50 protein-coding genes, 2 pseudogenes and 1 riboswitch (1 of these 53 running past the window's edge) are annotated in these 57,671 nt (G+C 51.6%); of the genes and pseudogenes, 9 read left to right on the top strand and 43 right to left on the bottom strand.

The features are described from left to right. Positions 1 to 96 carry the 3' portion of an amidophosphoribosyltransferase gene (locus FGS84_RS22745; protein WP_138310607.1) on the top strand. The gene continues 1,311 nt to the left of window position 1, outside the view, so only the last 96 of its 1,407 coding nucleotides appear in the window; its start codon lies beyond the left edge, outside the window; its stop codon occupies positions 94 to 96. A 41-nt stretch (positions 97 to 137) separates the two neighbouring features. On the opposite strand, the gene FGS84_RS22740 is transcribed toward FGS84_RS22745, so the two are convergent. The 16 genes and pseudogenes from FGS84_RS22740 to FGS84_RS22670 all read right to left on the bottom strand — a co-directional run bounded on the left by FGS84_RS22740 (position 138) and on the right by FGS84_RS22670 (position 15,875). Beyond that, positions 138 to 794 (bottom strand): precorrin-8X methylmutase, encoded by a 657-nt coding sequence (locus FGS84_RS22740; protein ID WP_138310606.1) that lies wholly within the window; start codon positions 792 to 794, stop codon positions 138 to 140. A 4-nt stretch (positions 795 to 798) separates the two neighbouring features. Then, a complete protein-coding gene (locus FGS84_RS22735; protein WP_138310605.1) occupies positions 799 to 2,409 on the bottom strand; it encodes a cobyric acid synthase in 1,611 nt (536 codons plus the stop codon). Beyond that, the gene (locus FGS84_RS22730) at positions 2,382 to 3,506 is read right to left on the bottom strand and encodes a histidinol-phosphate transaminase (protein WP_138310604.1); all 1,125 of its coding nucleotides are present in this window, start codon (positions 3,504 to 3,506) and stop codon (positions 2,382 to 2,384) included. The genes FGS84_RS22735 and FGS84_RS22730 overlap by 28 nt, the downstream gene beginning before the upstream one ends. A 60-nt stretch (positions 3,507 to 3,566) precedes the next feature. After that, complete coding sequence (gene cbiB, locus FGS84_RS22725) at positions 3,567 to 4,640, bottom strand: adenosylcobinamide-phosphate synthase CbiB (RefSeq protein ID WP_138310603.1); 1,074 nt, start codon at positions 4,638 to 4,640, stop codon at positions 3,567 to 3,569. A gap of 14 nt (positions 4,641 to 4,654) precedes the next feature. Continuing rightward, on the bottom strand, positions 4,655 to 5,086 hold the full coding sequence (locus tag FGS84_RS22720; protein ID WP_138310602.1) for a bifunctional adenosylcobinamide kinase/adenosylcobinamide-phosphate guanylyltransferase: 432 nt from the start codon (positions 5,084 to 5,086) through the stop codon (positions 4,655 to 4,657). A gap of 2 nt (positions 5,087 to 5,088) precedes the next feature. Then, a complete protein-coding gene (locus FGS84_RS22715; protein ID WP_138310601.1) occupies positions 5,089 to 5,922 on the bottom strand; it encodes an adenosylcobinamide-GDP ribazoletransferase in 834 nt (277 codons plus the stop codon). Then, positions 5,919 to 6,647 (bottom strand): bifunctional adenosylcobinamide kinase/adenosylcobinamide-phosphate guanylyltransferase, encoded by a 729-nt coding sequence (locus FGS84_RS22710; protein ID WP_138310600.1) that lies wholly within the window; start codon positions 6,645 to 6,647, stop codon positions 5,919 to 5,921. Before FGS84_RS22710 ends, FGS84_RS22715 begins: the two co-directional genes overlap by 4 nt. A 120-nt stretch (positions 6,648 to 6,767) precedes the next feature. After that, a complete protein-coding gene (gene cobT, locus FGS84_RS22705; RefSeq protein WP_138310599.1) occupies positions 6,768 to 7,826 on the bottom strand; it encodes a nicotinate-nucleotide--dimethylbenzimidazole phosphoribosyltransferase in 1,059 nt (352 codons plus the stop codon). Then, entirely contained in the window at positions 7,823 to 9,490 is a 1,668-nt protein-coding gene (locus FGS84_RS22700; RefSeq protein WP_138310598.1) for a cobyrinic acid a,c-diamide synthase, read from the bottom strand. The genes cobT and FGS84_RS22700 overlap by 4 nt, the downstream gene beginning before the upstream one ends. Next, positions 9,475 to 10,794: a precorrin-6y C5,15-methyltransferase (decarboxylating) subunit CbiE gene (cbiE, locus tag FGS84_RS22695; protein ID WP_138310597.1), complete on the bottom strand. Its 1,320-nt coding sequence runs from the start codon at positions 10,792 to 10,794 to the stop codon at positions 9,475 to 9,477. Before cbiE ends, FGS84_RS22700 begins: the two co-directional genes overlap by 16 nt. Beyond that, positions 10,781 to 11,584: a precorrin-6A reductase gene (cobK, locus tag FGS84_RS22690; RefSeq protein ID WP_138310596.1), complete on the bottom strand. Its 804-nt coding sequence runs from the start codon at positions 11,582 to 11,584 to the stop codon at positions 10,781 to 10,783. The genes cbiE and cobK overlap by 14 nt, the downstream gene beginning before the upstream one ends. After that, a pseudogene (cobJ, locus tag FGS84_RS32020) lies at positions 11,571 to 12,290 on the bottom strand (precorrin-3B C(17)-methyltransferase); the annotation flags it as partial. The gene cobK and the pseudogene cobJ, both read right to left, overlap by 14 nt. Before the next feature lie 45 nt (positions 12,291 to 12,335). Next, positions 12,336 to 13,085: pseudogene (cobM, locus tag FGS84_RS32015) on the bottom strand (precorrin-4 C(11)-methyltransferase); the annotation flags it as partial. A gap of 13 nt (positions 13,086 to 13,098) precedes the next feature. Then, positions 13,099 to 14,292 (bottom strand): cobalt-precorrin-5B (C(1))-methyltransferase CbiD, encoded by a 1,194-nt coding sequence (gene cbiD / locus FGS84_RS22680; protein WP_138310594.1) that lies wholly within the window; start codon positions 14,290 to 14,292, stop codon positions 13,099 to 13,101. A gap of 103 nt (positions 14,293 to 14,395) precedes the next feature. Then, positions 14,396 to 15,607 (bottom strand): cobalamin biosynthesis protein, encoded by a 1,212-nt coding sequence (locus FGS84_RS22675; protein ID WP_138310593.1) that lies wholly within the window; start codon positions 15,605 to 15,607, stop codon positions 14,396 to 14,398. Between the two features lie 55 nt (positions 15,608 to 15,662). Continuing rightward, the gene (locus FGS84_RS22670) at positions 15,663 to 15,875 is read right to left on the bottom strand and encodes a small, acid-soluble spore protein, alpha/beta type (protein ID WP_138310592.1); all 213 of its coding nucleotides are present in this window, start codon (positions 15,873 to 15,875) and stop codon (positions 15,663 to 15,665) included. 223 nt (positions 15,876 to 16,098) lie between these two features. Between FGS84_RS22670 and FGS84_RS22665 the strand changes: the two genes are divergently transcribed. Next, positions 16,099 to 16,827, top strand: a complete 729-nt coding sequence (locus FGS84_RS22665) for a LytTR family DNA-binding domain-containing protein (RefSeq protein ID WP_138310591.1) — start codon at positions 16,099 to 16,101, stop codon at positions 16,825 to 16,827. Beyond that, complete coding sequence (locus FGS84_RS22660) at positions 16,827 to 18,170, top strand: GHKL domain-containing protein (protein WP_138310590.1); 1,344 nt, start codon at positions 16,827 to 16,829, stop codon at positions 18,168 to 18,170. Before FGS84_RS22665 ends, FGS84_RS22660 begins: the two co-directional genes overlap by 1 nt. Here the strand turns inward: FGS84_RS22660 and FGS84_RS22655 are convergent. The 10 genes from FGS84_RS22655 to FGS84_RS22620 form a co-directional block, all read right to left on the bottom strand. Continuing rightward, positions 18,160 to 18,453, bottom strand: a complete 294-nt coding sequence (locus FGS84_RS22655; RefSeq protein WP_171042700.1) for a hypothetical protein — start codon at positions 18,451 to 18,453, stop codon at positions 18,160 to 18,162. The genes FGS84_RS22660 and FGS84_RS22655 overlap by 11 nt on opposite strands. Beyond that, positions 18,423 to 18,593, bottom strand: a complete 171-nt coding sequence (locus FGS84_RS31025) for a hypothetical protein (protein WP_171042699.1) — start codon at positions 18,591 to 18,593, stop codon at positions 18,423 to 18,425. The genes FGS84_RS22655 and FGS84_RS31025 overlap by 31 nt, the downstream gene beginning before the upstream one ends. Before the next feature lie 3 nt (positions 18,594 to 18,596). After that, positions 18,597 to 18,752, bottom strand: a complete 156-nt coding sequence (locus tag FGS84_RS31255; protein WP_207671137.1) for a hypothetical protein — start codon at positions 18,750 to 18,752, stop codon at positions 18,597 to 18,599. Between the two features lie 110 nt (positions 18,753 to 18,862). Then, positions 18,863 to 20,854 (bottom strand): bifunctional 4-hydroxy-3-methylbut-2-enyl diphosphate reductase/30S ribosomal protein S1, encoded by a 1,992-nt coding sequence (locus FGS84_RS22650; protein WP_138310588.1) that lies wholly within the window; start codon positions 20,852 to 20,854, stop codon positions 18,863 to 18,865. 2 nt (positions 20,855 to 20,856) lie between these two features. Continuing rightward, on the bottom strand, positions 20,857 to 21,534 hold the full coding sequence (cmk, locus tag FGS84_RS22645) for a (d)CMP kinase (RefSeq protein ID WP_138310587.1): 678 nt from the start codon (positions 21,532 to 21,534) through the stop codon (positions 20,857 to 20,859). Between the two features lie 106 nt (positions 21,535 to 21,640). Continuing rightward, the gene (locus FGS84_RS22640; RefSeq protein WP_138310586.1) at positions 21,641 to 22,882 is read right to left on the bottom strand and encodes an NAD(P)/FAD-dependent oxidoreductase; all 1,242 of its coding nucleotides are present in this window, start codon (positions 22,880 to 22,882) and stop codon (positions 21,641 to 21,643) included. Then, positions 22,879 to 24,381, bottom strand: coding sequence for a polyphosphate:AMP phosphotransferase (gene pap, locus FGS84_RS22635; RefSeq protein ID WP_138310585.1), 1,503 nt, complete (start codon positions 24,379 to 24,381; stop codon positions 22,879 to 22,881). Before pap ends, FGS84_RS22640 begins: the two co-directional genes overlap by 4 nt. Before the next feature lie 170 nt (positions 24,382 to 24,551). Further along, positions 24,552 to 25,871 carry an aspartate kinase gene (locus tag FGS84_RS22630; RefSeq protein WP_138310584.1) on the bottom strand — a complete coding sequence of 440 codons (1,320 nt, stop codon included), beginning with the start codon at positions 25,869 to 25,871 and terminating at the stop codon, positions 24,552 to 24,554. Between the two features lie 232 nt (positions 25,872 to 26,103). After that, positions 26,104 to 28,188 (bottom strand): sodium-translocating pyrophosphatase, encoded by a 2,085-nt coding sequence (locus FGS84_RS22625; RefSeq protein ID WP_138310583.1) that lies wholly within the window; start codon positions 28,186 to 28,188, stop codon positions 26,104 to 26,106. Between the two features lie 142 nt (positions 28,189 to 28,330). Continuing rightward, the gene (locus FGS84_RS22620) at positions 28,331 to 28,915 is read right to left on the bottom strand and encodes a hydrolase (protein ID WP_138310582.1); all 585 of its coding nucleotides are present in this window, start codon (positions 28,913 to 28,915) and stop codon (positions 28,331 to 28,333) included. A 234-nt stretch (positions 28,916 to 29,149) separates the two neighbouring features. On the opposite strand from FGS84_RS22620, the gene FGS84_RS22615 reads away from it, so the two are divergent. After that, complete coding sequence (locus FGS84_RS22615) at positions 29,150 to 29,662, top strand: GNAT family N-acetyltransferase (protein WP_138310581.1); 513 nt, start codon at positions 29,150 to 29,152, stop codon at positions 29,660 to 29,662. 141 nt (positions 29,663 to 29,803) lie between these two features. Here the strand turns inward: FGS84_RS22615 and FGS84_RS22610 are convergent, their stop codons facing one another. Further along, positions 29,804 to 33,580 carry a phosphoribosylformylglycinamidine synthase gene (locus FGS84_RS22610; protein WP_138310580.1) on the bottom strand — a complete coding sequence of 1,259 codons (3,777 nt, stop codon included), beginning with the start codon at positions 33,578 to 33,580 and terminating at the stop codon, positions 29,804 to 29,806. 309 nt (positions 33,581 to 33,889) lie between these two features. Here FGS84_RS22610 and FGS84_RS22605 point away from each other — a divergent pair, with 309 nt between their 5' ends. Beyond that, a complete protein-coding gene (locus FGS84_RS22605) occupies positions 33,890 to 35,368 on the top strand; it encodes a DUF1846 domain-containing protein (protein ID WP_138310579.1) in 1,479 nt (492 codons plus the stop codon). A 273-nt stretch (positions 35,369 to 35,641) separates the two neighbouring features. Here FGS84_RS22605 and FGS84_RS22600 read toward each other — a convergent pair whose 3' ends face one another. The 3 genes from FGS84_RS22600 to FGS84_RS22590 all read right to left on the bottom strand — a co-directional run bounded on the left by FGS84_RS22600 (position 35,642) and on the right by FGS84_RS22590 (position 38,217). Further along, on the bottom strand, positions 35,642 to 36,889 hold the full coding sequence (locus tag FGS84_RS22600; protein ID WP_138310578.1) for a 6-phosphofructokinase: 1,248 nt from the start codon (positions 36,887 to 36,889) through the stop codon (positions 35,642 to 35,644). A gap of 122 nt (positions 36,890 to 37,011) precedes the next feature. Beyond that, the gene (locus tag FGS84_RS22595; RefSeq protein WP_138310577.1) at positions 37,012 to 37,620 is read right to left on the bottom strand and encodes a histidine phosphatase family protein; all 609 of its coding nucleotides are present in this window, start codon (positions 37,618 to 37,620) and stop codon (positions 37,012 to 37,014) included. Next, positions 37,621 to 38,217 carry a sigma-70 domain-containing protein gene (locus FGS84_RS22590; RefSeq protein WP_227146320.1) on the bottom strand — a complete coding sequence of 199 codons (597 nt, stop codon included), beginning with the start codon at positions 38,215 to 38,217 and terminating at the stop codon, positions 37,621 to 37,623. Between the two features lie 149 nt (positions 38,218 to 38,366). Between FGS84_RS22590 and FGS84_RS22585 the strand changes: the two genes are divergently transcribed. Beyond that, positions 38,367 to 39,242, top strand: coding sequence for a LysR family transcriptional regulator (locus FGS84_RS22585; protein ID WP_138310576.1), 876 nt, complete (start codon positions 38,367 to 38,369; stop codon positions 39,240 to 39,242). Here the strand turns inward: FGS84_RS22585 and FGS84_RS22580 are convergent. From FGS84_RS22580 to FGS84_RS22560, 5 genes are all read right to left on the bottom strand, one after another. Further along, on the bottom strand, positions 39,226 to 41,655 hold the full coding sequence (locus FGS84_RS22580; protein ID WP_138310575.1) for an ATP-dependent DNA helicase: 2,430 nt from the start codon (positions 41,653 to 41,655) through the stop codon (positions 39,226 to 39,228). The two genes, FGS84_RS22585 and FGS84_RS22580, sit on opposite strands and share 17 nt — an antisense overlap. Before the next feature lie 107 nt (positions 41,656 to 41,762). After that, the gene (locus FGS84_RS22575; protein WP_138310574.1) at positions 41,763 to 42,008 is read right to left on the bottom strand and encodes an HPr family phosphocarrier protein; all 246 of its coding nucleotides are present in this window, start codon (positions 42,006 to 42,008) and stop codon (positions 41,763 to 41,765) included. A gap of 324 nt (positions 42,009 to 42,332) precedes the next feature. Then, positions 42,333 to 43,571: a 6-phosphofructokinase gene (locus FGS84_RS22570; RefSeq protein ID WP_138310573.1), complete on the bottom strand. Its 1,239-nt coding sequence runs from the start codon at positions 43,569 to 43,571 to the stop codon at positions 42,333 to 42,335. A 47-nt stretch (positions 43,572 to 43,618) separates the two neighbouring features. Continuing rightward, the gene (locus FGS84_RS22565; protein ID WP_138310572.1) at positions 43,619 to 44,023 is read right to left on the bottom strand and encodes a PH domain-containing protein; all 405 of its coding nucleotides are present in this window, start codon (positions 44,021 to 44,023) and stop codon (positions 43,619 to 43,621) included. 240 nt (positions 44,024 to 44,263) lie between these two features. After that, the gene (locus FGS84_RS22560; protein ID WP_138310571.1) at positions 44,264 to 44,698 is read right to left on the bottom strand and encodes an NUMOD1 domain-containing DNA-binding protein; all 435 of its coding nucleotides are present in this window, start codon (positions 44,696 to 44,698) and stop codon (positions 44,264 to 44,266) included. Between the two features lie 264 nt (positions 44,699 to 44,962). Here FGS84_RS22560 and FGS84_RS22555 point away from each other — a divergent pair, with 264 nt between their 5' ends. Further along, entirely contained in the window at positions 44,963 to 45,385 is a 423-nt protein-coding gene (locus tag FGS84_RS22555) for a hemerythrin family protein (RefSeq protein WP_138310570.1), read from the top strand. A gap of 103 nt (positions 45,386 to 45,488) precedes the next feature. Here the strand turns inward: FGS84_RS22555 and FGS84_RS22550 are convergent, their stop codons facing one another. Next, the gene (locus FGS84_RS22550) at positions 45,489 to 46,664 is read right to left on the bottom strand and encodes a DUF4317 domain-containing protein (protein ID WP_138310569.1); all 1,176 of its coding nucleotides are present in this window, start codon (positions 46,662 to 46,664) and stop codon (positions 45,489 to 45,491) included. Between the two features lie 399 nt (positions 46,665 to 47,063). Continuing rightward, entirely contained in the window at positions 47,064 to 47,549 is a 486-nt protein-coding gene (locus FGS84_RS31630; protein ID WP_227146324.1) for a hypothetical protein, read from the bottom strand. On the opposite strand from FGS84_RS31630, the gene FGS84_RS31850 reads away from it, so the two are divergent. Beyond that, positions 47,440 to 47,823 carry a DUF4397 domain-containing protein gene (locus FGS84_RS31850; RefSeq protein WP_279232848.1) on the top strand — a complete coding sequence of 128 codons (384 nt, stop codon included), beginning with the start codon at positions 47,440 to 47,442 and terminating at the stop codon, positions 47,821 to 47,823. The two genes, FGS84_RS31630 and FGS84_RS31850, sit on opposite strands and share 110 nt — an antisense overlap. Positions 47,824 to 47,916: 93 nt before the next feature. Here FGS84_RS31850 and FGS84_RS22540 read toward each other — a convergent pair whose 3' ends face one another. The 5 genes from FGS84_RS22540 to FGS84_RS22520 form a co-directional block, all read right to left on the bottom strand. Next, positions 47,917 to 49,491, bottom strand: a complete 1,575-nt coding sequence (locus FGS84_RS22540; protein ID WP_138310567.1) for a diguanylate cyclase — start codon at positions 49,489 to 49,491, stop codon at positions 47,917 to 47,919. A 449-nt stretch (positions 49,492 to 49,940) separates the two neighbouring features. Then, positions 49,941 to 51,374, bottom strand: coding sequence for an NCS2 family permease (locus tag FGS84_RS22535; RefSeq protein ID WP_347563873.1), 1,434 nt, complete (start codon positions 51,372 to 51,374; stop codon positions 49,941 to 49,943). 122 nt (positions 51,375 to 51,496) lie between these two features. Beyond that, positions 51,497 to 51,593: riboswitch (purine riboswitch) on the bottom strand. Between the two features lie 375 nt (positions 51,594 to 51,968). Further along, the gene (locus FGS84_RS22530; protein WP_138310565.1) at positions 51,969 to 52,262 is read right to left on the bottom strand and encodes a hypothetical protein; all 294 of its coding nucleotides are present in this window, start codon (positions 52,260 to 52,262) and stop codon (positions 51,969 to 51,971) included. Positions 52,263 to 52,407: 145 nt separating this feature from the next. Then, entirely contained in the window at positions 52,408 to 53,964 is a 1,557-nt protein-coding gene (locus tag FGS84_RS22525; protein ID WP_138310564.1) for an AbgT family transporter, read from the bottom strand. A 23-nt stretch (positions 53,965 to 53,987) separates the two neighbouring features. Further along, positions 53,988 to 55,292, bottom strand: a complete 1,305-nt coding sequence (locus tag FGS84_RS22520; RefSeq protein ID WP_138310563.1) for an amidohydrolase — start codon at positions 55,290 to 55,292, stop codon at positions 53,988 to 53,990. 225 nt (positions 55,293 to 55,517) lie between these two features. On the opposite strand from FGS84_RS22520, the gene FGS84_RS22515 reads away from it, so the two are divergent. After that, positions 55,518 to 56,810 (top strand): LysR substrate-binding domain-containing protein, encoded by a 1,293-nt coding sequence (locus FGS84_RS22515; protein ID WP_138310562.1) that lies wholly within the window; start codon positions 55,518 to 55,520, stop codon positions 56,808 to 56,810. 111 nt (positions 56,811 to 56,921) lie between these two features. Here FGS84_RS22515 and FGS84_RS22510 read toward each other — a convergent pair whose 3' ends face one another. Continuing rightward, a complete protein-coding gene (locus FGS84_RS22510) occupies positions 56,922 to 57,515 on the bottom strand; it encodes a CpXC domain-containing protein (RefSeq protein ID WP_138310561.1) in 594 nt (197 codons plus the stop codon). Positions 57,516 to 57,671: the final 156 nt, after the last annotated feature.

Raw genomic sequence — 57,671 nt, 5'->3', positions numbered from 1 at the left:
ACCACCCTGCGCTACCACAGGCTGGATGACCTGGTGAAGTCCATCGGCATCTCACCGTGCAAGCTCTGCACCTACTGCTGGAGCGGCCGGAAATAGGGAATCCCCGGACTCTGATACGGCAGCGCATCAACCAGTTCCTACACCGGAATCTGATACAGCAGCGCATTACAGATGGCGGCGGCAACATTGCTGCCGCCTTTTCTTCCCCTTGCCACAATGTAGGGCGTGTCCTCAAGGGTAAGTATCAGTTCCTTTGACTGGACCACGTTCACGAATCCCACCGGTACGCCGATGACAAGGGCCGGAACAGCCAGTCCCTCCTTTATAAGCTCATAAATGCGGACCAAAGCCGTGGGAGCGTTGCCCACGGCAAAAATAAGGGGACGCCCCTGTAAGCCATAGAGCCTGGCCGCCTTTTCCATGCTGGCCACAGCCCTAGTGGTTCCCTGTGTCCCCGCCTGGTCAGCCACATCCTGGTCCGCCATGAAACAGAAGGCTTCCCCGCCCAGAGCGGACAGCCTTTTTTTGTTGATTCCGGACAGCCCCATATTGGTGTCCGTGACAATAACTGCCCCGGCTTTTAACGCCTCTATCCCTTTCCTGACCGCATGGCTGGAAAACACCAGGTTTTGTACATAGTCAAAATCAGCCGTGGTGTGGATGGCCCGCTTGACGACCCGTTCATTTTCAGGCTCCAGCTGTATGCCCTGCAAGGACAGTTCCTCCTGTATGATTTCAAAGCTGCGCCTCTCTATATCCCCCGGCAGCACCTGTTCCAACTGTATGTCCGTCATACGCTTACGCCTCTCCTTTCCGCCTGATGCCCATGATTTTGTACACGGCATCCATATCCAGATTCTCCCTGAGTTCTCCTGCCAGCTTATCATACTGCTGTTCCCTGTAAGTGGGATAATCCATGTCCGCAGCCTGCTCCAGGGTCAGCCCCTTTGCCGCTGCCAGCGCCTCTGCCACTGCCCCGGCAATTCCGGGTCCGTCAAAGATTCCATGGACATAGGTACCATATAGATTCCCCCTGTTCCACCCATCCATCCTGGCCTGTCTGGACAATATCCCGTCCTGGCCTGTCTCCATCACATAATCCATGGGGCGGCATATCTCCGGCTCCCTGCGCCAGGAAACGATTCTGGCCGTGTCCGCAGCCCCTTCCTCCCGGTCAATGAACGTACGGCCCATATGAATCTCATATCCTGCAATGGATTTTCCGGACAGATTGCCCAGGCAGCCGTCCAGCTCGCCGAAGGCGCCTTCCACCTGGGTCCTTACCTTTTCCTCCTCAAACTCCGTTTTAAGGGGAAGAAGCCCCATTCCCTCCACCCGGGAGGGACGGTCCGTTTCCACGCCCTTTGCATCTTCCAGCACCTCTCCCATCATCTGGTAGCCGCCGCAGATTCCCCACACCGGCACCCTGCGGTCAGCCAGCTTAAGGATTGCCGCCTCCAGCCCGTTCTGACGCATCCACAATAAGTCGCGGATGGTACTCTTGGTGCCGGGGAGGATGACCATATCCGGGCTGCCAAGGTCGCAGGCCCTTGAAACATAGCGCAGGGACACTCCCGGAATTCCGGAAAATACATTAAAATCCGTAAAATTGGATATACGCGGAAAACGAATCACTGCCAAATCAACGGCAGCCGGGGTCCTTCTCTTTCCTGTCTCCAGCCGGCTGCTTAAGCTGTCCTCATCCTCAATGTCCACATCCATGTAGGGTATCACCCCTACCACGGGTATATGGCACAGGTCCTCCAGCATGGCAATCCCAGGCTCCAGTATGGTCCTGTCCCCCCGGAATTTGTTGATGATTAATCCCTTTATGCGCTTTCTCTCTTCCTCTGTCAGAAGGGCCACCGTACCGTAGAGCTGGGCAAAAACGCCGCCCCGGTCTATGTCCCCCACCAGGAGCACCGGCGCGTCGGCCATGTCCGCCATGCCCATGTTCACGATATCATCGGATTTCAGGTTGATTTCTGCCGGGCTGCCGGCCCCTTCTATGACTATGACATCATACTGTTCCTCCAGACGCCGGTATGAGGCCATGATATCGGGAACCAGCGTTTTTTTACAGGCAAAATAGTCCCTGGCCTTCATATTTCCCCTGGAAATCCCGTGGACAATGACCTGGCTTCCCACATCCGTGGTGGGTTTTAAAAGAATGGGATTCATGTCTGCATGAGGGACAATACCCGCCGCCTCCGCCTGTACGGCCTGGGCCCGTCCCATTTCCAGGCCTTCCGGTGTTATGTAGGAATTAAGGGCCATGTTCTGGGATTTAAAGGGAGCTGTCCTGTAGCCGTCCTGATGAAAGATACGGCACAGTCCGGCGGCCAGAATGCTCTTTCCCGCATTGGACATGGTTCCCTGAATCATGATTGGTTTAGCAGGTTCAGACATTGTTTCCTCCTCTCAAGCACCCGGGCCATTTCCCGGATAAGCTGTTCATTGTCCTGTTTCAGCTTCACACAGATACGGTAGCAGGAAGAATCCAGCCCCGGATAATTGGCACAGCTGCGAATCAAAATACGGCGCTGCAGCAGTTCCTGGTAAAGCCGGCCTTTTTCCGTGGTTCCATCCTCTCCCGGGTCCCTGAAAAACAGATAATTGGCCCCGGAGGAATATACCTTAAAACCCAGGTCCCGGAGTGCTGCAGCCAGCCGCTCACGCTCCTCCTTAATTACAGCTCTGGTATGCTCCACAAAATCCGTCTGACTAAGAGCCGCCACGCCGGCCCGCTGGGCCAGGCCCGACACGGACCAGGGCTGCCGGACTGCCTGCAGCCGTTCCAGCAGGCAGCGGTCACTGCAAAGGCCATAGCCCAGCCGCAGCCCGGCCATGGCATACAGCTTGGTAAATGCCTTCAGCACAAACAGATTCCCAAACCCGGACAGGTCAGGTATGACGGAATATACGTCTGAATCCTCCAAAAAATCACAGAAGCATTCATCCACAACCAGGAACGCCCCCAGACTTCCGCAGGTTTGCGCCAGCTGCTCCACGTCTTCCTTTTCAGCAGGTATTCCCGTGGGATTGTTGGGATTGCACAGGAACACAATATCATAGGGCTCTCCCCTCTCCGCCGCTTCCTTGATACAGCTGCACATGCCGGATATGTCCGGGGCGAATCCGGCGTCCTCCCTGAGATAATAATAGCTGGTCCTGCACCCCGCTGCTTTCAATGCCTGCTCATACTCGGAAAAGGTGGGAGCCGGGACAAGCCCGCGGCCAGGACGCAGCGCTGCGGCCAGGCCGAATATCAAATCAGCCGCCCCGTTTCCGCAGATAACCCACTCATCCTCCACCCCATGATGCCTGCCCAGGGCCTGCCTCAGTTCCCGGCACCGGCTGTCCGGGTACAGGCTGCATATTTCCTTATCCAGGCAGTCCCTCAGCGTGCTCTTTACCGCTTCCGGCATTCCAAGGGGATTGATATTGGCAGAATAATCCATCTGTATGTCCTGGCTGTAAATGTCTCCGCCGTGCTGATATTCCATAATAACCTCCCATAGTGACCTTTCCTTTTGAAGATATAGTACGATAATTACCAAATGATTTCACAGAAGCAGAAGCAGGACACCCAGACCAAGGACCATGACGCCCTCTGTGAAAAACATAAGGAGGTTTGCCCGTCTTATGTCCGCTGGTTCTATCCTCCTGCCGTCATCCCCTATATAGGGCTTTTTGTGAAGCGCTCCAAAGTACCACGCATCCCCTGCCAGACGCAGATGGAGGGCCCCTGCACAGGCAGCCTCGCCGTGAGCGGAATTAGGGCTGGCATGGCGCTTTCTGTCCCGGAGGAACACCTTCCAGGCATGGGCTCCGTCCATCCCGGGCAGGACCCAGGCTCCAAGGACCATCAGGACTCCGGTCAGCCTGGCCGGTATCAGATTGAACAAATCGTCCAGCCTGGCTGCACAGCGTCCGAAATACAGGTACCTGTCATTCTTATATCCCACCATGGAATCCATGGTGTTGACAGCCTTGTACAGCGCGCCTCCAGCCGGCCCCAAAAGCGCCATGAACAAAAAGGGGGCAATGACGCCGTCAGAGGCATTTTCAGCCACTGTCTCCACTGCCGCCCTGGCAATTCCGCCCTCATCCAGTACCGAAGTGTCCCTTCCCACAATCATGGACACATTGTATCTGGCCTCCTCTGTCCGTCCTGCCTCCAGGCTGCGGCACACCTTCATGCTTTCCGTGTACAATCCCCTGGCTGCCAGCATGAGACTGCACAGGAAACCTTCTGCCAGCAAAAGCACTGCCCAGGCCCTGGCCAGCAGCAGATGTTCCGCTGCGGAAAAAACCGCCCGGGGAATGCACCACCACAGAGCGCACATAGAGGCAGTGAGGAGCACACCTGCCCATGCTTCCCTTGTCTTTTCAGGACCAGGACACTGTGTGTGCTCTTCTTTCCCATGGGGAACGCCCTGGCTGTCCTGATTCTCTTTCTGCTTTCCCGGTCCCGCTGCCCATTTTCTGAGCCGTGATTCCAGCCAGGAAATCATGGTTCCCATAAGGCGCACCGGATGGGGAAGCCATAAGGGGTCCCCCACCATCCAGTCAATCACACATCCCGCCAGCAGGGCTGCTCCGTGAAATTTCCATATATCCAGCCACGTAATATCCATGTCTACCTACCTTGTCATTTAATCCGCATCCCTATCCCGCAGCACACCCGCCATACGGCCTTTGCCTCCCCGGCAATCCGGCAGCAGAGCCGCCCTGTCTCCTCCCTGTACAGCCGTTCAAAGGCATCTGCCGGCACAATGCCGCAGCCAATCTCATCTGTCACCAGGACACGGTCCGGCGGTCCGGCAGACAGTTCTTCCAGAAGCCGGTTCATGATTGCCTCTGCCCATCCCCATTCGGATTCATGGCCAATCGGGCCTGTGCTTCCCTCCATCACACGTCTGACAAAGAGATGGAAGTCATGGCAGAACCTTCCTTTCATGAATTCCTCCCAGGAAGCCTCTGAGCCCTCTGTCCAGACAGATACATCCTCCCCCTGTCTCCCAAGGTGCTGCCTGACAAACTCCTTCTTACCCTGGGAGCTTCCTCCTGTTACCAAGACCATTTCTACATTCCTCCCATCAATCCTGCTCTCAAAAGAACGGCTGCCGCCGCCAGCCCGGCCAGTTCGCAGATTTGCAGAAAGCATCCGGCCAAATCCCCTGTCACTCCCCCAAACTGGTTAACCGACATCCTGTAATACCATAAAAACACGGCCAGGTGGGTAAACAGTATTACCCATGCCGCTAATCCCGCCCCATGACAGCCCGTCCCAACGGCAGCCATGGCGGCTCCCAGGCAGCCAGCCAGCCACAGGACCAGCACCGCTGAATCTGTTTTCTTTTTGGCTGCCCCTCCAAATCCGGCCGCCAGTCCCTTTTTTTTCGCCTGGGGAAATGTGACCACGGAAAGACCGCTGAGGGCGCGTTCCATCACAAACACAAGGCAGGGAACCATGTAAAGAAAATATCTGTCCCCAGTGTCCTTCATCCGGGCAAGAGACAGGTACTCATAAAAGACGCCTGTGTAGAGCATCATGTATACCCCAAAGGAAATCACTGCAAATGCCCCCAGGTGCGGGTCTTTGAGAATCTCCAGCTTTTTGCTTCTGTCGCCGTAGGAGTGGACAGCATCCATGGTATCCATAAAACCGTCCATATGGATTCCTCCTGTCACCAGGATTGGAATAGCTGCCCCTATGAGGGCAGCGGCCGCCGTGGACAGATTCAGGACATCCAGGGCAAGATAGAGCCAGAGGCCCAGAACCGTTCCCTCTGCAATCCCCACCAGCGGGAAAAAGCACATAACATAGCGCATCCGCTCCTGGGTCCACTCCACAGCGGGCATGGGTATTTTGGAATACATGGAAACCGCAATGATACAGGAATAAAGTCCGTTCATTTTCCCTGACACTCCCTTCCTCTCAAATCACTCCCCTCCGGCAATATAATCCCTTCTGCCGCGGCTTGGGAAACCCTTGGTTTCCGGAGCACGGGAATGCCGTAAACCACCTCAGCCACCCGGTCGGAGGCAGCTGCCAGCTTCTGATTCAGACGTCCCATGAGACGGATATACTCCATTGTCTCCTGTCCGTAGCAGATTCCGTCCCGGTCCACTTCGTTTGTAACAATCACCATATCCTGCACCTGGCCTGCCAGGGAAATGATGTCCGCTGCAAGCTTGTCAGCCAGGTATGGGACCTGGTTTTTATCCTGGTTCCCATTCTGATTTTCATCCTGGCCTTTATCCTGGTTTTCTGACCGGTTTGATGGCTGCCGCTCCGCGCCTGCCGCGGCCTCTGCCGTACCATCTTCCCTGAACATCTCGTTGGCCGCCAGATTGGATACACACTCCAGCAAAAGGACTCTGTCTGTCCTGGAAGAAGCAGATGGACCTGCCTCATATTTTTCCAGCACCACATTTCCCACGTCCCAGGGTTTTTCTATGGTGATGAATTTCTTCCCGCTTCGAAGCATACGGTGCCGCATCACCTTATCCCTTCCCTCTTTTCCATATGCAATCATGGTAGCTACATAGAAACGGCGGGAACAGGGGGAATCCAGAATCAGTCCCTCTGCATATTCTGATTTTCCGCTGCCGCTTCCGCCTGTCACCAGAGTAATCATCCCTTAATCTCCTGCTCGTATTATATCAATCTTCTCATACACCAAACTTCTCGTTGCATCAATCTACTCATTGCGCCAATCTACTCATTGCATCCATCTTCTTATTGCGCCAATCTTCCATCATACAAGATGTTCATATGCCTCCACATGGATATCGTCAAAACTGCTCATCTGTGTATACACGGCAGCGGCCATGTCTAAAAGTGGGAACAGGGCCGCTGCGCCGGTGCCTTCCCCCAGACACATTCCCGCTGAAATGGCGGGTTTGAGTTCAAGCGCCTCAAGGACCAATGCCCCGGCAGGTTCAGCTGAAACGTGGGAAGCTAGAAGATATCCCTTTACATCCGGGCAGATTCTGACAGCTGCCAAAGCTGCTGCTCCTGTTATGAGCCCGTCCAGCACCACAGGAATACCGCAGGCAGCACAGCCAATGTAAAAACCGGTCAGGGCCGCCAAATCCAGACCGCCCACCTTGGACAGCGCGTCCACCGGGTCCTCTCCGGACGGCTTGTGGATACGGATGCCTTCCCTTATGACCTGCACCTTACGGCTGTAACCGGCTGTGGTGAGACCGGCTCCCCGGCCCGTCACCAGCTCAGGGTCCATATCCAGAAGAACGGAAAGAATGGCGCTGCTGGTAGTTGTATTTCCGATTCCCATCTCCCCGGAGCCGGCCAGCACATATCCTCTTTTCCTAAGTTCTGAGGCCATATTCACCCCGGCCTCCATGGCCTTCACTGTTTCCTCCCTGGTCATGGCAGGTTCCTCCAGAAAGTCCTTTGTCCCATACGCCACCTTCCGGTCCACTACTCCCGGAACCGCCTCATGGCAGGCCATCCCCACATCCACAGGAATCACATCCGCCCCTGCCTGCCTGGCCATAAGGCAGACGCATGAATTCCCCTGTGCCATGTTGCCTGCCACAATGGCAGTTACCTCCTGGCCGGTCTGGGTCACGCCTTCCTTTACAACGCCATTGTCTCCGCACATGACCACAATGGCCCTGGGATGCAGGCTGACTGCCAGGCTGCCGGAAGCTGCCGCGATGCGTATGATATCCTCCTCCAGGACCCCCAGGCTTTCCAATGGTTTAGCCACCTGGTCCCAGTGCTGTTTCGCCTGACGCCTGATTGCCTGGTCAATGGGCTTAATCGTTCCGATTGCTTCCCTCAATGTCATAGCTCATATCCCTTTCCATAATCCTTACCTTGTTTCTTTCCATATTCCACACACTGGTCCGCAAACCTTTGAACCAATTCCGGGCAGGACGGATAATAAAGATGGGGAAATCCGGCCATTACATGCCCCTCTGTCCTCATGCAGGGCCAGCAGCGGCTGCCATTTGGCTTGAGGGCCATCATACGGAATTCGTCCGCCCTGCACCTGCAGTCCCAGTAATGAAATTCGTGCCCCTTTATCTCCTCCCCTTCCGGCAGAAAGGGAAGGTCTTCATTGGGTCTAAGGGTTATGTATCCAAATCTGCCGGTCTTTCCGGCCCTGTATCCATGGCCTCTTAAAACACCTGCCATGGGATAATCCCTGCCGTCAGCACCTTCCAGGCTGTCCAGAAGATAAAGGTAGCCTCCGCACTCCGCCAGAACAGGCATTCCCGATGCAGCCGCAGCAGCCACCGAATCCCGCATAGACCTGTTTGCAGCCAGCGCCCCGCCATGATTTTCCGGGTAACCTCCGCCCAGTATCATTCCGTCCAGCCCCCCGGGCAGCTCCTTCTGATGAAGCGGGCTGAAATACACCAGCTGGGCCCCGGCCTCTTCCATGGCTTCCAGATTATCCCCGTAATAAAAGCAAAATGCCTCATCCCTGGCAATTCCCAGGCGGAAACGCGGTCCGGCTCCCGGTTCCGGCTGCATCCGGCTCCCGGTTTCAGCCCCATTATCCCTATTATCCAATCCGGAATTTGAAGTGAGTTTATTTCCCTCCTCACTTACATCCCAGCCCTCTGCATCAGCAGCAATCTTTAAAAGCAGCTCCCATTCCAGATTTTCATCCATCCGGTCCGCCAGCTGCTCCAGTTGTTCCCTGATTCCCTCTATCTCATCCGGAAGCACCAGTCCCAGATGCCTGCTTCCCACTTGAAGGAATTCCAGTTCAGGCAGGTATCCTATGACCGGAATCCGAAACCGTTCCTCCACCATTGGCTTTATGCGGTTATATATCATGGGAGACATGCGGTTGAAAAAGATACCCTTTATGTTGTTATTTATTTTATCATGATTCACGCTGCAGCCAGAGCTCCCGGCATGGTCCCCAGTCCCGCTGTCCGTTCTGTGAGTTTTTTTCTCGCGATATTTTTCCTCATTTCCTTCCTGCATCTTGTATTCTGTCTCTGCTCCGCATTCCATATCATGGCAGGCGTCATCGCAGGATTTATTATGAGTTTTTTTCTCATCATCATTTTCTGCCGCCGCATCATACTCCAAAAAACCCTGAATAAAAGCCATCAGGGACAAGCTGGCCCCTCTCCCATCCACCACCAGAATGGCCGGAAGGCCGAGAAGGCGGCCAATCTCAAAGGAGCTGCCGCGGACAGACACGCCGCCCAGGCCGTCAAAATATCCCATGACCCCCTCCGCCACCACAAAATGGCTCTCCATGCTGCGGCGCAATTTCCGCCTCATATGGGCTGGGGTTTCAAAAAAGCTGTCCAGATTGCCGTTTTCAACTCCCAGCACCCTGCGGTGGAACAGGCCGTCGATATAGTCCGGGCCGCATTTAAATGCAGCCGGATGATATCCCTTTCTCTTAAGCAGAGCCAGCAGGCCGCAGGTCACCATGGTCTTCCCGCTTCCGCTCCCCGGAGCAGCTATCATAATTCCTGCCATTGCAAATCCCCCTCGTCCTCTTTGGGGTCCTGCATGACTGCCACATATACCGGATTCTGGGCCCTGGGCATATGGTAGCTTCCCACTGTATCCACAGGCGCCGCCCATACCTGGGTAATCTCTGCTGAAGCAAATCCGAATTCCTTCATGCAGGCCAGAATCTCGCCCACTGTCTCCAGTGTAATGGCATTTGCCACAATTCTCACACGGGGATTGGCCTCCAGAAGGGCTGCCACGATTTCACGCATATGGCCACCGCTTCCGCCAATAAATGCATGGGTAGGCGGTTCCAGTCCCTTCATAGCTTCCGGCGCCTCGCCTTCCACAATGTGAAAACCCATCCAGCTTCCGTGGAATTTCTGGCAGTTGGATTCAATCAGCTGCAGGGCTTCCCTGTTCCGCTCAATGGCATAGACCTGTCCGCTGCCGCCCCGGCTGCGTATCTCCATCCCCATCTCCACTGCCACGGAGCCGGTACCGGCTCCTATGTCATAGCACACGGCCTGGGCGCCGATACACAGCTTTTCCAGGGATATCCTGCGGACCTCCTTTTTTGTCATAGGCACCTGCCCGCGGATATAGTCGTCATCCTCAGGGCCTGCCTGGGGATAAAGCTGTCCTTCTGCCGCCTCTGTGTTTTCCACCAGCACACAGGCCAGACTTCCAAAGGGAAGGCGCTCGTCCTCCATCAGAAGCTCTGCAGGCGTCATTTCCCAGGCAATGCGCTCATCCTCATATGAAAAGTTCTCTCCCGCCCATATGGTCACGTTGCTCATTCCGCTGCTGACCAGCTGACGGCACAAATCCGGTACGCTGCCCGCCCCGCCCAGCAGGATGAAGCAGCTTCTGAAGCTGCGGATATGGGCAACCACATCACAGTCCCTTCCGTGGCTGCTGACCGGATGGACATTCTGCCAGCTCTTGCCTAACCTGGCGCAGAAATAGGACAGGCTGGACACGCCCGGAACAAATTCCACGTCCCACCCTTCCCGGAGAAATGCCTTTGCAGCTGCCTCGGCCCCGCTGTAAAAACCAGTGTCCCCTGAAAGCACCAGGGCTGCTTCGTCCCATCGGAAACTGCCCAGCCACTGTACCATCTCACTGGGCTTATAGGCTGAAAACACCCGCTTTTTGTCGGTGTAGGCGCTGACGCTCTCCAGCATCCGGTCCGCCCCCATCACCACCTGGGCTGCCTCCAGGCAGTCCATTGCCCGGCCCGTAAGCTGGTCTTCTCCTCCCATCCCTATGCCCACAAGATATACGATTGGTCTTAAATCATCCATATATGGTTCATCTCTTTTCATGGTCCATCCACTCCTTTACCTGTCCCTTTATCTCCTCCAGGGATACGCCTTCTCCGCTGCCCGGCCTGTCAATCACCACTGCCGCTGCACCGGCCTTCTGGGCCGCTCTCATCTTCTCTGCAAAGCCTCCGGCTGCGCCGCCGTCCTTGGTCACCAGATAAGCGCACCCATATTCCCTGAGCTGCACCAGATTCATTTCCTCTGAAAAGGGGCCCTGCATGGCGATAATATGGCGTCCTTCAAATCCCAGGCTTCTGCACAGCGCCACAGCCTCCGCCGAGGGCAGGACCCTGGCATAAATCCTTTGCTGGTAATTTTCTATTTTAGTGTACGCATCCAGCTCCTTGCTGCCCGTTGTCACCAGGATATTTCCCGGCACAGAGGACAGCCATGCGGCTGCGCTTTCCACATCCGGCACATGGACCACATCCGGCATATAAGCTGCTCCCGGTTCACGCAGGCACCTTATCAGCCGCAGTCCGGCTCTATTGGAGCACGCCTTCCTTATGTTTTCCGTCACTTCCACTGCATAGGGATGGGTGGCGTCAATGACCAGCGCCGGCTGCAGCTCATAAAGCATCTGCTCCATCTCCGCTGCGTCCAGACGTCCCTGGCGTACTTCCATACACCCGGCATGGTCCGTCTTCCATATATCCTCCAGCAAATCCCTTCCATAATCCGTGGCCACACAGATTACAAAGGGCTGTCCCGCCTCCTGAAGATACTCAGCCAGCTGCCTTCCCTCTGTGGTTCCGGCAAACAGCAGGATGTTCCTCTTATTTTCCTTCATACCTGTAACCTCGCGGCGTAACCATATAGGGCCCAATCTGCCTGGTATGGAAATTGCCGATGTAAACCGTGGTAAACATGTCCGCCTGGCGGTCCTTCAGCTCATCCAGGGTAAGGACCTCCATCCCTTCCCCTTGCCTGCCTATATTCACAGCCAGTCCGCATACCGTATTTCCCGCCCTGTACTTAAGAATCCTGCCGCATGCCTGACGGAAATAGTCAGGACGTCCCTTGCTGGCCGGATTATACAGGCATATGACAAAGCCTGCCCGTGCAGCGGCCTCCACCCGGTTCCATATATCTTCCAGGGGCGTGAGCCGGTCGCTCAGGCTAATGACTGCAAAATCATGCATCAGAGGGGCTCCCAGTATTGCGGCACCTGCACAGGCAGCAGTGATGCCAGGCACTATCCTGACGCTGACGCCTGGATACTGTTCCGCCAGTTCCAGTATAAGACCGGCCATTCCGTAGACCCCTGCGTCCCCGCTGCATATCATGGCTGTATTCTTTCCCTCCAGGCAGCATTCAAATGCCTTGCGGCACCGTTCCTCCTCCCTGGTCATGGCGGTGGTCAAAAACTCCTTTTGGGGGAACAATCCCCTTACCAGGTCCACATAAACCGTGTATCCGGCAATGACCTGGCACTGCTCCATGACTTCCAGGGCCTGTCCTGTCATCTGTTTTCGCTCTCCGGGTCCCATTCCCACCACATAGAGTGTTCCAGGCTCCTGTTTTCCGGAGACAGCATCCCTTCCGGCACGGAATCCGGTGGTGAAGGCAGGGTCGTAAAGCCTGGAACGCTCGTAGCTGCTCTGGGCCACGGAATCTCCCACTGCAATCAGCGCGGTCTTATGGATTCCCTCCCGGTGTGCCGCCTCCTTTAAGGTGGCTACCGTGCACCGGACCACCTTCTCATCCGGCCAGGTTGCCTTATATACAATGGCAGCCGGTGTATCCCCCGGATACCCGCCCTCCATCAGTTCTGCGGACAGCTCACCTGTCATACCGGCGCTCAGAAATATCACCATGGTACTGCCGTGGGACGCAAAGCGCCTGATGGATTCCCGCTCCGGCACCGGCGTTCTTCCCGCCATCCTGGTTATGACCACGCTCTGGCTGATGCCGGGCAGGGTATACTCCATCCCCAGTGCCGCGGCAGCTCCGCAAAAGGAACTGACCCCGGGGCAGATATCGTACTCTATCCCTCTGGCATCCAGACAGTCCATCTGCTCCCGTATGGCGCCGTAGAGGCAGGGGTCCCCGGTATGGAGGCGCACCGTGGTAAGCCCGTCCCTCTCCGCCTGCTCCATCACTTCCATGACCTGTTCCAGGTCCATGGATGCGCTGTCATAAATCCTGGCATCCTGCCTGGCCCAGTCCAGAAGCTCCCGGTTGACCAGGGAACCTGCATAAATAACCACATCTGCCTCTGCAAGAAGTTTCTGTCCCCGGACCGTAATCAAATCAACTGCGCCCGGACCTGCTCCTACTATATGTATCATCTTGTTCCGCCTTTCATCCATTCCTTGTTCTGTCCGTAAAGTACATAAGCAAATCATCTGCACCGGTGGTTTTTCCCAGTATTCCGCGCTCATTGGTAAATACAATGGCCTCCGCCCTCAGGCGTTCACCGGCCCGCCGTTTCAAATGCTGTTCCAGCCGTTCCGTCACCCGCTTCATTACCTGTTCACGCAGGCCATCCTCTGTTTCCAGAAGGCTCAGCCCCTGGTCCACGGTCACTGCTTCCAGAATCTGTTCTGCCAGTTCTCTTCCTGCACCGCAGGCAGCTCCATGGGCTGCCAGGATTTCCATTCTCCCATCTGCCCAGGAGGAATGGGTATTCATAATGCCCGCAGCCAGTTTGATGAGCTTTCCGCCGTGGCCTATGAGCAGTACGGCTTCAGCCCCTTCCTCCACTGCCATGTCAATGGTACTGCCTATAAAGTTACTGCATTTCACAGCCTGCCCGAGGCCAAGGCCAAGCACGTTGCCGACAAAGTTCTCGCCATAATTTCCGGGCGTCACCAGAAGAATCTTTTCTCCCTTCCTGATTCTCTGCCTCAGCTCCAGCCGGATGGTATCCAGAAGGGCTGTCTCGCTCATGGGCTCCACCATTCCGCTGGTTCCCAGAATGGATATGCCCCCCTGGATTCCCAGGCGGCTGTTAAAGGTCTTATCCGCCACCTTAATGGCCCCGGGTACACGTATTTCGATGAAAAGAATCCCTTTGAAACCGGATTCCCTGCAAACGCCTGCCACCTGACTGAATATCATCTGCCTGGGAACCGGGTTGATGGCGGTTTTCCCCACTTCACAGCTCAAACCGTCCTGTGTCACCCTTCCCACTCCCACTCCGCCGGATAAATTCAGGCAAAATCCGTCCTCCTCATACACATAATCCCCACCGGTATCTGCATCATCCTTCCCTGGCATCCGGACCACGGAATACACCATAAGCCCGTCCGTCACATCCGGGTCATCGCCTGCATCCTTCCTGACTCCGCAGGAGACATATTTTTTTCCTGTCTCCATTTCCTCCACCTCCAGGTCCAGACGGACTCCCTTTGGGGTTGTCAGGGATACCTGCTCCATTCTTCTGTCCTGCAACAACATAACGGCAGCTGCCAAGGAAGCCGCTGCCGCACAAGTACCTGTGGTGTATCCCCATCTCAATTTTTTCTGATTCTTATAGATGTACGAATCTCCCATAGTATCACCCGCTGTCCAACATCTGACTTTTAAACTATGGAAAAAAGTATATCATATCCAACTGTATTTCTCAATGTCTAATTTCTCCGGCGCATCCCCGCAATCACTGAACACTGCGGAAAGCAGCCGTCCGGACCGGCTCCAGCGCTGCGGCCACTGTCACGCCCTCCCCTGCCCGTTTATGTATCAGAAGACTTCCTCCCCTAGCCGCACAGGACCGTTCACAAACATTTCCCACACCCACCGCGGACCTTACAAACCCGGATTCCTCAAATACCCCTTCCACCGCCTGCAGTTCTTCGGATGTAAAAGTCCGAAGCTCCCATCCATACCTGCCAGCCAGCTGCAGCACCGCCTCCTCCCGGGCCTTTATATCAATGGTGGCCAATGCCTTTACCGCCGCCAGGTCAATGCCTTCATCCTCCAGCGCTTCCAGAACACGGCGTTCCAGGACATCCGGCGCAGTTCCCTTTCTGCAGCCCACGCCCACCACGACCATCTTTGGAACCAGGCGGAGGAAGGATGGTATTACGGCCCCCTCCAAAACCGCATCCGTTTCCCGGACCATTTCCTTTTCCCCGGCTGCTTCCGTTTCCCCGGCTGCTTCCGTTTCCCGGACCGCATCCCCGGCCTGTACCGCTGCCGGCCTTTCACTGTTTCGGAATGTAATCCATATGTTATGCCTGCATGTAAAATACCGGCATATATTATGCCCGGCAATGCATTTTCCCAGGCGCCGGTGGTCATCCGTTTCCACAGCCCCTTTACACTCTGCATCGCAAAAAATTCCTACCTTCCCGCCTTCCAGCAGCCAGGCGGAAATCTGTTTTGCCTTTTCCCGGTCCGTGATACAGAGGCCGCTGCGGGCCGCAAAGACATCCACTGCAAACACGCCGTTGACATCCGTTGCCGTGGTTATGACCGGTATGCCCTGCAGCCAGCCCGCCATCTGTTCCGCCAGCTCATTGGCTCCCCCCACATGGCCTGACAAAAGGGGAATGCAGAAATGCCCGGCCTCATCGGCAGCCACCACAGGCGGGTCTGTCATCTTATCCCGGACAAAGGGCGCTATGGCCCTGACTGCAATGCCGGCTGCGCCGATGAAAACCATCGCCCTTTTCTGTTCAAACATGGACCCGGTCCACTCTGAAAGGGACTTGTCCTGAGGCAGGATTCCCTCACACTCCCATTCCGGCTTCCAGAAGCGCCGCGGCGCATATCCTGCGCACTCTGTTCCTGATTCCCTGAACCGGCTGCACAGCAGGCGGCATACTCCGGCGCCCCTTGCCGTAAAGCAGATTATCCCTATCTTCATTTCCGTCTCCTTTGTATCTTGCCTGATTACAGATATAAAACAGTATATCGGAAAATCATTCCTGCTGCAATGCCTCTTTCTTAAGTTCCCGTTTGCGCTTGGTGATAAGTCCCCCTATCTTTCCGCTTTCCTTGGCTGTCAGGCTTCTCCATCCGCCTTCCATAACCTTGGCATCCAGTCCCAGTTCCTGGGCAATCTCAAACTTAAGCTGGTCCTGTGCGCTCAGGTCATGGGGATTAAAGGCCTCATTTTTCTTAGACTTTCCCATATAGGTTCTTGCTCCTTTCTTACTGATGCAAATTAAGTACAAATGGATTATACCCAGGCAGGGGCCTGCCTATACCGACTTACAACTTATTCCAATTGCCCTTGCAATTTAATTTGTTGTATATTATACTGAACCTATATGGATTGTTTCATAACGTACCGTGACAGGATAATTTATATGGCTTTTGTTACCCTGTTGTCATACAAAAGAAAGGAAGGGCACCGTGAACATTGCAGTCATCGACGACTCTATAGATGAAGCTCGTCAGTTAGCCGGCTTTATATCCACCTATTGTTCTGACACACATACCTGCCAGCAGACGACCATCTTCAATACAGCCGCCGACTTCCTTCGCTGCTGGCAAAAGGGCAGCTTTGACCTTATATTCATAGATATCTTTCTCCGGAATGAGACTTCCGGCATCCGTATTGCCGAAAAGGTCCGCAGGGATGACGAATCCTGCACCATTGTATTCACCACCAGCAGCACGGATTTTGCTCTGAAGGGCTTTGAGGTCCGCGCCCTGGACTATATGGTTAAGCCCATCCGCTATGAGAAGTTCAGCCAGACCATGGAGTATTTTAAGTCAGTGACCCGCAGAAAGCAGAGTCACTATATAGAAGTAAAGGAAAGCCGCATCATGGTGAAGATTCCCATCGACGCCATCCTTTACACAGATTACTCAAACCACTACATACAAATCCATCTTCCGGACAAGACGGTCCGAACTTATATGCGGTTTGAAGATTTTTCCGGTATGCTCCTTGCCTACTCCCAGTTCCTATGCTGCTACCGGAATTGCATCATCAATATGGACAAGGTATTCTCCATGGAGAGAGCCGAGTTCATTTTGACAACCGGGGAACATCTGCCTATTACCAGGACCATGCGGTCGCAGATTCATCAGCAATATGCAGATTACCAGTTCTCCAGGCTAAACGGAGGCGTCTGATGGGCTTTGCACAGCTACAGCTGATATGTATGATTTTGGCTGAAATCATATTCATCATTGTTCCCTTTCTGGCAGTATTCCAAAAGGAGTGGCGGTATACTATGCCAAAAACCGCAGGTATTCTTATGGGATACCTGTTTTTTGTATACTTTCTGTGTCTTTCCTGCTTCCGTCACTTTCTGAATCAGCCCTGGTTAGAGCTGGCATGGGCCTGCACCACCATGACCACCAACATACTGGTGTGCAAATGGATGGTGCGGACAGACTGGCCTGTGACCATCTATTCCCTCTTCCTTTTCAAGAACTTCACGGACACCGCCGGATACTGCGCCGACCTGTCCAATGCCTCTGCCTCCCTTCATGAGAGCAGTTCCTTTATCACAGGAGACGAGCTGTTAAGCAGCCTTATTTTTCTGTTTCTCATGGTCTGGGCGGCCTATTACATCCTGCACAAATACCTGACCAAGGCAGTGGAATACACACGGCTTCTTCCTGTATGGAACTATCTGGCTGCCATTCCGGTGCTCTTTTTCATCATGTTCCGCCTGGCATCCCGCTCCCTGTCTCCTGTCCGCATGCTTCAGTATCATCCTGACATGGTCTTTTTTGCTGTCTGCTGGTTTGCCTGTATTTATACAGTCCACTATGTAAGTCTGAGGATTTTGTCACGGCTGGCCGAAAGCTATGCGGCCAAGGAGCAGTACCGCACCACCCGGCTGCTGGCCAGTGTCCAGAAATCCCAGATGGCCACGCTGCAGTATAACCTGGAACAATTCAAAAAAGCACGCCATGATTACCGCCATCATCTCATCACCCTGAAAGGGCTGCTGGAACAGGGAGAAACAGAATTCGCCCTGGAGTACATCAACGACTATCTGGGCTCCTACAAGACCCTGGACACCACCCAGTACTGCCGGAACCCCTCCTCCAATGCCCTGCTCAATTATTACATACAGACCGCCCAGTCCCAGGGGATTTCCGTGAATTCCTCCATATCCCTGCCCCAGAACCTTCCGGTTCCGGAGATTGACTTCTGCACCATCCTGGGCAACCTTCTCTCCAATGCAGTGGAGGCATGCCAAAGGCAGACCCTGGGCACCCCTTCCATCACCATCAACATCGGACAGGCCGGAGAGTCCATGATTGCCATGTCCATACAGAACACCTATTCCCACCTCATACGGATGAAGGACGGACGCTTTCTCTCCTCCAAGCGTGAGGATATGGGAACGGGCACCACCTCTGTCCGGTATCTGGTGGAACGGTATCACGGCATCTTAAAATTTGACTACGGCAATGGAATCTTCGAGGCATCCCTGCTTCTGAACCCTGCTATGAAATAGTCTCTTCCAGGCTGCTGATTCGTATGGAGCCAAAGATTTCATCTATGGCTGCCTCCATTTTCTTATCAAACCGGCCGAAAACCATGACGCTGCGCCGGAATAGACATCCCTGTGTCCCTCCCTTATTTTCCCCGTTCTCCTCCGGGCCGTATGTAACGGATGCCCCGGCAGGCGGTATCCTTAAGCGGACACGTATCTGCCAGTATCCCTCATAACCCTCCGATTCCCCGCCGTATGTCACACACCAAAGAATCAGGTCCATCTCATCCGCATCCTGGTCCACCAGATAGCACTGGTATACGGGTTTTCCCTCTTATCCCCTGTCCCGGACCAGCTTTCGCTGTCATAGTTATATTCATAAAAACGGCGCCACGGTTGGTACGCCGGAACCGTCACCTCCCCTGTCCATACATTGTACTCCAAACATCAGGGGCAGATTCCCCTGTTGGCGCCATAGTCAAATACGGCGCCGCACCCGCTGCATCGCACCTTCATGCCGTCCCCTTCCTGCTGCACCGCAGCCTGTGTCCGGTCCTGTTTTTCCTTTTTGTTCCAGTATAGCACGGAACCCGGCACGGTCACAAGCTGATATGGTAATTAAGCATCAAAAATCCCACCCCAACTATTGACAAAGAGCCCAAAAAAACTGGCTATGGGCCAAAACCCATAACCAGTCCTGATGAATTCAAATCTTATTCTTCTGTGTACTGTGACATTGCATCAATATCCACGTCTGCCACGTCTGCATCCTGTGCAGCAGGCGCCATCATAGCCTTGATGCTTAAGCTGATTTTGTGGTCTGCCTCGTTAAAGTCCACCACTCTGGCCTCAATCTCCTGGCCGATTCTTAAAACATCAGCAGGCTTCTCAACATGCTCCCTGGAAATCTGGGATACATGAAGCAGCGCATCCACGCCCGGCTCCAGCTCAACAAATGCGCCGAAATCAGTCATACGTGCCACACGGCCGTATACCACGTTGCCAACCGCATACTTGTCAGCCGCATTGACCCATGGATTAGCCTCCGGGAACTTAAGGCTCAGGGCAATCTTCTCTCCCTGGATATCCTTAATCAGTACCCTTACCTGGTCGCCTGCCTTGAATACCTTCTTAGGATTCTCAACACGGCCCCAGCTCATCTCGGAAATATGAAGAAGTCCGTCTGCACCGCCCAAATCAATAAATGCGCCAAAGTCAGTCACATTCTTAACTATACCCTCAACGGTATCGCCTGGCTGGATTCTTGCGAACAGTTCTTCCTTCAGCTTCGCCTTCTGTGCAACCAGAAGCTGTTTCCTGTCGCCGATGATTCTTCTTCTCTTAGGATTGAATTCTGTGATAACAAAATCAATATCCTGTCCCGCATACTTGGACAGGTCCTTCTCATAGCTGTCAGATACAAGGCTGGCCGGGATGAATACCCTTGCGCCCTCAACCTCAACGCTTAAGCCGCCGTCTAATACCTGTGCTACCTTTGCTGTCAGAACCTCCTGGTTCTCAAATGCCTCTTCCAGACGCTTGTTGCCTCTGTCAGCTGCCATACGCTTATAGGATAAGGAAACCATGCCTACGCCGTCATTAAGCTTAATGACCTTGGCTTCCATCTCTTCACCAATCTGTACTTTTGTGGTCAAATCCACGTTGCTGTCGTTGCTGTATTCGTCCCGTGTGATGACACCCTCGGACTTATTACCTGCAATACTCAGTATTATCTCATCTTTGCTGACTTCGATGACCTGACCGGTGACTATCTCTCCTGTACGTATTGGTTTGGTTGATTCTTCCTCTTCCTTTAATAACTCTGCAAAACTTTGCTCTGCCATTCTGGTATGAACCTCCTCAATAATTTTTCTTGGGGTGGATGCCCCAGCTGTAATACCTACGCTGCGCACAGAAGATACACTGTCAGGATCTAAATCGCCGAGTGTCTGAATGTAAAAGGTGTCTTTACACTCCTTGAGGCATATCTCGTAAAGCTTCTGGGTGTTGGAAGAATGCCTGCCGCCAATCACAATCATGGCGTCCACCTGCGAAGCAATTCTTGCTGCCTCCACTTGTCTTTCCTGTGTTGCATTGCAAATCGTATTTAAAACACTACTATCATAACCCTTTTTTAAAAATTTTTCAACTAATTCTTTAAATTTGTTGTAATTAAATGTCGTTTGGGACACGATACATAACTTTCGGCCCTCCGGCAGACGGTAGTTATCTACCCCCTCCCCATCCTTTATAACCGTAGTATGTTCATTCCCCCATCCCTTGATTCCTTCCACCTCAGGATGGTCCGGACTTCCGATGATGACCACTGCCTCCCCGGCCGCGGAATGCTCCGCCACAATGCGGTGTATTTTCTTCACAAAGGGGCAGGTGGCGTCCACGACGGCCACGTTCCGCTCCTTTAAAATCTCGTACACATGCCGGCTGACGCCGTGGGAACGGATGATGACCGTCCCCTGGTTCCGGGGAAGGGCTCTCAGCTCCTCCTCTGTTTCCAGGACCATGACGCCCTTATCCGACAAATCCTTTACCACCTCTTCATTGTGGATAATGGGACCGTAGGTATAGATGGGGCCGGACGTCCTGCCGCTCTTTAGGGCTTCTATCTGTTCATAGACCTGGTCCACAGCCCGTTCCACGCCAAAGCAGAAACCGGCGCTTTTTGCTACTGTTACTTTTCTGTCCATGGCTATCCCTCATACCCCCGCTCCCTGGCTATGCGTATGATGGAGTCCACCACCTGGTCAATGGTCATGTGGGAGGTATCAAGGAGCAGGGCATCCTCCGCCTGCCTTAAAGGCGAATTTTCCCGGTGCATGTCCCGGTAATCCCTCTCCTCTATGTCCTTCTCAATTTCCTTAATATCCCTTGCCTCCCCCTTTTCCTCCAGTTCCCTGAACCGGCGTCTTGCCCGGATTTCCACGGAGGCTGTCAGGTAAATCTTGGCAGGCGCATCCGGCAGCACGCAGGTGCCGATATCGCGGCCGTCCATGATTACATCCGCTTCCCTGGCCAGCTGCTTCTGAAGCTGAACCAGTTTCTGCCTGACCGGTGCGTACACTGACGTGGCAGACGCCATGCGGCCCACTTCCTCCGCCCGTATGAGACCGGATACGTCCTCTCCGTTTAAAATCACCTGCTGGGCCCCATCCACATAGCGGATGGTGACCTCCACCTGACCGCAGGCCCTGGCTATGGACTCCTCATCCTCCGGCGAAATACCCTGTCTGATAAAATACAGGGCCATGGAACGGTACATGGCTCCTGTATCCACATACACGAATCCCAGCTTTTTAGCAGCCAGCTTTGCAATGGTGCTTTTACCGGCCCCTGCCGGACCGTCAATGGCAATATTGAAATACTCCATGTGTTGTATTCTCTCCTGTCCTGTGTTCATGTAATTGATTCTATTCATGTATCCTGCTGCGCCCAAACCACGGTCCGCGCCCATACCACGGTCCGCGCCCCTGGCGCTATAATGCCGCGGCCTTCCCGGCCGCCCAGCCCGTGGACCAGGCAATCTGCAGGTTGAAGCCGCCGGTCACTGCGTCCAAATCCAGTATCTCCCCTGCGAAATACAGGCCCCTTACCTTCCTGGACTCCATGGTGGAGGGATTTATATCCTTTACGGATATGCCGCCCTGGGTTATGATGGCTTCCTTATAGCCCCTGAGTCCGGTCAGAGTAAACTCCAGGGCCTTGGTGGCTTCCGCCAGACTGCGCCGCTCCTCCCTGGTGACCTCATTCACCTTTTTATCCGGGTCCACGCCGCTGCGGTCAATGATAACCGGAATCAGCTTTGCCGGATAAAGATGGTTCAGGGCATTCTTAAACTGCTTGTTCCGGCTGTCCGAAAAATCCCTGAGAATGCGCTCGTCCAGCTGCTCCCAGGACAAGGCCGGCTTCAAATCAATCGCCAGGCGCAGAGGCCGCTTCCTTATGGCCCTGGCGCAGAAGGAACTGGCGCTTAAAAGCACGGGGCCGCTGACCCCGAAATGGGTAAACAGCATTTCCCCGAATTCCCGGTATAATTCCTTTTTTCCGTCGTATACAGCAGCCTCCACATTTTTAAGCGAAAGGCCCTGCAGCTCCCTAGCTGTCTCCGTCTCCCTCACCTCAAAGGGAACCAGGGCCGGGGACAGCTCCGTAATCCGGTGTCCGCTGTCAGCGGCCCACTTAAGGCCGTCGCCGGTGGAGCCGGTGGCGGGATAGGACAGTCCGCCGGTGGCCACGATAACCCGGTCTGCTGTCTGTATCCTGCCGCCGGCGCGCACGCCCTTACACACATTATCTTCCACCACCAGTCCCTCTGTCTTCTGGTTCAGGCACACCCTGACCCCTGCCTGTTTCAAAAGGCCGGACAGGGTGCTGATGACGTCTGACGACTTGTCGGACTGGGGAAACACCCGGTTTCCCCGCTCCACCTTAAGGCGCAGTCCCGCCTGCTCCAGCAAATCCATCATGTCCCGGTTGGTAAAACCGTAAAAACTGCTGTACAGGAATTTGGAATTGCTTACCACGGAGCCAAGCAGCTCCTCCATATCGCAGGCGTTAGTCACATTGCACCGTCCCTTGCCTGTGATGAACAGCTTCTTGCCCGGCTTTTCATTCTGTTCCCACAGCTCCACGGCCGCGCCTTCCCTGGCCGCAGCTATGGCTGCCAGCATGCCGGCAGCCCCTGCGCCAATCACAATTACATGGTTTGTCTCACTCATTTGTCTGTCTTTACTTCCTTAATTTTCTTTTCCAGGGCATCCACCACGGTCTGGAGGACCTTTACCCTGGCGTATCGTTTGTCATTGCCCTCCACCACAATCCATGGGGCATAGGTGGTGGAAGTACGTATGAGCATCTCATTGACCGCCTCCTCATACTGGTCCCATTTCTCCCGGTTGCGCCAGTCCTCATCCGTAATCTTCCACTGCTTGGCAGGATTGGCCTGGCGCTCCTTGAACCTGCGCTCCTGCTCATCCTTGTCAATGTGAAGCCAGAATTTAAGGACCACAGCGCCTGCATTGGCCATGTGGGATTCCATCTCGTTGATTTCCTGGTAAGCCCTTCTCCACTCAGCTTCGGAACAGAATCCTTCAATCCGCTCCACCATGACCCTTCCATACCAGGTGCGGTCAAAGATAGCGATATGTCCTGCCTTCGGCACACTGTTCCAGAACCTCCACAGATAGTGGTGTACCTTCTCAATGTCATTGGGAGCTGCCGTGGGATTCACCCTGTATCCCCTGGGGTCCAGATTGCTGGTCAGACGTTTGATGGCTCCGCCCTTACCTCCGGCATCCCATCCCTCAAATCCAATGACCACCGGAATCCGTAGGCGGTAGAGCTCGCTGTGAAGCTCTGCCAGCCGCTTCTGAAGCTTCTTAAGACGGGTCTTATACTCCTCCTCCGTAAGGCTTTTGGAGAGGTCTATGCCGGAGAGCACGCCGTTTTTAAACCGTTCCCTGGTCTTGACCTCCTGCTTCTGTACCGGATTTCCGCCCCGGAGCCTGTGGTGTTCCAGCTCGTATTCCAGGCGGTCCATAACCGAGCTCACAATCTTAAGGGCTGCATAGTCCTTGTCCACGGCTTCTATGATAACCCATGGCGCATAATCCGTATCTGTCTTTTCCAGCATCTCCTCGTTCATCTTCAGATACCGGTCAAAGTCCTTATTCCGGTTCCAGTCCTCGGTCGTCACCCGCCAGGAAGTCTCCTTGGAACCCTCCAGCTTCTTAAACCGTTTCTTCTGTTCCTCTTTGTCTATATACAGGAAAAACTTCATGATGACAGTGCCGTCATCACACAGCTGCTTCTCAAAGGACAGGATATCCTGGTATGCATCCCCAAGCTTGTCCTCAGGGGTAAGGCCGTCAAAACGGTCCACCTGGACGCTGCGGTACCAGGAACGGTCAAAGACAGCAATTCTGCCCTTGGCCGGCGTCTTTGTCCAGTAGCGCCACAGGAAGGGCCGCATCTGCTCGTCCTCCGTGGGGCGGTCGCAGGCATATACGTCAAAGCCCCTGGGGTCCAGGGCCTGTATGAGACGGTTAATCTGCACTCCCTTGCCGGCAGCCCCCATTCCCTCAAACACGAGAATGACCGGAATTCCCGCATCCTTGCACTCCCTCTGCAAAAGCCCAAGCTTTTCTTCTGCCTCGTCCATGACCTTGCGGTACGTCTTCTTGTCCACTTTATTGCCTAAATCAATTTTTTCAAGCATATGGCCCCCTCCTTCTCTTCCTGTTTACTATTTTATCCAGTATATCACACTTTCAACTATAATAAAATGAAAAATTAGGCGCAAAAGCCTGCTGTGCCCCATCTCAGAAAAAGCCCCGCAGGGAAATTATCCCTGCGAAGCCTCCTTAGTACAATACGGAAACAGACTGTTTACAGTTCCGTGGTTACGAATATATCGTAAATCGCCCTGATTGCCGTCTCGAAATCATCGTTCTTCACTCCGATAATAATGTTCCACTCACTGGAGCCCTGGTCAATCATCTTTACATTGACCCTGGCATGGGCCAGGGCGGAAAAGATACGGCCGGCTGTTCCTCTGGTGGAACGCATACCCCGTCCAACCACAGCCACCAGCGCCAGGTCTGATTCCAGCTCCACCGTGTCCGGCTCCACAGCCCTGTGGATTCCGGCGATAACGGACTGCTCAAACTCCTCAAACTCCGACTGGTGTACATAGATGGTCATGGTGTCAATGCCTGAAGGCATGTGTTCAAAGGAGATGCCGTACTGCTCAAACACGCTGAGCACCTTTCTCCCAAACCCAACCTCGGCGTTCATCATGGCCTTCTCTATATTGATGGAGCAGAATCCCTTCTTGCCCGCAATGCCGGTGATGGTGTAATGGGGCTTGCGGCAGGTGCTCTCCACAATCAGAGTGCCCTTGTCTTCCGGACGGTTGGTGTTCCTTATATTGATGGGAATGCCTTCCTTGCGCACCGGGAAAATGGCGTCCTCATGAAGAACGCTGGCCCCCATGTAGGAAAGCTCCCTCAGTTCCTTGTATGTAATAGTCTCAATCACTTCCGGGTTATCAACAATTCTTGGGTCTGTCACCAGAACCCCGGACACATCCGTCCAGTTCTCATACATATCCGCATGGATGGCCTTGGCCACAATGGAGCCAGTGACATCTGAACCGCCTCTGGAAAATGTCTTGATGGTCCCGTCCGGCTTGGAACCATAAAAACCAGGGATGACGGCCTTCTCCACATGCTCCAGGCGCTCGGACAGCTCACGGTTGGTATGTTCTGCTTCAAAGTTTCCGTTTTCATCAAAGAAAATCACTTCCGCCGCATCCACAAATTCAAACCCCAGGAAATGGGCCGCCACAATACCGTTTAAGTATTCTCCGCGGGAAGCAGCGTAGTCCCGGCCTGCCTTTGCCAGGAAATTTTCCTCTATCCGGTCAAACTCATGGTCCAGGTTCAGGTTTAAATCCAGGCCGTCAATGATATCCATGTATCTGCTCTTAATCTTTTCCAGGATTTTCTTATAGGACCTTCCTTCTGCAACCGCGTCGTAACAGGCATAGAGCAGGTCCGTCACCTTCTCGTCCTTGTCGTTTCGCCTGCCTGGTGCGGAAGGGACCACGTACCTTCTGGTCTTATCAGATTTAATGATATCCGCTACTTTTTTGAACTGTCTTGCGCTGGCCAATGAACTTCCGCCGAACTTCACCACTTTTTTCATCTTGTCTGTCTCCCTTGTTTCTTTTCTATGCGCCGGATATGGAGCGTATTTTCATAAAATAAATGCCACTTTATATGTATGGCGTTACAAGTGCAAATAATACCTTACTTTGTTATGTATGTCAATACTTTTAAAGCAGAAAATTTGCGTACAGGAGACATATGTCTTTGTATGGAGGACTTTTCTGCAGAGAATGTCCTCACCCCGGCCCGCGGCCGTACCTTTCATGGCCTTACAGAAGATGCACCGCAACCACAAGTCCTGCAAATACAATGGATACCATGCTTGTCAGCTTGATGAGGATATTGATGGACGGGCCTGAGGTGTCCTTAAAGGGGTCGCCTACGGTATCGCCTATGACTGCCGCCTTGTGCTCCTCGCTGCCCTTGCCGCCCAGTTCCCCGCTCTCAATATATTTCTTGGCGTTGTCCCAGGCCCCGCCTGCATTTGCCATCATGACAGCCAGCACAAAACCAGTGACCGTATTGCCTGCCAGCAGCCCGGATACGCCCTCCGGTCCCAGGAGAAGTCCCACTGCCACCGGTATGATGACTGCCACCATGGCCGGAGCCACCATCAGTCTCTGGGCCGAAATAGTACACATATCCACGCAGGCCCCGTAGTCAGGCTCTGTCTTTCCCTCCATCAGTCCTTTCATGTCCCTGAACTGCCTGCGGACCTCCACCACGATGGACTGGGCCGCCTCGCCCACTGCCTCCATGGTAAGGGCCGCAAAGAGAAACGGCAGCATACCGCCGATAAATAGGCCAATCAGCACCGTGGGATTGGTGATGGACAAATCCATGGCCAGGGACGGGTCAATCTGCTTCACCTTATCAATATAGGAGGCGATGAGGGCCAGGGCCGTAAGCGCGGCCGAGCCAATGGCAAAGCCCTTGCCCGTGGCAGCCGTGGTGTTGCCCAGGGAATCCAGCGCATCGGTTCTCTGGCGCACCTCCGGCGGCATGTGGGTCATTTCGGCTATCCCTCCCGCATTGTCGGCAACCGGTCCGTAAGCATCGGTAGCCAGCGTGATGCCCAGGGTGGACAGCATGCCCACTGCGGACACGCCCACGCCGTAGAGTCCTGCATTAAAATCAGAACGGCCGCCGGCGCAGTAATAGCTGACCAGCACGGATATGCCTACGATAACCACAGGAGCCACCGTGGACAGCATCCCCAGCGAAAGGCCGCTGATAATGACCGTGGCCCCTCCTGTCCGGCTGGATTCGGCCAGTTTCCTGGTGGGATTATATGTATCAGATGTATAATATTCCGTGACCGCGCCAATGAGCACACCGGCAGCCAGGCCCGAGAGAATAGCCGCATATATGCCCATATGGTCCGGCAGCAGGAAACGGATGGCTGCAAAGGCAGCCGCAACCACCAGCGCCGCACTGATATAGGTTCCTGTCCTAAGGGCCCTTAAAAGGCTTTTCTGGGATGCGTCCTCCTCTGTCTTTACAAAGAAGGTTCCCAGGATGGATGCCAGTACGCCCAGGGCTGCCAGTATCATGGGTACAGCCACGCCCTTTACCCCGTACCCGGCTGCCACGGCCAGGGCAGAGGTAGATACAATGGAGCCCACATAAGACTCATACAGGTCAGCTCCCATGCCGGCCACGTCGCCCACATTGTCACCCACGTTGTCAGCAATAACCGCCGGATTCCTGGGGTCGTCCTCAGGGATTCCAGCCTCCACCTTGCCCACCAGGTCAGCGCCCACGTCAGCCGCCTTGGTAAAGATACCTCCGCCCACCCTGGCGAACAGGGCCATGCTGGAAGCACCCATGCCAAAGGTCAGCATGTTGGCCGTAATCTGGGCAATCCGCTCGCTTTCAGGAAGCGCTCCAAATGCCCTGTTCAATATAAAGTACCACACAGTCAAATCCAGAAGCCCCAGCCCCACCACGGTAAAGCCCATGACAGAGCCTGCGGAAAATGCCACCCGCAGCCCCTTATTCAAATTCCGGGACGCTCCCTGGGCTGTCCGGCAGTTGGCCATGGTGGCTGTCCGCATGCCGATGAATCCGGACAGACCCGAGAAAAAGCCGCCTGTGAGGAATGCAAATGGCGTAAAAAAACTCAAAAAGCCGCAGAATGCCATCGCAAGCAGGATGACAAACACGGCTGCAAAGAATATTCCCACACCTTTGTATTGACGTCTCAGATACGCATTGGCGCCCTTTTGTACGGCTCCGGATATACGGAGCATCTCAGAATCTCCTCCAGGTTCTTTCCTGACCCGCACAAACATACAGGCAGCAAACAACAGTGCCAGCAGCGAACCTGCTCCTACAAAATACATAGCAACCATTACATTCCCTCCTTCTCATAAACAGATAAGCGCCTGAAGTCAGGCACTTACGGTTCATTCCAGAAAATTCACGCAACATTTCCCCTCAATTATATACCGTTGCATGTCTTTTTTCAATATACGAAGGAATTTTCTTTACAAATCAGAAGAGAGACATCTCTTCGTTGACAGCTGCCTCGCAGGACCGCATGGCCTGGATGGTCTTGTCCATAAGCTCTTCCAGGGTCCAGCCAAGGCCCTCAGCCCCTTCTTTGATTACGTCCCTGGAGCATCCGGCTGCAAAGCGTTTATCCTTGAATTTTTTCTTAAGGCTGGACACCTCCATGTCCATGACGCTCTTGGATGGGCGCATCCTGGCTGCCGCCCCAATCAGACCGGTCAGCTCGTCCGATGCAAACAGGATTTTTTCCATCCGGTGCTCCGGCTTCACGTCTGAGACAAGGCCGTATCCATGGCTGCACACCGCATGAATCAGCCCATCCTCAGCCCCTGCTTCCCGTAAAAGCTCCGGCGCCTTAACGCAGTGCTGCTCCGGATACATCTCAAAGTCAATGTCGTGCAGCAGGCCGGCGATTCCCCAGAAATCCGCTTCCTCCCCATATCCCTGGTCCTGGGCAAACCACCGCATCACTCCTTCCACGGTAAGGGCGTGAAGGATGTGAAAGGGTTCCTTGTTATATTTTTTCAGGGCCTCTAAGGCCGCCTCCCTTGTCAGTGCTGTGTTCATCTTGCTTAAGCTCCTTTCTTCTGTGCAAAATCATATGATATACAATTATAATCAGCCCGGACTTAAAATGCAATAGCATATGTACCGGAAGCCATACCTCCCTCTCCCCCTCTTTTATTGACTGGGCAGGCCATCAATTGTATACTGGATATAATGGCTGTATACTGGATATAACCCAATCCACGGCGAAGCAGCAAGGCAGCAGATATTTCACCCTATGACAGGAGGATATTTATGACATACCGTTTTGCAACCTTAAAAGACCTGGACCGGCTTGTGGCCATGTCGGACCAGGCCAGGAAATCCTTTAAGGCCCGGAACATTGACCAGTGGCAGAAGGGAGAACCCAACCGCCAGGTGCTGGAGGATTCCATTATCCGGTCCCAGATTCATGTGCTGGAAGACATGGGCCAGGTCATTGGAATGATAACCATTGTCCCTGGTCCCGAAGCCAGCTATGCCTCCATAGACGGCGCCTGGCTGAACCAGGAGCCTTACACTGCCTTTCACCGGGTCTGTGTGGAGGAAACCATGAAAGGCCGTGGTCTGGCCGCCCGGCTGTTTTCAGAATCAGAACAGTACGCTCTGGAAACAGGAATCCGCAATATCCGCATTGACACCCATCCGGACAATACGTCCATGCAGCGCGCCCTGGACAAAAGCGGATACATCTGCTGCGGCACCCTGGTTCTCACAGAAGGCAGCGAAGCAGGCGATTTGAGGCTGGGTTACCAGAAAACGCTTTAAGGTGTATGGAATGGAATGCGGACAGAAAAAGCAGAGCAGCCACAGGAGGTAACGGCCTGTGATATGCTCTGCTTTTGCATTTACATGATTCAGTTTCCGGCTGAACCGGCAATTGGTTTCCAATGGTAACAGCTGGTTTTCCTACAGCTCAAAATACTTCACGCCGGACTCAAATATCTTCATATCCTGTTCCCCGTAAATATTCATGGCAACTGCCTCTCCCCGGCGCTCAGAGTGTGCCATCTTGCCCAGAATCCGTCCGTCCGGGCTGGTGATGCCCTCGATAGCCATATAGGAGCCGTTTGGATTCCAGTACTCGTCCATGGTGCATCTGCCCTGGTCATCCACATACTGGGTTGCCACCTGGCCATTGGCAAAGAGTCTGTGGAGCCATGATTCATTGGCCACAAAGCGGCCCTCGCCATGGGATGCCGGATTGCAGTATACGCTGCCCGGGACAGCGCCTGCCAGCCATGGGGATTTATCCGATACCACCTTGGTATACACCATCTTGGAAACGTGACGGCCAATGGTATTCATGGCAAGGGTAGGTGAATCCGGTCCCTGCTCCTTGATTTCCCCTTCCAGCAGAAGTCCCAGCTTAATCAGGGCCTGGAAGCCGTTGCAGATGCCAAGCATCAGTCCGTCCCGCTCGCCTAACAGCTTCTCAATCTCCTCCTTCATCACTGCATTGCGGAACACAGTGGCAAAGAACTTGGCGGAGCCTTCCGGCTCATCGCCTGCTGAGAAACCGCCCGGGAACATGACAATCTGGGCCTTTGCAATCTCTCTCCGGTATTCGTCCACGGACTGGCGGATATCCCCGGCGCTCATGTTTCGCAGCACCCTGGTAACCACCTTTGCGCCCGCCCGTTCAAAGGCTCTGGCGCTGTCATACTCGCAGTTGGTTCCCGGAAACACCGGAATAAATACAGTGGGCTGCCCGATTTTATGGTCGCACACATACACTGCGCCACTGTGATACAGCTTTTCTTCCAGCGCAGCTTCATCCCCCTTTGCCTCCTTGCCGGTGGCAGTCGGGAACACGTCCTCCAGGGGAGTCATCCATGCATCCAATGCCTCATCCATAGCAATGGTCACATTTCCGTACTCAAATGCGCTTCTGTCCGTCACCTCGCCGATAACAGTATAGGGTATGGACAGCTGTCCCACCATTCCGTCAGGCACCTCGCACACAATATCGCCCCATGCCGCGGCAAAGAAATCCCTCGGGTCCACATTGTGCTCAATCTTCACACCCAGCTTGTTGCCGAATGCCATCTTGCTCACTGCCTCTGCAAGTCCCTTGCCCTCTACCGCGTAGGCGGAAATAATGCGTCCTGCTTTTATATCTTCAAATATTTTTCCATATCCGTCCATGACCTGGCTGTAGTCCGGCAGGTCATACTGGTTCTTTGCAATCCTGAACACAACAATCCTGCTGCCCGGACGCTTGAACTCAGGGGTAATCACATTCTTGTGGCTGTTCACATCCACTGCAAAGGAAACCAGGGTTGGCGGAACATTGATTTCACCATCCTCCGTGTCAAAGGTCCCGGACATGCTGTCCTTTCCTCCGATGGAAGGCAGGCCAAAGCCCAGCTGCGCGCTGTAGGCGCCCAGAAGCGCGGAGAATGGCTGGCTCCATCTGGACGGATTCTCATTCATTCTGCGGAAATACTCCTGGAAGGTGAAACGAATCCTGCTGTAATCGCCGCCGGCTGCCACAATCTTTGCAACAGAGGAAACCACTGCATACACAGCGCCATGGTATGGGCTCCAGCTGGAAAGCTCAGGGTCAAAGCCATAGCTCATCATGGTAACAGTGTCTGTACGGCCCTTCAGTACAGGAAGCTTTGCCACCATGGCCTGAGTCTCGGTCAGCTGGTATTTTCCGCCGTAAGGCATGAACACGGAACCAGCGCCAATGGAACCGTCAAAGCGCTCCACCAGCCCCTTCTGCGAGCACACGTTCAGGTCGGAAAGCATGTCAAGCCATTTCCCTTTAACGTCAGCCACCTCTGTCTTTTCAAACAGGTTTCCCTGGCGGTTTGGAACCTCCAGAGTCACGTCTGCCTCCTGGTGCGCCCCGTTGGTATCAAGGAAAGCCCTGCTAAGGTTCACAATGGTCTTGCCGCGCCAGTCCATCTTAAGCCTTGGCTCCTCTGTCACCACTGCCACGGTCACTGCCTCCAGGTTCTCCTCTGCAGCGTACGCAAGGAACCGGTCCACATCCTTAGGGTCCACCACCACTGCCATACGCTCCTGGGACTCGGAAATGGCAATCTCAGTGCCGTCCAGTCCTGCGTACTTTTTTGGAACCTTGTCCAAATCAATATTAAGGCCCGGGGCCAGCTCTCCAATGGCTACCGATACGCCGCCAGCACCGAAATCATTGCATTTTTTGATGATGCTGCTGACCTCGGGCCTGCGGAACATCCTCTGAATCTTGCGCTCTGTGGGAGCATTTCCCTTCTGCACCTCAGCGCCGCACACCTCAATGGAGGCTGTGGTGTGGACCTTGGACGAACCCGTAGCACCGCCGATTCCGTCGCGGCCCGTACGTCCGCCTAACAGAATGATGATATCCCCCGGGTCGGAAGTCTCACGGATGACATCCTTCCTGGGAGCAGCGCCCATGACAGCGCCGATTTCCATTCTCTTTGCAACATAACCCGGATGATAGATTTCCTTCACATAACCGGTTGAAAGACCAATCTGGTTGCCGTAGGAAGAATATCCCTGGGCTGCGCTGTTAACAATCTTTCTCTGGGGCAGCTTGCCCTTAAGGGTCTCCCCCAGCGGCCTGGTCGGGTCAGCCGCGCCGGTGACGCGCATGGCCTGGTACACATAGGTACGCCCTGACAGCGGGTCGCGGATGGCTCCGCCCAGACAGGTGGCAGCGCCGCCGAAAGGCTCAATCTCCGTGGGATGGTTGTGTGTCTCATTTTTGAAATTCACCAGCCACTCTTCCGTCACCCCGTCAATCTCCACCGGCACCACTATACTGCAGGCATTGATTTCATCGGAAACCTCCATGTCCTCCAGTTTTCCCTCGCTCCGCAGCTTTTTCATGGCCATGAGAGCCAGGTCCATCAGGCACACATACTTGTCGTCCCTTCCCTTATAAATCACTTCACGGTCAGCCAGATACTGCTTATAGGTTTCCTCCATGGGTTCCCTGTAATCGCCGTCCGTAAAGCTTACATTCTTAAGCTCTGTGGAAAAGGTGGTATGGCGGCAGTGGTCTGACCAATATGTATCCAGCACGCGGATTTCCGTCACAGACGGGTCCCTGTGCTCTTCCTTTTTATAATAGTTCTGTATGTGGAGAAAGTCCTTGAAGGTCATGGCCAGATTCAGGGTGCCGTAAAGAGCCCTCAGTTCCTCCTCTGAAGAATCCATAAATCCGTCAAAATACCGTATGTCCTCAGGGACCTCAAATTCCGTCACCAGAGTCTGCGGCTTCTCCTCCTCTGCCTGGCGGCTGTCCACCGGGTTGATGCAGAAGCTTTTGATTGCTTCCTCCTGCTCCGCTGTCAGAGGCGCCGTAATCACATAGGTGGTGGCGGACCGGATGACCGGCTCCTCATCCTCCTTCAGAAGCTTTACGCACTGCTCCGCTGAATCAGCTCTCTGGTCAAACTGTCCCGGCAGATATTCCACGGAAAACACCAGGTCTTCCGGGTTCTTCGGAAATTCTTCCTCATACACCTGGTCCACCGGCGGCTCTGAGAAAATGGTCACCAGCGCCTTTTTATAGGTTTCCTCCGACAGATTCTCAATATCATAGCGGATTAAAACCCGCACATTCTCCACATTGCTGATACCCAGATAATGTTCCAGTTCTTCACGAAGCTCCCCTGCCTTCACTGCATAAGCTGGCTTCTTTTCCACAAATATTCGTCTTACGCTCATTTAGCAACCTCCTGCTTTTTTCATAGCCTGTTGTATTGGCATATTTATGCGGCAACGCAAAAAGGACAAACGCCTTTTCATCTTGCCTTATATTATCACAGATTATATGGATTAGTAAAATTAATATATTTAATCTTTTTTAAGTGCTTTTCTTATAAAACAACCGGTATGTATGATTTTACGGCTGCGGATACAGATTGCAGCAAATCCCGCCTTTTCAATCCGATTAAACTATTATGGCGCGCAGAATTAAATTGTGCTATACTAGAAAAGTATGTGATTATAAAAAACCGGGAGATTACAGAAGAAATGAAAATCGGATTTGATAATGAAAAGTATCTAACCATGCAGTCAGAACACATCAAACAGCGTATTGGAGAATTCGGAGACAAGCTGTATCTGGAATTCGGAGGAAAGCTTTTTGACGACTACCATGCCTCCAGGGTCCTGCCCGGCTTTGAACCGGACAGCAAGCTTCGTATGCTCCTTCAAATGGCTGACCAGGCCGAAATTCTCATTGCCATCAATGCAGCCGACATTGAAAAGAACAAGGTCCGCCACGACCTGGGCATCACTTACGACGAGGATGTCCTCCGTCTGATTCAGGAATTCAGGGACAAGGGTCTCTATGTGGGAAGCGTTGTCATCACCCAGTACAGCGGCCAGAACGGCGCCGACCAGTTCAAAGCCAAGCTGGAGCACCGTGATATCAAAGTATACCGCCATTACTGTATCGAAGGCTACCCCAGCAACGTGCCCCTCATTGTCAGCGATGAAGGCTACGGCAAAAACGATTACATTGAAACCACCCGTCCTCTGGTAATCATCACGGCTCCAGGTCCGGGCAGCGGCAAGATGGCCACCTGTCTCTCCCAGCTGTACCATGAGAACAAGCGCGGCATCAAGGCCGGCTATGCCAAATTCGAAACCTTCCCTATCTGGAACCTTCCTTTAAAGCATCCGGTGAACCTGGCCTACGAGGCAGCCACCGCCGACTTAAACGATGTGAATATGATAGACCCGTACCACCTGGAAGCCTACGGCGTAACCACGGTCAACTACAACCGGGATGTGGACATTTTCCCTGTACTGAACGCCATTTTTGAAGGCATATACGGCGAAAGCCCCTACAAATCCCCCACTGACATGGGCGTAAACATGGCCGGCCTCTGCATCATGGACGACGAAGCCTGCTGCGAAGCATCGAAGCAGGAAATCATCCGCCGCTACTACCATGCCCTGAACCGTCTGGCCAAGGAGGAAGGGACTTCCGATGAAGTATACAAAATCAATCTTCTGATGAACAAGGCAAAAATCGACTCCACCATGCGCGCTGTCATTGCGCCCTGCCTGGAGCGTGCCAAGGTATCCGGCGGTCCTGCCGCTGCCATGGAATTAAACGACGGCACCATTGTCACAGGCAAGACCAGCAGCCTGTTAGGAGCCTCTGCCGCCCTCCTGCTAAACGCCATCAAGGTCCTGGGAGACATCCCGCACAATATCCATCTGATTGCGCCATCGGCCATTGAGCCCATCCAGACCTTAAAGACAAAATACATGGGCAGCAAGAACCCCCGTCTCCACACCGACGAAGTCCTTATCGCCCTGAGCATGAGCGCCGCCACTGACCAAACCGCAAAAAAGGCCCTGGCCCAGCTCCCCAAGCTCCGCGGCTGCCAGGTCCACACCTCCGTGATGCTGTCCGACGTGGACATCAAGGTATTCGGCAAACTGGGCGTCCAGCTCACTTCCGAGCCGGTATATGAGCATAAAAAGCTGTACCACTGATGATGCCATCGCCAGTACCCCGGCTGTTTTCAGCCCGGCTGCCAGCCCAGGACCAATATGGGTTATATTCCCAGCAATTTCAGTAAAATTCAATTAATTAGAATGCTTACTATTTTTGTTACAATAATTAGTGAAATAGAATAAACGATTTATCCCTGCGCTCCCTGCAGCCGGAAACCCCAGTCCCGCAAACAGCAAAGGACTGGGGTTTCCGGCTGTGCGATGCAGAGGACCTGTGCAAGGTGAGCCCCAATACCGCGCGCTTCTAAATCCCTACTTTCTCTCCACATCCGTATAATACAAATGCCTGGGCAGTCCGTCCGTCATAATAGGCGTCAGCTCCGCCTGAATCAGAGGCCGGATATAGTTCACAAATTCCTCCGTCACATAATCCCCTGCCTCATTAATCCATTCCCTTGGAACCTTCTTCTCCACATTTGCCACCTTATGTACATCGTAAATATCCGTCACGCACACATAGGGGTCATCGGACACCCTCTTCAGGATAATCATTTTGCCTGTCTCACCCTCAAAGGCCTCCTTCACGGCAGCGCCGCCCACCTGGAAGGCTTCCGTAATATCCACTCTTGATACGATATGGGACGCGCAGCGCTGAAGGGAATTGAATTCAATGGCCCTTGTCTTGCATCCCACTTCCCGGTTGATTTTTTCTGCCAGGTATCTGGCTGTTCCTGTAAGCTGCTTATGTCCAAAGGCGTCCACGAACTCAATGCCGTCTGTCAGCTCGCACACATAGCGGCCATCCGCCAGCTTCACGCCCTCGGACACAGCCACTACCACCGATGCCTTCTTCTTATGAAGCTCCTCCACCTTTTTCATGAAAGCATCCACGTCAAAGGTCACCTCCGGAAGGAACAGCATATCCGGCCCCTCGCAGTCCTCTCCCTTTGCGAGAGCAGCTGCTCCTGTCAGCCAGCCTGCGTTCCGGCCCATGATTTCCAGGATGGTCACATTCTGCTGGTCATATACCAATCCGTCACGGATGACCTCCTTTGTAATGGCGCCGATATACTTGGCTGCGCTGCCATATCCGGGGGTATGGTCTGTGGCCGCCAGGTCATTGTCAATGGTCTTTGGAACGCCCATAAAGCGGATTCTGCTGCCGTTGAGCAGGGAATAGTCGGAAAGCTTCTTAATGGTGTCCATGGAGTCATTGCCGCCGATATAGAAAAAGTACTCTATCTCCAGCTTGTCCAGAATGGAAAATATCTTATCGTATATCTCCCGGTCATCACAAATCTCCGGCAGCTTGAAACGGCAGGAACCCAGATAAGCGGAGGGCGTTCTTTTCAAAAGCTCAATATCCAAATCCGACTTGATGTGCTCCTCCAAATCCACATACCGCTCCTGCAGAAGCCCCTGTATGCCGTGGAGCATGCCGTACACCTTCCTGGCGCCCCTGTCCTTGGCTGTCTTAAACACGCCTGCCAGGCTGGAATTAATCACTGCGGTTGGACCTCCGGACTGCCCTACGATTACATTACCTTTTACCTCTGTCATAGAAATACCTCCATTCATAAATTGTAAGCGCTTACAAAACTACCTTTATTCTAATATATTCCCCCCTGGAACGCAAGTGTTTTGGGAATTGTTCCCCTAAAAATTATGTCAATATTTTAACATTATTTTTGCATTAAATGGCTGCAGTCATTTAACTCCAGCAGGCTGCACTGTCCGGCGGCCGGGTCATACTCCATGGTGGTAATGCTGGCATTCCCCACCACGATTTCCTCTGCATCCTGCCGGCCCTCAAGAAGATGGACAATGAAATGAGCCAGCGTACCGCCGTGGGCCACCACTGCCGTATCCCCCCTCATCTCCCTCTTTATCCGGTCCCAGGCCTTTTTGCACCTGGCATCCACCTGGTTCAGGGTCTCGCCTCCGGGAGGAGCCACTGTGGCCGGATGCTGCCACCATTCTTCGTAGAGCTTTCGCTCCCTGGTCAGTATATCCTGGGCAGTCCTCCCCTCCCAGTTGCCGTATCCAATCTCCACCAGCTCAGGCACAGATATGACCTCCACCCCCTGGTCCTCTGCAAGGGCCCTGGCTGTCTCCATGGCCCGAAGCTGGGGACTGGAGTAAACGGCCGAAACCGGACGCTCCTTCATTCCCAAAGCCAGCATCCCGGCCTGGCTGCGGCCTGCTGCATTTAACGGGATATCCTGCCTGCCCTGTATCCTTCCCTGCACATTCCAGTCGGTCTGGCCATGGCGTATGATATAGAGTTTCATCTACAGGCCCTCCTCCAGATTCCAGCCGTTCCTCACCGGATTGGACGTATCTTCCTCATCCTGCGAAGCGGCGGCCTGGCCTTCTCCATTGACTGTCAGAGCATCCAGGGCCAGCTTCATGATGTCCTTGACCTCATCCTCCGTCATCTTCATTTTGGAGGAAAGCTCCTCCAGGGTTGCCTCCCTGCCCAGCTCCTTTGCCAATACCTGGGATACTGTCTGGAGCACATTGACCCTGGCCGCCATGGTTTCCTCAATCTGCTTCTCCGTCCTCTGCTCCTCCAGGGCCAGCTCCACGCTTTCCTTCACGCGGCGGGTCATAAGTTCATCCCACGGTTCGCTGCCATCATACTCAATGGCTGCCAGCATCAGAGCCGTATTGGCCTCCTGTACCAAATCAGATAAGGGAAGCTCGCTGTCTCCATATTCCCGGACCATCTCCAGTACTTCCCTCAGGCAGCCCTCCACCAGGCGGCTGCGCGCCCCTGCATCGCCCCTGGCTGTTCCCTCAAGAACGGAACCCTTTTCATTGCTGTCCAAAGGTGTAATGTCCCCCATCTCTTCCAGATACATATCAAAAAAATCCTGTTCCATCATACTTCTGTCCTTTCAATTCTCCTTAATTTCAAGTTCCATCCATAATCCTTAATAGGATAATCCATGCCAAACCATAAGTCAAGTTTCCCTCTTTACAAAGCCCCGCTAACCGTGATAAGATATGCTTAGTTTATAAGGAGGACTTAATAATGGATATTAACTATGAACTTTATAAAGTATTTTACCATGTGGCGGTAACGCTGAGCTTTTCCGAGGCTTCCAAGCAGCTTTTCATTTCCCAGTCCGCTGTAAGCCAGTCCATTAAAGTCCTGGAGAAAAAGCTTAACCAGCCTTTGTTCATCCGGAGCACCAAGAAAGTACAGCTCACCCCGGAAGGGGAGATTCTTTTAAAGCATATTGAACCAGCCATGAATCTTATTAAAAAGGGGGAAAACCAGCTGCTGGAAGCCCATACCCTTAACGGGGGGCAGCTGCGTATCGGAGCCAGCGACACCATCTGCCGCTATTACCTGGTCCCCTATCTGAACCGTTTCCACAAGGAATTCCCCAACATCCATATCAAGGTTATCAACCAGACTTCCATTGAGTGCGCAAAATTCCTGGAAAACGGACAGGCTGACTTTATCGTGGCAAACTATCCCAATTCCGCCCTGGCCGGCAGTATGAACACCCGGGTTATCAATGAATTTCACGATGTGTTTGTTGCCAGCCGCAGCGCCTTCTCCTTAGAGGGAACCACGCTGTCCCTGGAGGAGCTGCTCCGCTATCCCATCATGATGCTGGACCGCAAAAGCACCACCAGTGAATTCCTTCATCAGGTCTTTCAGAAAAGCCAGCTGGACCTGGTGCCGGAAATCGAACTGTCCAGCAACGACCTGCTCATTGACCTGGCCCGTATCGGTCTGGGAATTGCCTTTGTCCCTGATTTCTGTATTCCCAAACATGACGAGGACCTGTTCATTCTGGATTTAAAGGAACAGCTTCCTTCCCGCCAAATGATGGTGGCCTTCAATGAAAGCCTTCCCGTATCCCAGGCAGCCAGACAGTTCATGGACATGTTATAGGGAACCCGTCCCAGAACGCCCTCACCGCCTGGTCCACATTATACCGGTTCACCACGGTGTAGGTACCCCATTCCCTTGGGAACAGCGCCACGTATTCCGGGCGAAGGAACCGGTCGTCCAGCAGAGCGATGATTCCCCGGTCATGGATGGTCCTGATGACCCGGCCTGCTGCCTGCATCACCTTGTTCATACCCGGATACTGGTAGGCATAGTCAAAACCATGCTCCCCGTGTTCATCAAAATATTCCTTCAGAATCTCCTGTTCCGTGTTTACCTGGGGCAGTCCGGTTCCAATGATGACAGCGCCGATAAGGCGCTCTTCTTTTAAATCAATTCCCTCTGAGAAAATCCCTCCCATGACGCACAGCGCTGCCATGGAACAATCCCTGTCCTCCTCAAAGCTTTGCAGGAACGCCTCTCTGTCCTCCTCTGCCATATGGCTGGTCTGGGCGTTCCATATAAAAGAAAGGCTTCCTGCCGCCTCCCTGGCTGCCAGAATATCCTCTATGGCATGGAGATACTGGTAGGAGGGACAGAACACCATATAATTACCCTTTTTTCCCTCCACAATCCGGCATATATAGTCCGCAATCTTCTCATACTCAAAAGGCCCTCTCCGGCTGTAGCGGCTGCTGACATCGCTGGCTGCCAGGACCATGCGGTTCTCCTGGGGAAAGGGGGACTTTGCATAGACCGCGTACTCCTCCTGGCTGCCGCTTAAAAGCTCCTTATAGTACTGGATGGGCAGGAGGGTGGCTGAGAAGAACAGGGTGCTGGCCCCCTTGTCCAGGCACTCCTTCAGGTTCACCGACGGATTGATGCATAAAAGCTTTACCATGAAGCTGCCGTCCGCAAGAATCTGGTCATATATTCTGTAATTGTCATCCAGCCTGTCATACACATAGAGAAAATCCCGGACCGCAAAGTAGAATTCCAGCACCAGGTCCCTGTCCGGAAACTCCATGTTCTCATTCATGAAGGTTTCCAGCTCCCCAAACATGGTCATCAGGTTCAGTGCCAGAATGTTCACATCCGGCAAAAGCTCATAGGTGCTTCCCAGCACGGTCCTGCGCCCGCCCTCATCCCCTCCGTAGGAACGCTTTAATTCCAGAAACTTCTGGTTGCACTTATCCAGCTGGGCAATGACCTTGCCTGCTCCGGGATGTGTCTTTAATATGCGTTTTGCCAGAAGCACGTCCTCCTTTACAAGGCCGGCGCTGTACATCTCCCTGGCCCTGGGCACCAGGTTGTGGGCCTCATCCACCAGAAACAGGTAGCCCTGGCCCGGCTCCCCCTGGTCAAAATACCGTCTCAGTCTCACATTAGGGTCAAAGACATAATTGTAATCGCATATAATGCCGTCCACCCAGTTGCTGATATCCAGACAGAATTCAAAGGGACATATCTGATACCGCTCTGCGTATTCCAGCACCTTGTCCCTGGTAATGCCGTCCTCCTCCTGGATGATTTCGTAGACAGCGTCATTGACCCGGTCGTAGTGGCCCTTTGCCCATGGACATGCCTGGGGATTGCAGTCCGGCTTCTCCATGACGCACAGCTTTTCCTTGGCAGTGATGGTGACTGTATTAAAATAAAGTTGCCCCTCCCGCCTTAAGATGGAAAACGCTTCCTCGGCCACGCTCCTTGTAATGGTCTTGGCAGTCAGGTAAAACAGCTTCTCACCATGGCCTTCCCCCATGGCCTTCAGGCTGGGATAAATGGTGGAAAGGGTCTTTCCCACCCCTGTGGGCGCCTGGATGAACAGGTTGCGCTTTCTGGCAATAGAGCGGTACACGTTCCCGGCCAGTTCCTTCTGACCCTCCCTGTAGGGATATGGAAAGGGCAGCTCCTTTAGGCATTCCTGGCGGCGTATACCGTGGTGATACAGATATCTGGCCCACTTGACATACTCATGAACCAGCCCCTCAAACCACGCCTTCAGCTCCCCAAAGCTCCTGGCCTCCTTAAAACGGCGGATTTCCTCTGTTTCTATATTACAGTAGGTAATCTGGATTCCAATGGATTCCAGCTCATTCTGTACGCTGTAAAACCATCCGTAACAAAGGGCCTGGGCCAGGTGGACCGGGTCAGGCTCTTCCAGCCTGGATACGTCCATGTAAATGCACTTAATCTCATCAATGGTCACACCGGCCGGCTCGGTGATGATTCCATCCGCCCTTCCCTCCACCAGTATATCAAACATGTCCTCCCGGACCTGATGCCGCAGCATTACCTCGGAACGGTAGGCGGCTCCCATACGCTTTTGAATCTTCCGGTGCAGCCTGCTTCCGGCCTGCATGGCCTCCTTCCTGGCCCCCGCCGTTCTCCGGTTGTCCAGGTCACCGCTTCTCATTACAAACTCCACCAGGTTCCGCACCGAAATGCGTATCTGGGGCTGCGAATGATTCTCCAACTCCTTCTTCCTCCCCTGTCCACTCCATACATAATATAGGGTATCATAACATAAAAAGAGGAGGATTGCAAACAAGTGTTCGCAATCCTCCTCTAACCGCGCCCTCATCAGGCAGCGTTTGCATTGGTTTCCGGTGAAATGGTATCCAGATATTCCTCAAATCCCTGGTTCTCACCATTAAACTGAACGGTCAGGACCCGGGTCAGGTCCAGGCTCAGCACACCAAGGATGGACTTTGCATCAATCGTTACTCGGTTATAGAATACATCAATATCAAAGTCACACTTTGTAGCCTCATCAACAAATCTCTTTGCCTCAGCCATTGTGGGTAACATGATTTTCTTTTCTTTCATAGTCAAAACTCCTTTTTTGTGACATCCCTGTCCCGTCGGTTACAGGAAGGGACCGTCCAACAGATAACAATTGAAAGTGGTTGAAATATATATATCACTATTATATTCAATTGTCAAATTTCCTTTCATGCCTTGTCCCTAAATAAATACAAGATTTCATTGTGCAAAAATGCCATTTTTTACCTTTTCCTCCCCATTCCTTTATCAAAACTTCAGGGCGGTTCCCAAAAAACTGGGAAACCGCCCTGATTCTTTTCCGTTGCAGAAGGCATTTATTATGCAATTTTTAATGTTTTCATAGAAATTATAGGCCCCCTCTGGTCCTTACCGCTTAAGAACAAGGTGCTGGGGAAGGCCGTTTACCATGAATGGCTGGTAGTCTCCCTGGATTAAAGGCTCCACATAATTCACAAATTCCTGGGTTACATAGCTGCCGTCCTTATTGACCCAGCTCCTGGGCACCGTCTTCTCATTATTGGCAATCTTGTGTACGTCATATATGCCTGCCGCGCTCATATAAGGGTCGTCGGAAACCCGGTCAATGACAACCATCTTGCCCGTGTCACCTTCATCCGCTGCCTTGACAGCGGCTCCGCCTACCATGAATGCCTCATTGATATCCACCCTTGAAGCCACATGGGAAGCGCTCCTCTGCAGGGTGGACAGCTCCACGGACCTGGTTTTGCATCCCAGCTCACCGGCCAGGAAACCGGCCAGATAATCCGCTGTACCGGCCAGCTGCTTATGGCCAAAGGCGTCCACGTAATCACTTCCTCCCGCCATCTGGCATACATAGCGCCCATCCGGCACCCTGATTCCCTCGGACACTGCAATGACAATGGACGGCTTCTTCTGAATCAGGTCCCTGCACTTCTTTAGGAACTTATCAATGTCAAAGGGTATCTCCGGCAGATAAATCAAATCCGGTCCGCAGCAGTCCTCTGTCTTGGCCAGAGCTGTGGAGCCTGTAAGCCAGCCTGCATTTCTTCCCATACATTCCATGATGGTGATGGTCTTACGGCGGTAGGACAGGCCCATGGCATCCCGAATCACTTCCTTGGTGGAGGTGGCTATGTATTTGGCTGCGCTGCCGAAACCAGGGGTGTGGTCCGTAAGAGCCAGGTCATTGTCAATGGTCTTGGGAACGCCCAGGAACTTCTGGCCATGGCCCTTGACAATGGCGTAATCGGACAGCTTCTTAATGGTATCCATGGAATCATTGCCGCCGATATAGATAAAGACCTCAATGTCCAGCTTATCCAGTATGTTGAATATCTTCTCATAAAAAGCCGGGTTCTCATGGATATCCGGCAGCTTATACCGGCAGGAGCCCAGAAATGCCGAGGGAGTCCTCTTTAAGAGCTCAATGTCCATATCAGAATGAATCTGTGTGGACAAATCCACATACATCTCATCCAGCAGTCCCTCAATGCCGTGGAGCATGCCGTATACTTTGTGGAATCCCCTTTCCTTTGCTGTCTTATAGACCCCTGCCAGGCTGGAATTAATGACCGAGGTAGGTCCTCCCGACTGTCCCACTATGATATTCCGTTTTTTCCCCATACAAAGTCCCCTTTCTTAAATAAAATAACATGGCTGTTTCTTATTATTTAATAATGGCTGTCCGGCTCATCAAAGGCCTCATCCTCATCTTCCCCGTATCCGCCCATGAATTCCCTGGATGATACCCTTTTATTATCCCGCTCCTGCTCCACAAACTGCGACAGCTGCTCCTTCACATCCTCACAGCGCCGTATGTTCTGTATATCAAAGGCCTTCATGGTCTTATCGCTGCTGTCCACATGGATGGTCCCCAGCCCCATGATTCTCTGCCACAGGCTCCTCCTCAGGGACAAATCCAGGATACGGTAAAGGCGCACCTCATCCTCATGTATGTTAAGGACCCCTGTCTTAATGAACAGCCGGTCTTCTGTCAGGCCATATACAGTGAATGTCCAGGGCAGTCCCAGCCAGTTCCTTTTGCGGTCACTCCAAACCAAATCATCACGTTTCATTTAGCGTCCTCCTCTGTTATAGGGATGCAACTCCTCTTAATCAATATTGTACTATAAACTCATGCAAATTTCCAGAAATATCTTGCAAATATAATCAAATTTCTGCGTTTTTTTCTTTTATTTACAGACTTTCCGAACATACCCTGATACTTCCTCAAAAAACAAAAAACAGCCCAAATACCCGGACTGCTTTTTTATCCTGTAACGGTTAATTTCCTCTATCAAACAGCAGTTTGAAGCCTACTGCCCCTGAACCTGGATATCATCCTCCATCTTCTCTTCCCATATGTAGCCCCCGGCTGTCTTCTGAGCCCCGCTGAGCGCACAGGAAAGGCTCCTGCGGCTGATTTTAAGGGTCCGGCTGGCATGGGCGATGGAGAGGAATTCCCCAACGATTTCTCCGTCCAGATTCTTCTGGACCAGAGGTCGTTTATCATGGTTTCCTATTTTACTGATTAAATCTATTTCGATACTATCCTTCGGTGAATCCGCCAGCACCTTCCTCCAGACGTAACCGCCTCCGGTCCTGCGTTCACCATGGGCAGCCCGTGCAATGGAGCCGATGGAGACCCCAGTCGCCTCATGGGCAGCCCTGGAGCTTTTATAATCTGCAATATAAACACCTTCGGTAGAATATTGACGATATACATAACCTGCACTAATTGTCCGACTCATCTGTATCTTCATCCTCCCATTATCTTATGATTGCCAAGCGTACATGGTCATTATATCAACTATTGACTTTTTTGTCCAGACAACTTCTTACATGTATACCCACCCCTATTTCCAGTGTATTCGGAGTGTCGAAGATATGATATTCCAACCCTGGCAGTGATTCCCATTCATCTGACAATTTGTCTTTATTGTTGCAAAAGTCATAGTATTTTCCCATTATCTGTGATAAATTATATATATCAAACATTCAGGAGGTATTGTAACATGTACGCAGAATTTACAGATGACCTGGTAACAGGCAATGAGATGATTGATACCCAGCACAAGGAACTGATTTGTAAAATCAATGATTTATTAAAGAGCTGTGAGGAGCGTTCCAATCAGAGCGGCGCAGCCAGAATGCTTAATTTCCTGGCCGACTACACCGAGTACCATTTCAATGAAGAAGAGGCCCTTCAGGAATCCATAAATTATCCAGGTATCAAGGAACACAAGGAAAAACATGAGGAACTGAGGCGGACGGTCCAGGAGCTCCATGAAATGCTGACCGAGGAGGAGGGCCCCACGGACGCCTTTGTGGAAAAAGTCTCTGAAAAGGTCAGGGACTGGCTCTATTATCACATCCAGACCTTTGACCGCTCCGTGGCTGAATTCAAATACATGCGTGATAACGCGGAGCGCATCTAAGTACTGCCGGGACACTTCTCGGCATATTCGTAACCGGAAAAGCCGGTCCATACCCGACGCGGTAAGGACCGGCTTCTTATATTATCATTTTCCCTATGGATTTTTACTCAGCCTGTCCAGACGTACCCTCCCCCTCTGCCTGCCTTTGGGCAGCAACCGGGCGTACCGTGATTCCGTTGATTTCCACATGCTCATTGATGGCAATGACAATGCAGGGCCGTCCCTCTATCATCCGGTTCTCCACCAGATAGGTCTTGTCCGGAGACACCTTAATGCTCACATCCGGGGTTTTGATTTCAAAGCTTCTGGTGTTTACCACATTGGCGGCCACAAAGCTGGTGCCGGGCCCATCCTCCACCTCTGCATATCTCTGTTCAAATTCCTCCAGCTTTTCAGGCGGGGCGCCGTTTGTCTCCAGCAGCTTCTTTACCTGATACTTGTCCAGAGTCAGGGGTACAGGCTCATCCTTTGTCTCCTCCACCAGTTCACTCAGGTTTTCATGGATGTTCTTTACTGTCTCAAAGTCGCAGTTATCTCCCAGCGTCTCCTCCACAATGGCCTGGAAAGTCTCCTTCTGGCTCTTGGCCGACATGGGTATCACGCAGCCCAGAAGCTCGTCAATCAATGTTTCCGGCAGCTCCTCCGGATTCTTGGCATAGTACAGCAGGCTGTGGATGTCCGTGTTCCTGTCGTTAAAGGCAGGGAACAGGAACCCCTGGACAGGCGGCTCCACCAGCCAGTCCCGCTCACGGTTCTCAATGGTGTTTGTAAGGGTATTATAACACAATCCTGCCTTTGAAAGCTTAACAGGGCATATGGTGCATTGTATGAATTCATAGACATAATCCGACGCGTCGAACATCTCCGTGCCGTCTGTTGCCTTGGCAGGTATATCATAGGCACAGTGGATGAGAATGATGTAATAGTTCTCGCCATAATCATAATTGGCAATAACCTTGTCATAGAACTCCTCCAGAACAGCGTCATCCTTCAGCTGGCTGTCCCTGAGCCTTAAAAGAAAATGCTGGGTGCCTCCCTCTGCCTCTGTATGTAACGGAAACTCCATATTAATCAGGTTCTTTCCAATGGTCCCTGAAACGGCATTCCTGAATATGGTAAAATATTTAAATGCTTCTTCCTCCTGCAGGGAGAGGAAAGCCTCCTTAAGCTCTGTCTTCTTATTCTTCTCCGCGTCCACGTAGCAGCCGCAGATTCGGGTGATGGCACAGCCTGCCGGGGTAAACAATTTCTTGATTTCATTTGTTTCTTTCTTATTCATGAGCCAGTCTCTCCTATCTGAAATTCCATTTAATAGTAGACCAGATTTCCCCGCAAGTCAATCAAAATAAAATGACCAGTCGGGGAACTGGTCATTTTAGGAGAAGGTATTTCGTTTCTTATGGGGTGTAGCAAAAACTATATAATGTATTGGGGGGGTTACGTTTATTATAATAGCATACACTATCAAAAAAGTCTGCCCAAAGTTTTATCATCGAAAATCCTTATTTTGTGCATTTTGCGGCTGTTCCCCCAAGCCTGCCCCTCCGCACAATTTTTTTTTCCACGCATAAGATATGACAAAGCATATTATGAAAGGTTACCTTATGTATAACGATAACTACTATCCGTCCATGGCAGAGGATGATATGGATTCGTCCCTTATCTATCCTGACTATGATTACGAATCATACGAATCCGATGAATGGCTGAATTCCCAGGAAAATGACCTAAATGACCCCATTCTTCCGCTCCCGGAAGACCAGGACGCCTGGACGGGCCAGGAGGAGGACCTTGACATACAGGAACGTTCTGCCCGCCCCATTCCAAACAGACCGGTTCCTCCCAGGCCCACTCCTCCAGGCCCAATGCCTCCAAGGCCCAATCCCCCGGGCCCAATGCCTCCAAGGCCCAATCCCCCGGGACCAATGCCTCCAAGGCCCAATCCTCCGGGACCAATGCCTCCAAGACCCAATCCTCCGGGACCAATGCCTCCAAGACCAACACCCCCAAGACCTCCAAGGCCCATACCGCCGAGGCCTATGCCGCCAAGACCGATTCCTCCAAGGCCGGTTCCCCCAAGACCATTTCCCCCAAGACCATTTCCTCCAAGACCTGACTGGTCCTGGAATTGGGGCACAATCCTGCCGGGGTTCGTCCTTCCCATTACACCTGCGCGTGTCAGATTCTACAATGCAGCGGTCCGGGGACCAATCCAGATTTACGTGAACAACCGCCCGGTTGTCTCTAACCTGAACTTTTTGAATTTCACCCGTTTCTACAATGTCATTCCCGGGCGCTACCGCATCACGGTTTACCGCGGCAACGACCTGAGCACACCTCTGGTAGATACCTGGATGACGTTCCTGCAGAATCAGACCTATACGGTCACACTGGCTGGCTCCGGTTCTAACTTCTGGCTCCAGTCAACCTCCATCTAATCATAGCTTCAATATGATAAAGGGGCGCTGCCATGAAATCCAATTACTCATGGCAGCGCCCCTCTTTTTTACACCATTTTCCGCCGGCCTCTGTCAGGACTCAATATAATTGACCTCTATGTCGGAAAAAATCCACAGGGTTTCTTTGCTGACGCCTCCGTAATGATAAAAATTAAGAATTCTCAGCCTGAGCTGGCTTCCATCCTTTTTCCGGTAGATAATGCCGGGAATTTCATCGCCCTCCAGCTGTTCTTCCAGACAGGCATAATCGCAGCAGCGCTCAAACAGCGTCAGATACTGAGGCTCCACCATCTCCTTTGCGTACAGCATCAGAGCCTTACTGAACCTGTTTCCGCTTTTTTCCAGCATCTCCTGGAAATAGGAAGGTGTGAAAAGCTGCCGCAGCGTATCTGTCTCCAGATTCACAAAATATACCCCGGTGAATACCGGCGCCAAAATGCTCAGGAAACGGTCCGCATCCTTCTTCTCTGAAATGATTTGTTCCATATGCTTGTTCAGCGCGCGTTTCTGCCGTTCACCGCCCTTGGAGGAATAGTACCCCTTTTTATACTCCTGCATGGCTGCCTCAGCCCTCTGAATCACCTGCCCTATGTCAAGGTCCGTATCCCGCCACTCCAGTCCGATGGAAAGGGAGAAACCGGCCTCCTCTGTCTGTCCGCAGACCTGTTTTATCTTCTGCATCAGCTCCTGCCGGCCCACATTCCTGCTCAGAATAATAAACTCATCACCGCCAATCCGGAAAATCTCTTCAAAGTCAAAGTTTTTCAGCAGAATGTCTGCCACGGTTTTAAGCATCCCGTCTCCCGTCTGGTGTCCAAGATGATTGTTGATTTCATGCAGTCCGTTTGCATCTATATAAATACAGGCCAGGGTTCTGCAATCCGTATTCCCGCTTTCAAAGGCATGAAGCGCCTTTTTAAAGCTGGTCCTGTTCTGCAGGCTGGTAAGGGCGTCTGAAAGCGCCTCCCGGCTCAGCATACGGTTGGCTGATTCAATCTGCCTTAACTGCTGTTTGATGATAATTTCATTTCTCTTTTCCTGTATCTTAGAGTTGTACAGACTTGCTGCAATGGCTGCTGCTGCCAGGGATGAAAACAGGCTGTTCATCATATTGTTAAAACTGTTATCCAATCCGGCCGGATCCGGGAAATACGGCAGTAGACCATTGAATAACAAAAAGTCCGCCAGAAACAAAAGCCCTGCCTGCCATGGCTTCATCATGGACATGATAGCCAAAATCAAAATGACATAATTGTAAACAGTGAGTCCGTTGCCCCCCAGCTGGTCATTGAGAGTGACTGCCACGCCCCAGAAGCTGAAAAACACAAGATAGGCTGCCTCGATTCGGAAATACAGGCGGACATCCTTTTCCTTCCTGCTGTCTATCCGGGCCTCCGCCCACATGACGCCTGCTGTCGCCAGTATGAGGGTCAGATACAGGAAAAAATACGCCACACGGCGCGGCTTTGCAAAGGGACCGCCCGGCCTCATGGATATGGACACCGCCATAATACACTCAAAAGCAATGATGAATAAGTGAAAATAAATATTCCGTCTGGCCACATCACTATGCAAGGCCTGGATTACCTGGTCAAAATCCGGAATATCCCGGGTGATTCCTAAAAATTTTTTTATTCTGCCCCCCATCCCTGTTCCTCCTGTTTTCCTTGATTTTCCCGTAAGAAAATTGCATGATTTTCGTCACAAACTACTTACAAACTGTTCACATTTACGCAACAGACTGCTCATAATTAACGGATATACTTTATATTGTAAACAGCTAATGCTTATAAGACTTTTTTTCATAATACTCGGCCAGTGGGATTTAATCTCACTGGCTCCTCCCTTTTTCAGGGATAATTTAACAGGCAGCATCTGAATAACTGTATTTTACCATACCCGGCCCTGATTTTATAGTGCGGCTTATTTTTTCTTGTTCCCCCAACCCTTTCCTCTGTCCGGAACAGGGATAGTTCAGCAAAAAAACAACAGGAAGCTGTCAGCATAGTATCTGCCAGCTTCCTGTGTATTTTGCGGTACCCTGTTTTGTTTCCTGTCTAAAGTCCGCCCTTACGAATAAAACAGTTCCTTTCCTTCTAACCCAATGTCATAAATGCATACCTTACAACGAATACAACAGAAATCGCCAGTGTAAGAACCTTCACATCCTGTCTCCTGCCGGTGGTAAGCTTCATCAGGCAGTATGTGATTAATCCAAATGCAACGCCGTTAGCAATGGAATATGTAAAGGGCATAAAAACAATGGTGCAGAAAGCGGGAAGCGCATTGGTCATTTCACCAAAGTCCACATCCCTGATATTTCCCAGCATCAGGATGCCCACGAAAATCAGCGCCGGTGCAGTGGCTGCTGCGGGAACTATGCTGACAATGGGCACAAAGAGAATGGCTCCCAGAAACATAAGGGCTGTCACCAGGCTGGTAAGTCCTGTACGGCCTCCTGCTGCGATTCCTGCACTGGATTCCACCACGGTGGTTACTGTGGATGTGCCTACCATTGCGCCGGCGGCCGTAGAGATGGCATCCGACATCAGAGCCTGCTTCATCCGGATAACCTCGCCATTTTCATCAATCATGCCGGACTGCTTGGCTGCGCCCAGAAGGGTGCCGATGGAATCAAACATGTTAACCAGCGAAAAGCTGATTACCAGCATGGTTACCGTAAATATGGTTTCCACCATGTTTGGACCTGAAAATAATCCGGCGAAATCCATTTTCATGAATGACACCTCTGCAAAATCCCTGAATTTTAATCCGATATTCATATCCAGGTTTGAGAGGTGGGTTACACCAAGCGGTATTCCTAAGAGCGTTGCAGCCACAATGCCCAACAGGATAGAGCCCTTGATTTTTCTCGCATGAAGCACTCCCATGATGACCAGTCCGGCCAGCGCAACCAATGCGCTGCTCATGAGGGCCAGGTCCGCCCCATCTATCTTCCACTGTGAAAAATCCACCAGACTTACAAGGGTGGCTGGATTGGAGATGACAATTCCTGCATTTTTCAGTCCGATGATGGTGATGAACAGGCCGATGCCGGGGGTGATGGCTGTCTTAACTGCATCTGGTATGGAACGTATGATTGCTTCCCGCAGGCCGATGGCTGTTATCACTATAAAGAAAATGCCTGAGATAAACACAACGACCAGTGCCTGGCCATAGGTGTAGCCCATTCCCAGTACAACTGTGTACGCAAAAAACGCATTCAGGCCCATTCCCGGAGCCTGAGCAAAGGGAACCTTGGCATACAGGGCACAAAGGATGGTACCAATGAACGCTCCGATACATGTGCCGATGAATACGCCGTTTGCAATCTTTCCTGCCATGACAGCATCCCCCATGATGACATATGGGTCCGATAAAATCTGTGGATTCAAAATAAGAATATAGGCAATGGTGATAAATGTGGTGATTCCTGCAAGCACTTCCGTCCTTACGTTTGAATGGTTTTGGGAGACCTGAAAAAAGCGGTCTACGCATCCTGTTTTTTGTTTCAATACTATGTCCTCCATGTCATGTTTTAATCTGCGTGATATGTACAGATTTCTCTTTCCGCTATCCATTGTAGTTGGAATCCTGCAGCCCTATCATTCCCGCCCCCTCCCATGGGCAAATACCTAACTGCAAAAAAAGAGCCAACTACAAAAAGCCATGTAGTCAACTCTTTACGGTAGTTGGTAGATACTCTGAGCCAATTCTCAGGATATACATAGTGAATAGCACCAATATTTAATACAAAATTAATTATATACTCTAAATCTTTTTTAGTCTATTGGCTTTTTTAGTCAAGAAATCTTCCTGTTTTTTGTGCAATTTGTACATTCTTATTTCATTCATAAACTTATTACAAACCGTTCACACTTTTGCAACAGACTGCTCACATTTTCTGAATATACTATCTATTGTAAAAGGTCAATGCTAATAACTTTTTTTCATAATACTCAGCCAGCGGGAACCGCCCGCTGGCTACTCCTCTCTTCAGGGGTATAAGGATAACTAACTGCTTTTCTTTTTCACACAAATAAGCAAAGCACAACAACAAAAGACGGCTTCCGCCGTCTTTTGTCAATGAATGATTAAGTAAATAGATAAACACACCTTCCTGATTAGTTAATCTGAATCTCCATGGCCTGTTCCGGGAAAAAGTCATTTTCCATATCATAAATATTATGGGTGGTGGAATCTCTCAGCACACGGCCTTCCAGTGAATAACAGCGCATAAACTTGTTCTGTCCATCCACACAGGTCCAGTTCTCCGCATCCCAGGTCAGATATCCCATGTCATCCGTTCTCTTCTCAGCAAACTTCATATCAATCTGGCGGTCCTTTTTCATGAAGTCAATCAAACCTTCCTTCGTCACTTCAACTTCCTGCTTGTTAACGCAATCAAATGCTTTCATTCGTCTTCTCCATTCCGCACTGCCTGCCGCAGCGCATATCTTGATTTTATCCCATATGGATTTTATCATAAAACCAGGATTCTGGCAATAGACGGATGGGCGGATGAAGCAGGCCGTTTCACCCATATTCCCGGGTTATTTTGTCTCAACCTCCAAGACCTAAGGGGATACCGCAAAAATAAAACACAAGAAACATTGCTATCAGTACGCCCAGATACACGATGGAGAAGACCACCTGGCCCGATAATAATGTTCCCATGCCAGCCTCTTCCTTATTTATCTCCGGTATACGGTATTGATTCATCATTGAAATTGCGAACACAATCGCTGCATTTAAAGGAGTCAGATTATTGGTGCATGAGTCTCCTATTCTGTACAGGCATTGGGTTGTGACCGGGTTTATGCCAAGGTTTAAAAACATTGGTACGAATATGGGAGCCAGTATCATCCACTTGGCGGATGCGCTGTACATAAACAGGTTTGTTACAGCTATTACCACTATAAAAGCAATCATCAGCGGCAAACCGGTAAAATGAATGGACTCTAAAAGCCGTTCCCCGTTTACTGAAATTATGGTTGCCAGATTACTTTTATTGAATACGTAAAGCATTTCAGATACAACAAACAGAATCAGAACCAGCGATGAAACGCTCTTCACACCATTGGCCATCATTTTAGGAATATCATTTTTATGTTTAATGACGCCTGAACCCACTCCGTACGATACCCCCAGAATAACAAAAAAGATGGAGATGATAGGAACCAGGCCGGACATCAGCGGAGAACTGGGCAGCAGATTTCCTTCATCTGAGCGCAGGAAACCGTTTGACGGCATACAGAATACAAGCATCATAACAATAAAAACCATCGTTCCAATGGCGGTAAATTTCATTCCCCTGTTTTCTTCAGATGACAATTCCAGCAAAGAACGGTCACTTGATGCACCCGCTTTTCTGTCTGTGTCCCCATACAGGGGAACGAGAACCTTTTCAGTGATTATAGTAGTCACTAATGCCAACACAATACAGGCTGCGGCCTGAAAGAAATAGTTTACCATCGGATTCATGGTATATCCCAATGGTTCTGAAACGCCATTGGTAATTGAAGATACAACCACATCCCCAACGGACGGCAGTAAATTGCCCATGTAACCGGCGCCCGCAGAACCATATGCCACAATAATTCCAATCCACGGGTTTCTGCCTATGGCCTTAAAAACAATAGCGCCGAGCATAACCGCCAGTATTGTTCCACCGTCTGAACAGATATTGGAACAGACACCTACCATGGCCAGAACAAATGTTATCATGCTGTTGGGAGCATTGTAAAGAAGCTTGCGCAGTCCGACCTTAAAGAACTGGCTCTCATCACATATGGCCACACACATAGTAATTATCAGGACTGAGGTAAGGTTGGGACTATCTGTAAATGCCTTAATAAAATTGGCCAGCCACTTTTGCAGCTCTGCTTTGGAACACATGTTGACAACCCCAGCTGTCACCTCCTGGATTTCACCCTTTTGTGATGCGGTGGTATAGCTGACCGTAACCCCCAATTTACTGCATATAAACGAAGCAATCAGTACAATCCCAATTAAGACTAAAAATAAATAAAATGGATGCGGAAGCTTATTGCCAACCTTTTCAATATATTTAGCGAACCGGATAAACCCACTATTTTTACTTTCCTTATCTTTCGTCATTTTTACCCATCTCCTTTACATACCTAAACCCCATTCAGCTTAAAAACCATAGTGCTGAACAAACGGACAGTCAACGGAATCACATCTTCATTTACACTGAAATTACTATTATGATTTGGCGCTGTGGAATCACAGCCAAGCCACATAAAGGTGGCCTTTCCTCCATGCTTCTGCACTTCCTTCATCATAAAGGTAACATCTTCCCCGCCTCCCAGCATATCATGAAAGGAATCCATCTGCGTGACTCCGGCTGTCTCTTTTGCCGCTTCATATGCCACAGCCGTCATTTCCTCATCACATGCAGCATCGATGGAGTGGCCCATTATTTTATAAGTAAAATCACACTCATACATCCGGGCCGCGGCCTCTGCTATTGTCACCATCCGGTTGAACATATATTCATTCAAATCGTCCGTAAGGCCCCTGACCTCTGCCTTTAGCAGAGCATGGTCCGGGATGACATTTCTTCCCGGTCCTGCTATACAGGCGCCCACATTTACCCTGGTCCTGCCTGCGCTGTGTCTGGATATTCCCAGTATGTTCAGCGTGGCCGTGGCAGCGGCAGCAAGGGCATTATGTCCCATTTCAGGTGCCATACCAGCATGTGCAGACAGCCCCTTGAATATCAGGTCCACTTTGTAGCTAATGCTTCCATTCTTGGTGGAAGCTGCAAACTGGCCAAGACGGCTTGTCATATCAGCAACATGGCCTCCAAAGAGATAATCCACATCATCCAGTATACCGCTTGCCGCCATTGACGCACCTCCCCGTGCGCCCTCCTCTGCGGCCTGGAAAATCAGCTTGATTTTACCGCACAGCTGGTCTTTATAAACAGATAGTACCTTTGCGGCTCCGATTCCAATTGCAGTATGGACATCATGGCCGCATGCATGCATTAAATCAGGATGTATTGAGGCAAAATGCTCTCTGGCAGGAAAATGTTCCCCGCCTAAACATTCCTCTACATCATTGCAGTCGATGTCAAACCTTATGGCTGTTACAGGACCAGGTTTTCCGGTATCTATCACTCCGACCACCCCTGTATATCCGCCTCTCATCCTCTCTACCAGCTCCGGGTCCGCCCCCTCTCCAACTGCACGCTGCATACACTTTTCCAGTACATCTTCCGGCGGCACACCGTATCTCTCTCCCCGGACATGAACATCCCTTCCGAAAATATAAGGAATTCCAAACTCCTGCAGTTTCTTGATGATTTCCGAAGTGGTCAGAAATTCCGTCCACGCGTTTTCGGGCATCTTGTGTCTCTGTCTTCGAAATTGAATTAATTCTCTCGTCAATTCATCCTCTTTAATCCGATTGAATTCCATTCCTATCTCCTCCTCCTTCAAACCACGGGTTACCGGTAACTTATATCACTAAAATACCAAACCAACTCCCTATATTCCGCTATTGTTCCGCCAAATATCAGCTATTTCAGCAGCTGTTTCATTCATCTCCCCTTTGCCCCCTCCGCATTGTGTTATCCTGAAATCGTTTGTATAATATAGTTATTACGTTCCGGAAATAATCAGTCAAAGGGGGATTGGATAATTATGGATACAAAAACAGTACACTACTTTTCACTTCTGTCTGAAAGCAGGGATTTAAAAGAGGTTTCCGTCTTAACAGGCGACAGCGTGGAAGTCATCTGCAGTGCATTAGATGCTTTGCAGACAGAATTGGAGTGTACACTTCTGCGCCATACGCAAGATATGGTTTCCCTTACTGACCACGGCGAACATTTTCTGCGCTGCGCTCATGTCATTGACGCCTCTTTACAGGATTTCTTCTCTTATATCAGAACAGAGCCCACACGGGCCCCTGTCAGCATCTCATTGCATGCCTGCAGCGGACTGTTGACCCCGCTTTTTACTTCCCTGAAAGAAACTTACAAAACAATTGATTTGAGTATTTCCCAGAGCAATACTGAAAACCAATGTGACTTCAGTATTGTAACCGAGGAAACCGCTCCGACGGAGCCCAATGAGATGGTTTTGCTGAAAGAGCCATTATGTCTTGCCGTCAACAAAAAACATGCCTTTGGTGTGCGTAAATCCGTGGATTTGTCCGAATTGGCCAATGAGTCCTTCATTATCCAGAAAAGGACAAATCCTCTAAGAAAAATCACTGAAAAAAACTGTCTCAACGCAGGATTTACTCCAAAAATCATTATGGAAACAGATAATAACATGGCCTATTCAAAACTTATATCTGCCAACTGCGCAGTCAGCATCATCCCTGCCATTACAAACCAATTTATATTTGACGAATGCTGTTCCCTGATTGAAATAAAAAATCCTAATATATACCGTTACCTTGTCTTAAAATGGGAAAAGGGCCGGGATCTGAACGACGCCTGTATTACCATCAGGGATTTTCTGTCTTCTTACTTTGAGAATCTCCCTGCCATGCAAAAAAAGGTGTTTATCCATACATTCGGCCAGTTTGATGTGTATGTGGACGATGCTCCTGTGTATTTCAGCAATAAAAAATCCAAGGAATTCTTAGCCCTTCTCATTGACCGACAGGGCGGAACCGTTACCATGGAACAGGCGATTGATTGTTTATGGGAATCTGAACCATATGATGAAAAGATTAAACGCAGATATCGAAGTGTAATCATGGCGCTTCGCGCCACCTTAAAAAAATATGCAATTGAAAATATGGTCACATTTCAGCGTGCCGGTGCACATGTGAATAAAAATACCGTCTTATGCGATTTATTCGAATTCATAAACGGCTCTCCCGCCTATGTCTCTTCTTTTATGGGTGACTACATGCTTAATTACAGCTGGGGAGAGATAACACTGCCTCTTCTCATCCGCCTTAGCTCCACCATGGACTGAGCTGGTTCACCTGCAAATTACCACTAGCAAATTACCACTAAAAAACTGCCAGTCTTTCACAACTGGCAGTTCCCTGTAATTTACCATCTAATACGGACACTCTGAATATCATCATACCCGTATCTTCTTTAATGCCTCTGCGTACTTACGGTTAATCCTGCGGAATCCGCGGTCTTCCTCTGCGGGAATCTGGTCGTAATATTTCCTGGCCAGCGTATACAGGCCTTGTGATACCGCTATATGCTTCTCTTGGCCGGGAACTGTAAAATACATCAGCTTTCTCCAGTTACCCGCATAATACAGCTCCAGATTCTTTTTTGCCATGTGGCGCATGGCCTCTTTTGTTATCTCCATGATTTCATCACTCAGCCCTGCCTCAAAAATCCGTATCTTTTCAGCCAGCTGCCTGTAATCATCCACATATCTCAGCTTATATCCAGCCGGACAATCCAGCTGCTGAATCATATCCGAATAATCCTTACCCACGCAAACCATAAACTTTCCGGCAGTATCGTGATATAAAATATCATACTGTATGTATAACACAGCCCTACAGTCAGGACATACCACTATCTCAAACTTGCCGTCTAAAATCCGCTGCCTGAGCTCCGGATTCACGGATGGGGTAATACTGTCATATATTTTAATTGGTATGATGGAACCACAATCAGGACATCTAACTGCATGTGTTCTGTTTCTTGACATCACATTGCCTCCAAACATTTGTTCGATATACTAAGTATATCAAACATGGCAGATATTGTCAAACAAAAGGTAAACATTTGTTCTCATCTGCCTGGTGCCGCGTTACTGTTCAGAGGCTAACTTGTAAAGAAAGAACCCATGGTGTAGACTGGAAGC

Source organism: Clostridium sp. 1001271st1 H5, assembly GCF_005845215.1.
In the GTDB taxonomy this organism is placed as follows: Bacteria; Bacillota; Clostridia; order Lachnospirales; family Lachnospiraceae; genus Enterocloster.
The sequence above is the reverse complement of the archived record's forward strand: the minus strand, read 5'-3'. Positions and strand labels throughout refer to the sequence as shown.

Coding starts and splice junctions, on each gene's coding strand:
- cmk (WP_138310587.1), bottom strand. CDS start 21,534: ATGGAGTATTTCAATATTGCCATTGACGGTCCGGCAGGGGCCGGTAAA.
- FGS84_RS22715 (WP_138310601.1), bottom strand. CDS start 5,922: ATGAACGGACTTTATTCCTGTATCATTGCGGTTTCCATGTATTCCAAA.
- FGS84_RS22565 (WP_138310572.1), bottom strand. CDS start 44,023: ATGAAACGTGATGATTTGGTTTGGAGTGACCGCAAAAGGAACTGGCTG.
- FGS84_RS22610 (WP_138310580.1), bottom strand. CDS start 33,580: ATGAGCGTAAGACGAATATTTGTGGAAAAGAAGCCAGCTTATGCAGTG.
- FGS84_RS22555 (WP_138310570.1), top strand. CDS start 44,963: ATGTACGCAGAATTTACAGATGACCTGGTAACAGGCAATGAGATGATT.
- FGS84_RS22590 (WP_227146320.1), bottom strand. CDS start 38,217: ATGATGGAACAGGATTTTTTTGATATGTATCTGGAAGAGATGGGGGAC.
- FGS84_RS22710 (WP_138310600.1), bottom strand. CDS start 6,647: ATGATTACTCTGGTGACAGGCGGAAGCGGCAGCGGAAAATCAGAATAT.
- FGS84_RS22595 (WP_138310577.1), bottom strand. CDS start 37,620: ATGAAACTCTATATCATACGCCATGGCCAGACCGACTGGAATGTGCAG.
- FGS84_RS22525 (WP_138310564.1), bottom strand. CDS start 53,964: ATGACGAAAGATAAGGAAAGTAAAAATAGTGGGTTTATCCGGTTCGCT.
- FGS84_RS22560 (WP_138310571.1), bottom strand. CDS start 44,698: ATGAGTCGGACAATTAGTGCAGGTTATGTATATCGTCAATATTCTACC.
- FGS84_RS22605 (WP_138310579.1), top strand. CDS start 33,890: ATGAAAATCGGATTTGATAATGAAAAGTATCTAACCATGCAGTCAGAA.
- FGS84_RS31630 (WP_227146324.1), bottom strand. CDS start 47,549: ATGGGAAGGACGAACCCCGGCAGGATTGTGCCCCAATTCCAGGACCAG.
- FGS84_RS22650 (WP_138310588.1), bottom strand. CDS start 20,854: ATGGACAGAAAAGTAACAGTAGCAAAAAGCGCCGGTTTCTGCTTTGGC.
- cobT (WP_138310599.1), bottom strand. CDS start 7,826: ATGACATTGAGGGAAGCAATCGGAACGATTAAGCCCATTGACCAGGCA.
- FGS84_RS22515 (WP_138310562.1), top strand. CDS start 55,518: ATGGATACAAAAACAGTACACTACTTTTCACTTCTGTCTGAAAGCAGG.
- cbiE (WP_138310597.1), bottom strand. CDS start 10,794: ATGAAAAGAGATGAACCATATATGGATGATTTAAGACCAATCGTATAT.
- FGS84_RS22570 (WP_138310573.1), bottom strand. CDS start 43,571: ATGGGGAAAAAACGGAATATCATAGTGGGACAGTCGGGAGGACCTACC.
- FGS84_RS22530 (WP_138310565.1), bottom strand. CDS start 52,262: ATGAAAGCATTTGATTGCGTTAACAAGCAGGAAGTTGAAGTGACGAAG.
- FGS84_RS22675 (WP_138310593.1), bottom strand. CDS start 15,607: ATGAAGATAGGGATAATCTGCTTTACGGCAAGGGGCGCCGGAGTATGC.
- FGS84_RS22670 (WP_138310592.1), bottom strand. CDS start 15,875: ATGGGAAAGTCTAAGAAAAATGAGGCCTTTAATCCCCATGACCTGAGC.
- FGS84_RS22740 (WP_138310606.1), bottom strand. CDS start 794: ATGACGGACATACAGTTGGAACAGGTGCTGCCGGGGGATATAGAGAGG.
- cbiD (WP_138310594.1), bottom strand. CDS start 14,292: ATGGGAGATTCGTACATCTATAAGAATCAGAAAAAATTGAGATGGGGA.
- FGS84_RS22625 (WP_138310583.1), bottom strand. CDS start 28,188: ATGGTTGCTATGTATTTTGTAGGAGCAGGTTCGCTGCTGGCACTGTTG.
- cobK (WP_138310596.1), bottom strand. CDS start 11,584: ATGAAGGAAAATAAGAGGAACATCCTGCTGTTTGCCGGAACCACAGAG.
- FGS84_RS22535 (WP_347563873.1), bottom strand. CDS start 51,374: ATGGAGGACATAGTATTGAAACAAAAAACAGGATGCGTAGACCGCTTT.
- FGS84_RS22520 (WP_138310563.1), bottom strand. CDS start 55,292: ATGGAATTCAATCGGATTAAAGAGGATGAATTGACGAGAGAATTAATT.
- FGS84_RS22575 (WP_138310574.1), bottom strand. CDS start 42,008: ATGAAAGAAAAGAAAATCATGTTACCCACAATGGCTGAGGCAAAGAGA.
- FGS84_RS22730 (WP_138310604.1), bottom strand. CDS start 3,506: ATGGAATATCAGCACGGCGGAGACATTTACAGCCAGGACATACAGATG.
- FGS84_RS22735 (WP_138310605.1), bottom strand. CDS start 2,409: ATGTCTGAACCTGCTAAACCAATCATGATTCAGGGAACCATGTCCAAT.
- FGS84_RS22660 (WP_138310590.1), top strand. CDS start 16,827: ATGGGCTTTGCACAGCTACAGCTGATATGTATGATTTTGGCTGAAATC.
- FGS84_RS22550 (WP_138310569.1), bottom strand. CDS start 46,664: ATGAATAAGAAAGAAACAAATGAAATCAAGAAATTGTTTACCCCGGCA.
- FGS84_RS22620 (WP_138310582.1), bottom strand. CDS start 28,915: ATGAACACAGCACTGACAAGGGAGGCGGCCTTAGAGGCCCTGAAAAAA.
- FGS84_RS22600 (WP_138310578.1), bottom strand. CDS start 36,889: ATGACAGAGGTAAAAGGTAATGTAATCGTAGGGCAGTCCGGAGGTCCA.
- FGS84_RS22540 (WP_138310567.1), bottom strand. CDS start 49,491: ATGGGGGGCAGAATAAAAAAATTTTTAGGAATCACCCGGGATATTCCG.
- FGS84_RS22640 (WP_138310586.1), bottom strand. CDS start 22,882: ATGAGTGAGACAAACCATGTAATTGTGATTGGCGCAGGGGCTGCCGGC.
- FGS84_RS22720 (WP_138310602.1), bottom strand. CDS start 5,086: ATGGTCTTGGTAACAGGAGGAAGCTCCCAGGGTAAGAAGGAGTTTGTC.
- FGS84_RS22630 (WP_138310584.1), bottom strand. CDS start 25,871: ATGAAAAAAGTGGTGAAGTTCGGCGGAAGTTCATTGGCCAGCGCAAGA.
- FGS84_RS22700 (WP_138310598.1), bottom strand. CDS start 9,490: ATGGCAGGAATTATGATAGCTGCTCCGGGGAGCGGAAGCGGGAAGACC.
- FGS84_RS22585 (WP_138310576.1), top strand. CDS start 38,367: ATGGATATTAACTATGAACTTTATAAAGTATTTTACCATGTGGCGGTA.
- pap (WP_138310585.1), bottom strand. CDS start 24,381: ATGCTTGAAAAAATTGATTTAGGCAATAAAGTGGACAAGAAGACGTAC.
- FGS84_RS22510 (WP_138310561.1), bottom strand. CDS start 57,515: ATGTCAAGAAACAGAACACATGCAGTTAGATGTCCTGATTGTGGTTCC.
- FGS84_RS22615 (WP_138310581.1), top strand. CDS start 29,150: ATGACATACCGTTTTGCAACCTTAAAAGACCTGGACCGGCTTGTGGCC.
- cbiB (WP_138310603.1), bottom strand. CDS start 4,640: ATGGATATTACGTGGCTGGATATATGGAAATTTCACGGAGCAGCCCTG.